The 57671-nt window shown below is 38.8% G+C and carries 53 protein-coding genes (1 of these 53 running past the window's edge); 25 read left to right on the forward strand and 28 right to left on the reverse strand.

What is annotated here, in order from left to right; all coding sequences use genetic code 11:
- Positions 1-411 precede the first annotated feature (411 nt).
- The 3 genes from B8983_RS11565 to B8983_RS11575 all read left to right on the forward strand — a co-directional run bounded on the left by B8983_RS11565 (position 412) and on the right by B8983_RS11575 (position 3853).
- Positions 412-657, forward strand: a complete 246-nt coding sequence (locus B8983_RS11565; RefSeq protein ID WP_084285131.1) for a hypothetical protein — start codon at positions 412-414, stop codon at positions 655-657.
- A gap of 365 nt (positions 658-1022) precedes the next feature.
- Positions 1023-1982 (forward strand): HIT domain-containing protein, encoded by a 960-nt coding sequence (locus tag B8983_RS11570; RefSeq protein WP_200806902.1) that lies wholly within the window; start codon positions 1023-1025, stop codon positions 1980-1982.
- Entirely contained in the window at positions 1979-3853 is a 1875-nt protein-coding gene (locus B8983_RS11575; RefSeq protein ID WP_084285134.1) for a DUF2075 domain-containing protein, read from the forward strand. The genes B8983_RS11570 and B8983_RS11575 overlap by 4 nt, the downstream gene beginning before the upstream one ends.
- Positions 3854-3875: 22 nt before the next feature.
- On the opposite strand, the gene B8983_RS11580 is transcribed toward B8983_RS11575, so the two are convergent.
- The gene (locus B8983_RS11580; RefSeq protein WP_084285136.1) at positions 3876-4205 is read right to left on the reverse strand and encodes a nucleotide pyrophosphohydrolase; all 330 of its coding nucleotides are present in this window, start codon (positions 4203-4205) and stop codon (positions 3876-3878) included.
- A 297-nt stretch (positions 4206-4502) separates the two neighbouring features.
- On the opposite strand from B8983_RS11580, the gene B8983_RS11585 reads away from it, so the two are divergent.
- Both B8983_RS11585 and B8983_RS11590 read left to right on the forward strand, forming a co-directional pair.
- The gene (locus B8983_RS11585) at positions 4503-9251 is read left to right on the forward strand and encodes a protein NO VEIN domain-containing protein (protein ID WP_084285138.1); all 4749 of its coding nucleotides are present in this window, start codon (positions 4503-4505) and stop codon (positions 9249-9251) included.
- Between the two features lie 3 nt (positions 9252-9254).
- Positions 9255-10970 carry a DEAD/DEAH box helicase gene (locus B8983_RS11590; protein ID WP_084285140.1) on the forward strand — a complete coding sequence of 572 codons (1716 nt, stop codon included), beginning with the start codon at positions 9255-9257 and terminating at the stop codon, positions 10968-10970.
- A 129-nt stretch (positions 10971-11099) separates the two neighbouring features.
- Here B8983_RS11590 and B8983_RS11595 read toward each other — a convergent pair whose 3' ends face one another.
- The 4 genes from B8983_RS11595 to B8983_RS11605 all read right to left on the reverse strand — a co-directional run bounded on the left by B8983_RS11595 (position 11100) and on the right by B8983_RS11605 (position 13091).
- Positions 11100-11597: a hypothetical protein gene (locus tag B8983_RS11595; RefSeq protein WP_084285142.1), complete on the reverse strand. Its 498-nt coding sequence runs from the start codon at positions 11595-11597 to the stop codon at positions 11100-11102.
- A 425-nt stretch (positions 11598-12022) separates the two neighbouring features.
- On the reverse strand, positions 12023-12490 hold the full coding sequence (locus tag B8983_RS11600; RefSeq protein WP_439650390.1) for a DUF7281 domain-containing protein: 468 nt from the start codon (positions 12488-12490) through the stop codon (positions 12023-12025).
- A 144-nt stretch (positions 12491-12634) separates the two neighbouring features.
- Positions 12635-12778 (reverse strand): hypothetical protein, encoded by a 144-nt coding sequence (locus tag B8983_RS14040; RefSeq protein WP_159460895.1) that lies wholly within the window; start codon positions 12776-12778, stop codon positions 12635-12637.
- Positions 12779-12869: 91 nt separating this feature from the next.
- On the reverse strand, positions 12870-13091 hold the full coding sequence (locus tag B8983_RS11605) for a helix-turn-helix transcriptional regulator (protein WP_143736175.1): 222 nt from the start codon (positions 13089-13091) through the stop codon (positions 12870-12872).
- 141 nt (positions 13092-13232) lie between these two features.
- Between B8983_RS11605 and B8983_RS11610 the strand changes: the two genes are divergently transcribed.
- Together B8983_RS11610 and B8983_RS11615 are read left to right on the forward strand one after the other, a co-directional pair.
- On the forward strand, positions 13233-15125 hold the full coding sequence (locus B8983_RS11610) for an ATP-dependent DNA helicase (protein ID WP_084285149.1): 1893 nt from the start codon (positions 13233-13235) through the stop codon (positions 15123-15125).
- A 229-nt stretch (positions 15126-15354) separates the two neighbouring features.
- Positions 15355-16194, forward strand: coding sequence for an aldo/keto reductase (locus B8983_RS11615; RefSeq protein ID WP_084285150.1), 840 nt, complete (start codon positions 15355-15357; stop codon positions 16192-16194).
- Positions 16195-16269: 75 nt separating this feature from the next.
- Here the strand turns inward: B8983_RS11615 and B8983_RS11620 are convergent, their stop codons facing one another.
- Both B8983_RS11620 and B8983_RS11625 read right to left on the reverse strand, forming a co-directional pair.
- Positions 16270-17265 (reverse strand): Bug family tripartite tricarboxylate transporter substrate binding protein, encoded by a 996-nt coding sequence (locus B8983_RS11620; RefSeq protein ID WP_084285152.1) that lies wholly within the window; start codon positions 17263-17265, stop codon positions 16270-16272.
- A gap of 22 nt (positions 17266-17287) precedes the next feature.
- Positions 17288-18394 carry an alpha/beta hydrolase family protein gene (locus B8983_RS11625; RefSeq protein WP_084285154.1) on the reverse strand — a complete coding sequence of 369 codons (1107 nt, stop codon included), beginning with the start codon at positions 18392-18394 and terminating at the stop codon, positions 17288-17290.
- 538 nt (positions 18395-18932) lie between these two features.
- Between B8983_RS11625 and B8983_RS11630 the strand changes: the two genes are divergently transcribed.
- Positions 18933-19217, forward strand: coding sequence for an amidohydrolase family protein (locus tag B8983_RS11630; protein ID WP_084285156.1), 285 nt, complete (start codon positions 18933-18935; stop codon positions 19215-19217).
- A gap of 126 nt (positions 19218-19343) precedes the next feature.
- On the opposite strand, the gene B8983_RS11635 is transcribed toward B8983_RS11630, so the two are convergent.
- Positions 19344-20321, reverse strand: coding sequence for a Bug family tripartite tricarboxylate transporter substrate binding protein (locus tag B8983_RS11635; RefSeq protein ID WP_084285157.1), 978 nt, complete (start codon positions 20319-20321; stop codon positions 19344-19346).
- Between the two features lie 428 nt (positions 20322-20749).
- Between B8983_RS11635 and B8983_RS11640 the strand changes: the two genes are divergently transcribed.
- Positions 20750-21709 carry a Bug family tripartite tricarboxylate transporter substrate binding protein gene (locus B8983_RS11640; protein ID WP_084285159.1) on the forward strand — a complete coding sequence of 320 codons (960 nt, stop codon included), beginning with the start codon at positions 20750-20752 and terminating at the stop codon, positions 21707-21709.
- Between the two features lie 156 nt (positions 21710-21865).
- A complete protein-coding gene (locus tag B8983_RS11645; RefSeq protein WP_084285160.1) occupies positions 21866-22831 on the forward strand; it encodes a tripartite tricarboxylate transporter substrate binding protein in 966 nt (321 codons plus the stop codon).
- 53 nt (positions 22832-22884) lie between these two features.
- On the opposite strand, the gene B8983_RS11650 is transcribed toward B8983_RS11645, so the two are convergent.
- The 12 genes from B8983_RS11650 to B8983_RS11705 form a co-directional block, all read right to left on the reverse strand.
- Positions 22885-24000, reverse strand: coding sequence for a mandelate racemase/muconate lactonizing enzyme family protein (locus B8983_RS11650; RefSeq protein ID WP_084285162.1), 1116 nt, complete (start codon positions 23998-24000; stop codon positions 22885-22887).
- A complete protein-coding gene (locus B8983_RS11655; protein ID WP_084285163.1) occupies positions 23997-24977 on the reverse strand; it encodes an alpha/beta hydrolase fold domain-containing protein in 981 nt (326 codons plus the stop codon). Before B8983_RS11655 ends, B8983_RS11650 begins: the two co-directional genes overlap by 4 nt.
- 192 nt (positions 24978-25169) lie before the next feature.
- Positions 25170-26135, reverse strand: coding sequence for a Bug family tripartite tricarboxylate transporter substrate binding protein (locus tag B8983_RS11660; protein WP_084285165.1), 966 nt, complete (start codon positions 26133-26135; stop codon positions 25170-25172).
- Positions 26136-26154: 19 nt separating this feature from the next.
- Positions 26155-26676, reverse strand: a complete 522-nt coding sequence (locus B8983_RS11665) for a cupin domain-containing protein (protein ID WP_084285167.1) — start codon at positions 26674-26676, stop codon at positions 26155-26157.
- A gap of 55 nt (positions 26677-26731) precedes the next feature.
- Positions 26732-27313 carry a cupin domain-containing protein gene (locus B8983_RS11670; RefSeq protein WP_084285170.1) on the reverse strand — a complete coding sequence of 194 codons (582 nt, stop codon included), beginning with the start codon at positions 27311-27313 and terminating at the stop codon, positions 26732-26734.
- Between the two features lie 52 nt (positions 27314-27365).
- Positions 27366-28322: a Bug family tripartite tricarboxylate transporter substrate binding protein gene (locus B8983_RS11675; RefSeq protein WP_159460896.1), complete on the reverse strand. Its 957-nt coding sequence runs from the start codon at positions 28320-28322 to the stop codon at positions 27366-27368.
- Between the two features lie 66 nt (positions 28323-28388).
- On the reverse strand, positions 28389-29594 hold the full coding sequence (locus tag B8983_RS11680) for an OsmC family protein (RefSeq protein WP_084285177.1): 1206 nt from the start codon (positions 29592-29594) through the stop codon (positions 28389-28391).
- Between the two features lie 287 nt (positions 29595-29881).
- Entirely contained in the window at positions 29882-30634 is a 753-nt protein-coding gene (locus B8983_RS11685) for an SDR family NAD(P)-dependent oxidoreductase (protein WP_084285179.1), read from the reverse strand.
- Entirely contained in the window at positions 30635-31552 is a 918-nt protein-coding gene (locus B8983_RS11690; RefSeq protein ID WP_159460897.1) for a dihydrodipicolinate synthase family protein, read from the reverse strand. It abuts the gene before it with no gap.
- A gap of 16 nt (positions 31553-31568) precedes the next feature.
- A complete protein-coding gene (locus B8983_RS11695; protein WP_084285185.1) occupies positions 31569-32483 on the reverse strand; it encodes a dihydrodipicolinate synthase family protein in 915 nt (304 codons plus the stop codon).
- Between the two features lie 31 nt (positions 32484-32514).
- Entirely contained in the window at positions 32515-33489 is a 975-nt protein-coding gene (locus B8983_RS11700) for a Bug family tripartite tricarboxylate transporter substrate binding protein (protein ID WP_084285188.1), read from the reverse strand.
- A gap of 255 nt (positions 33490-33744) precedes the next feature.
- On the reverse strand, positions 33745-33963 hold the full coding sequence (locus B8983_RS11705) for a hypothetical protein (protein WP_234987033.1): 219 nt from the start codon (positions 33961-33963) through the stop codon (positions 33745-33747).
- An 867-nt stretch (positions 33964-34830) separates the two neighbouring features.
- Between B8983_RS11705 and B8983_RS11720 the strand changes: the two genes are divergently transcribed.
- Together B8983_RS11720 and B8983_RS11725 are read left to right on the forward strand one after the other, a co-directional pair.
- A complete protein-coding gene (locus B8983_RS11720) occupies positions 34831-35241 on the forward strand; it encodes an HIT family protein (protein ID WP_084285196.1) in 411 nt (136 codons plus the stop codon).
- Positions 35238-36026, forward strand: a complete 789-nt coding sequence (locus tag B8983_RS11725; protein WP_084285197.1) for a DUF6197 family protein — start codon at positions 35238-35240, stop codon at positions 36024-36026. Before B8983_RS11720 ends, B8983_RS11725 begins: the two co-directional genes overlap by 4 nt.
- A gap of 16 nt (positions 36027-36042) precedes the next feature.
- Here the strand turns inward: B8983_RS11725 and B8983_RS11730 are convergent, their stop codons facing one another.
- Positions 36043-36534, reverse strand: a complete 492-nt coding sequence (locus tag B8983_RS11730; RefSeq protein ID WP_084285200.1) for a hypothetical protein — start codon at positions 36532-36534, stop codon at positions 36043-36045.
- A gap of 472 nt (positions 36535-37006) precedes the next feature.
- On the opposite strand from B8983_RS11730, the gene B8983_RS11735 reads away from it, so the two are divergent.
- The 4 genes from B8983_RS11735 (at position 37007) to B8983_RS11750 (ending at position 40124) form a co-directional block, all read left to right on the forward strand.
- Entirely contained in the window at positions 37007-37369 is a 363-nt protein-coding gene (locus tag B8983_RS11735) for a hypothetical protein (protein WP_084285201.1), read from the forward strand.
- Between the two features lie 59 nt (positions 37370-37428).
- Positions 37429-37917, forward strand: a complete 489-nt coding sequence (locus tag B8983_RS11740; RefSeq protein ID WP_084285203.1) for an HD domain-containing protein — start codon at positions 37429-37431, stop codon at positions 37915-37917.
- Positions 37907-38353, forward strand: a complete 447-nt coding sequence (locus tag B8983_RS11745; RefSeq protein WP_084285205.1) for a hypothetical protein — start codon at positions 37907-37909, stop codon at positions 38351-38353. The genes B8983_RS11740 and B8983_RS11745 overlap by 11 nt, the downstream gene beginning before the upstream one ends.
- Before the next feature lie 154 nt (positions 38354-38507).
- Positions 38508-40124, forward strand: coding sequence for a hypothetical protein (locus B8983_RS11750; RefSeq protein WP_084285207.1), 1617 nt, complete (start codon positions 38508-38510; stop codon positions 40122-40124).
- A 114-nt stretch (positions 40125-40238) separates the two neighbouring features.
- Here the strand turns inward: B8983_RS11750 and B8983_RS11755 are convergent, their stop codons facing one another.
- The 5 genes from B8983_RS11755 to B8983_RS11770 all read right to left on the reverse strand — a co-directional run bounded on the left by B8983_RS11755 (position 40239) and on the right by B8983_RS11770 (position 47673).
- Positions 40239-44282 (reverse strand): NACHT domain-containing protein, encoded by a 4044-nt coding sequence (locus tag B8983_RS11755; RefSeq protein ID WP_084285209.1) that lies wholly within the window; start codon positions 44280-44282, stop codon positions 40239-40241.
- Complete coding sequence (locus B8983_RS11760) at positions 44283-45539, reverse strand: ATP-binding protein (protein WP_200806903.1); 1257 nt, start codon at positions 45537-45539, stop codon at positions 44283-44285.
- Between the two features lie 277 nt (positions 45540-45816).
- Positions 45817-46116: a Fic family protein gene (locus B8983_RS14225; RefSeq protein ID WP_234987034.1), complete on the reverse strand. Its 300-nt coding sequence runs from the start codon at positions 46114-46116 to the stop codon at positions 45817-45819.
- 50 nt (positions 46117-46166) lie between these two features.
- Positions 46167-46580, reverse strand: coding sequence for a Fic family protein (locus B8983_RS14230; protein WP_234987035.1), 414 nt, complete (start codon positions 46578-46580; stop codon positions 46167-46169).
- Positions 46581-46845: 265 nt separating this feature from the next.
- Positions 46846-47673, reverse strand: a complete 828-nt coding sequence (locus B8983_RS11770) for an SDR family NAD(P)-dependent oxidoreductase (RefSeq protein ID WP_159460898.1) — start codon at positions 47671-47673, stop codon at positions 46846-46848.
- A gap of 178 nt (positions 47674-47851) precedes the next feature.
- Between B8983_RS11770 and B8983_RS11775 the strand changes: the two genes are divergently transcribed.
- The 6 genes from B8983_RS11775 to B8983_RS11800 all read left to right on the forward strand — a co-directional run bounded on the left by B8983_RS11775 (position 47852) and on the right by B8983_RS11800 (position 54181).
- Entirely contained in the window at positions 47852-49345 is a 1494-nt protein-coding gene (locus B8983_RS11775; protein WP_084285212.1) for a sugar ABC transporter ATP-binding protein, read from the forward strand.
- Positions 49338-50303, forward strand: a complete 966-nt coding sequence (locus B8983_RS11780; protein WP_084285214.1) for an ABC transporter permease — start codon at positions 49338-49340, stop codon at positions 50301-50303. The genes B8983_RS11775 and B8983_RS11780 overlap by 8 nt, the downstream gene beginning before the upstream one ends.
- Positions 50300-51262: an ABC transporter permease gene (locus tag B8983_RS11785; protein ID WP_084285215.1), complete on the forward strand. Its 963-nt coding sequence runs from the start codon at positions 50300-50302 to the stop codon at positions 51260-51262. The genes B8983_RS11780 and B8983_RS11785 overlap by 4 nt, the downstream gene beginning before the upstream one ends.
- A gap of 62 nt (positions 51263-51324) precedes the next feature.
- Entirely contained in the window at positions 51325-52284 is a 960-nt protein-coding gene (locus B8983_RS11790; protein WP_084285217.1) for a sugar ABC transporter substrate-binding protein, read from the forward strand.
- A gap of 67 nt (positions 52285-52351) precedes the next feature.
- On the forward strand, positions 52352-53149 hold the full coding sequence (locus tag B8983_RS11795; RefSeq protein ID WP_084285218.1) for an SDR family NAD(P)-dependent oxidoreductase: 798 nt from the start codon (positions 52352-52354) through the stop codon (positions 53147-53149).
- 36 nt (positions 53150-53185) lie between these two features.
- Positions 53186-54181: a Gfo/Idh/MocA family protein gene (locus B8983_RS11800; RefSeq protein WP_084285220.1), complete on the forward strand. Its 996-nt coding sequence runs from the start codon at positions 53186-53188 to the stop codon at positions 54179-54181.
- Positions 54182-54495: 314 nt separating this feature from the next.
- On the opposite strand, the gene B8983_RS11805 is transcribed toward B8983_RS11800, so the two are convergent.
- Positions 54496-55203: a DUF3800 domain-containing protein gene (locus B8983_RS11805; RefSeq protein WP_200806904.1), complete on the reverse strand. Its 708-nt coding sequence runs from the start codon at positions 55201-55203 to the stop codon at positions 54496-54498.
- Between the two features lie 120 nt (positions 55204-55323).
- Positions 55324-55647: an LAPAL motif-containing putative phage structural protein gene (locus tag B8983_RS11810; RefSeq protein WP_084285223.1), complete on the reverse strand. Its 324-nt coding sequence runs from the start codon at positions 55645-55647 to the stop codon at positions 55324-55326.
- Between the two features lie 562 nt (positions 55648-56209).
- Here B8983_RS11810 and B8983_RS11815 point away from each other — a divergent pair.
- The 3 genes in view from B8983_RS11815 to B8983_RS11825 are tightly spaced (at most 13 nt apart) and all read left to right on the forward strand, a layout consistent with a single transcriptional unit that may run on beyond the window.
- Positions 56210-57199 carry a quinone oxidoreductase family protein gene (locus tag B8983_RS11815; RefSeq protein WP_084285225.1) on the forward strand — a complete coding sequence of 330 codons (990 nt, stop codon included), beginning with the start codon at positions 56210-56212 and terminating at the stop codon, positions 57197-57199.
- A 13-nt stretch (positions 57200-57212) separates the two neighbouring features.
- Complete coding sequence (locus B8983_RS11820) at positions 57213-57632, forward strand: VOC family protein (protein ID WP_084285227.1); 420 nt, start codon at positions 57213-57215, stop codon at positions 57630-57632.
- 8 nt (positions 57633-57640) lie between these two features.
- A protein-coding gene (locus tag B8983_RS11825) for a Bug family tripartite tricarboxylate transporter substrate binding protein (protein WP_084285228.1) crosses the window boundary here: on the forward strand, positions 57641-57671 show its beginning. The gene runs 959 nt beyond the window's last position; only the first 31 of its 990 coding nucleotides appear in the window; the start codon lies at positions 57641-57643; its stop codon lies off the right edge, out of view.

The following is a 57671-nucleotide window of genomic DNA, read 5'->3' on the forward strand; positions in this document are numbered from 1 at the left end:
TTAGGTTTTGTAAGTCCAATGGAGTTTGAGAAGCGATGGTATGCAGCTCAGAAAAAGGTTGCATAATTGAAGCGGTTAAGAAGTATGTTTAACGAGGGCAAGGTCAATCATAATAATTTAATCATGATTACTTTAATATTGGCAATCCACAAACACTTCAAATATTGATGTAAATTTTTTGGAGATTCAAAATCTTGATTATTTATTGTTTGAAAATATTGATTAAAGATTGTTAACTCGCCACTAATAACTGTCATTGCCGCTTTTTCTACCGAACATAGTTTTTTATATAAATGGCTAGACTTAAGCCTATTCATTTATTTAGGCTATCCTAAAAATGTGTTGCAACTCGTACTTTAATCCACCGTAACAAATAGTTTTTTTAACTAGTCAAAAATTAGGGAATGTAATATGGCTGATTCACCTTTGGTAAAACTGAAAACATTTGGTGCAAAACCTATAAATAAAGATGCTCATTCAATCTTATCTCGAAGAAATAAACCTACCAAAAAAGAAAAAGAAGTACTTAATCAAAAGATAAAATTAAGAGGGAGAAAATGTAAGATTTGCAATATTTATTTTCATGAATCAATAAATGATCACATAAGCTCAGAAAAACACAAATTAATAAGAATGAAAAATATTGGACTTATTTAATAAAAAAATCATATAACTTAAATCATTAATTAAGCTTTGCATTACAGAACTCTAAGAAGGAGCTTTTTTGGATTGATGGGGTTAACTCAACTCACCACCATGCATTAACTTTTTTTTAATTAGGGTGTCGTTGATATAGGCATAATCCCGTTTAAACGTTTTAACAAATGCTTCTGCCTTGCCCATTCGATTGGGGACTTCCGACTCGCGAAAAAAAAGGTAATCTCCTGCAGGTTAGCTGAGGCGAATTTAGAAGTAGAATTTTCACTTCTGATAATTTTTACAAATTTGGTATATATTAGAATTAAAATATATTTCAAATGACATACTCTCAACTTCTTCAATTCATCTCAAAAGATATGACAATGGCTCATATTTATCAGCCAGTTATGTTGATGGAATTATTGAAAAATGAGGGCAAGGCTTCAGTAGAAGAAATTGCTCAAGCCATCCTGAATCGCGACCCGTCTCAAATTGAGTATTACACACAGATTGTTAAACGAATGGTTGGTGATGTTTTAACGAATAAGCGAAAAATCACAACTAAAGATAAAGGCTTCTATTCTCTTGCTGGAGTTGAATCTTTAACCCATGGTGAAATCGATGAGTTAATTTCATTATGTGAACAAAAAATCATAGATTATGAAAAAAAAAGAGATGGGGCTCAGTGGAGCCATCGTAGGAGAGGGAGAAGGGCAGTATCTGGTTCAATTCGATATGAAGTTTTAAAAAGAGCTAGTGGTCGGTGTGAATTATGTGGGATTTCTAATGAATTTAAAAATATTGAAGTTGATCACATTACCCCTAAAAGCCTTGGCGGAAAAGATGATATTTCTAATTACCAAGCTCTTTGTTATACCTGCAATGCACAAAAGAATAATAAAGACGATACGGACTTTCGTAAATTGAATGCGATGTATGAAGACAGACTTCATGGTTGTTTATTTTGCGATGTTCAAACGATTGATAGAACTCGAATTGTTGAAGAAAATGAATTAGCTTTTGTAATAAGAGATGGTTTTCCAGTAACTGAACATCATTCCTTATTTATCCCCAAAAGACACGTGTTAGATTATTTCGGATTATCTCAACCAGAATTAAATGCAATTCATCAGTTGCTCCATTCCCAAAAAGAATTATTGTTGAAGTTAGACCCAAATATTGATGGCTTCAATATTGGTATGAATTGTGGTGAGACCGCTGGTCAATCAGTTTGGCATTGTCATGTTCACTTAATTCCAAGACGTAAAGGTGATGTGGAATATCCTAAAGGTGGGGTAAGACATGTCATACCTTATAAAGGAAATTATGAGGATTTGAAATGATCATCTACCAATCCAACAAAGAACGATTCATAAAGGATTTAATTTCCAATGAAATCCACGAAATCATTGAGGCAACTTATAAGCAAAAAACTGGTCATAAAGTTGCCAAAAATGAACTGAGATCATGGCAAGAGTCCATGCGATTTATGGGAGCTGTGATTGACGACGAAGATATTCCTGGAGATGCTGGAGTCAGCATTGAGTATTCAATCCCTCAAACATCGAAACGCATTGATTTTATATTGACAGGTCAGAATCAAGATAAAAAAGATCAAGTCGTCATTATTGAGTTAAAGCAATGGGAGTCCGCTGAGAAAACAGATAAGGACGCGATTGTTAAAACAAGGTTTCAGCATGGTATGGGTGAGACAAGTCATCCTTCTTATCAGGCTTGGTCCTATAGTGAATTACTCAATCAATTGAATGAAACAGTCTATACAGATAACATTCATTTAGCTCCATGCGCCTACCTGCATAACTATGTAGAAGATAACGTTATTAAAAATAGCTTCTATCAGCCCTATCTTGAAAAAGCTCCAGTATTTCTCAAAGGTAAAGCTGAGAAGGAAAAGCTTAAAACTTTTATTAAAAGTTTTGTGAAGTTCGGAGATAAGTCTAATTTAATGTTTCGCATAGAGAACGGGAAAATTAAACCTTCAAAGAGCCTAGCAGATAGTTTGGCAAAAATGATCGCTGGCAACCCTGAATTCATTATGCTTGATGAGCAGAAGCTGGTTTATGAAACAGCGATGAAGTTGGCAAAAGAATCAACCCCTAGCAATAAAAATGTATTGATTGTTCAGGGTGGTCCCGGCACTGGTAAATCCGTCGTAGCAGTCAATCTATTGGTAAACATCATTCAGCAGCTTCAATTAGTTGCACAATACATTACCAAGAATGCCGCACCTAGAGCTGTGTACGAAGTAAAGTTGACTAACTCAATGACCAAGACTGCCATATCCAACTTATTTTCTGGCTCAGGCTCATTTCATTCATTAGAGCGTGATGTTTTTGATGTTTTAGTGGTAGATGAAGCCCATCGACTCAATGAAAAATCAGGAATGTTTAAAAATAAGGGTGAAAACCAAGTTAAAGAAATTATTAAATCGAGTAAGTTAGCCATCTTCTTCATTGATGAGGATCAGAAAGTGACCTTTAGTGATATTGGCAGCAAAGAGGAAATAAAAAAATGGGCTAAGTTAGAAAATGCCAAAGTACACCATATGGCATTAGAGTCCCAATTTAGATGTAATGGTTCAAATGGATATCTAGCTTGGTTAGATGATGTTTTGGGTATTAGGGAGACGGCTAACAAGACCTTAGATAGGCTTGAGTATGATTTTCAGGTTTTAGCCACTCCTAATGAGTTAAAAGAATTAATCTTTAAGAAAAATAAGATCAACAATAAAGCAAGAATGGTTGCAGGCTATTGTTGGAATTGGATTAGTCGGGCTGATAAAACGGCATTCGATATTAGCCTTCCACAATACGACTTTGGTATGCAATGGAATTTAGATACGGATGGGTCTTTATGGATTCAAGCACCTGACTCAGTATCAGAAGTTGGTTGTATCCATACCTGTCAAGGTTTAGAAGTTGACTATATAGGAGTGATCATTGGTGACGATCTACTGGTGCGTAATGGTGAAGTAATTACGAATCCCAGCGCAAGAGCGAAGACAGACAAATCCATTAGTGGTTTTAAGAAACTTTTAAAGACTAATCCAGAACTCGCTAATCAGAAAGCTGACGATATTATTCGAAATACCTACCGAACTTTGATGACGCGTGGAATGAAAGGGTGCTACATCTTTTGTACAGATCCTGAAACTCAGGCTTATTTCGAAGACCGACTTAATGCAAAGAATTAAAGCAAAGAATAAGTGCAAAGACTCATATCTCGTTATATTTCTTAGCGCTTCCTTTGGCTTTATCAACCGGATATTTGAGATTATTGGCTTCAATCTTAGCTGAAACTATTTCAGCGGCATCTAAGCCACATTCATTTGCAAGTAAAAATGCATAGGCTAGAACGTCGGCCAACTCTTCTTTGATTTTATCTTTTGAGGCTTGCTCAGAAGATTTCCAAAGAAAGGCTTCAAGCAATTCAGCTGATTCAATAGAGAGTGCAATAGCTAAATCCTTCGGATTATGAAATTGCTTCCAATCACGGACATCTCTAAAGGCGATGAGTTTTTGAGTTAATTCGGAAATGTCAGACATAGTGCAATCCTACTACAGTTTTAGCTTCGAGTTAAGTTGTCCTCAATTGTTAGTCATAAATAAAAAATTCCTAAATAGTTATATTTTTTTGATAGATTCGGAGGGTGAGAATTGAGGTGACAGTTAGATTAAAGAACTAACGAATTTAGTGAAAGTAGCGTCAAAGGTAAGAGGTATTTATTCTAATTTACGTATTCTCGTCTTTTGTTTTCAATGATAAAGTCTAAAGAATTATAAAAAGCTATGATTTTTATATTGATTTGAAGCCTCTCCCTCGAATTTGAAATTGGAATAAGAATGAATGAACAGCACCAGTTAAACATCAGGGGTTCGTATACTGCGAACTTACTAGGTAATATCAAGAGTCATTTAGCTGGACTTCAGGGCTATGACGTAATGGCCCTAGAGCTTATTCAAAATGCAGACGACGCAAAAGCTGAAAGTATTTCCTTTGATATTACTGATCATGGTTTATATATCCTAAATAGCGGAAAATTTTCTTATTGTGGTGACCTAAAACACAAGCCATGCGGGTTTAATAAAAGTCAAAACACCACTTGTGATTTCCATCGAATTGCAGATGTAGGTAGCGGAGTAAAGTTAAACAATAGTGACAATATTGGAAGATTTGGCATTGGTTTTGTTTCCACATACCAAGTAACAGATCATCCTGAAATTATTTCTTCAGGGGTTAAGCTAACGCTGTACCCTGAAGAAGGAGAATGGCAAATTGCACCTTATAAAGAGTCTGAAGGCACTACTTTTTTCTTGAAATGGGCAGATGATTCTAACTCTCAAGCTCGACTTGCTTTGGGACTATCTCATATTAGTCCATCACATATAAAACAGTTAATTGAAGATTTTAAAAAAACTCTTAGAAACAGCCTATTGTTTTTAAAGCATATAAACAAAGCAGAAATTCGAAGAAATGGAGAGCTTATCTTAGCTTGCGACCTCGACAGAGGAAGTGGTTCAGATTTAATTGTTAGTTTTCGACCAACTGGAGAAGTTGAAGAATGGCATATATTGCAAGCTGATGCTTCAACATCCGCTTTACCACTATATGAATCTTATCCTAGATTAAAGAGTTTTAGTCGAAGCACAAAAGTTAGTATTGCACTAAGAATAGACCCAAAGCCTCTGAAGAGTGGTTTACTTTATGCTTTTTTACCTACTGAACAATCTATCGAAGTCCCTTTACATATTAATGCAGATTTTTTCCCAGAGGCTGATAGAAAAAGTATCATCTTAAATGGTAATCAGCACGAATCTGCTTGGAACGAAATGCTACTTGAAGTTGCAGCAACAGAACTTGCTAGGGATTTAGTTTCTTTGATGCAAACTATAGGTGAAGCTAATTTATGGCAAATTCTTAGTTCAGCACTACAGATGTCAACTTTACCAAACTACCCAAATTGTTTTAAGCTCTTTTGGGATAAGTTAAAAGAAAGTGCTACCAAATCACATATTGTTCGAGTAAGTGATGGAAGCTTTTATATTCCAGAAAATGTCTATTTAACAAATAAATTGGATATTGCTCAGATCAATACACTTCAACAAATGGGCGCAGTAGTTCCAGTTGAAGATCTTCGAAAATTTAGAAATATCTTAATTCAGTTTGGAACACCTATCTTAACCTTTGAAAGACTTGTTAATTTATTAGAGGAAACTTTAGCTAACACCTTAATTGAAAAAGTTGAAATAAAAAAATTCACCGACTTTTATCAGCCAATTTGGAAAACTATAAATGAACTAATGCCTGATAAAAACTCCCTACAGGGATCCCCAAAAGAAATATACCAACAATTATCAGAAATACCAATCTTAGTAACTGAAAACTTCTATCCTATTAAAATTTCTCAAGCCTATTTATTGCCTCTCCAATTTAAGTATCATGAAATTAATACTCTGCTTCCAAATCTTCAAATTGCAAACCGTTACATTCACGAATTTGAAAAATTTAAAGACTTAATTGCTCCTTTAAATCTGGAGAGAGTTTTTAAACATATTCAAGAAACGAATCAATCATTGCCAATTAATGAAGTTATTTCTACTTCAGAAAAAGATTTGATTGCACTATATAAAATCTTCGCAGAATTGGATTTACTGGACAATGCTGATATTACGACCTATGAAGGTCTAAAAATGCTACCTATTTGGCTTACAACTACAGGACTAAATACAGCAAAAAATGTCTTGATGCCCGGTAACTTTAATGATCCAACTGGAGAAGCCAATCTTCTTGATATGTCAGGTTTAAATAATTCTGTCAAAGAATTTTTCTCTGCTAAGTTAACGATAAAGACTTTAACTTTAAAAGCATATATCTTGGATGTTTTATCTAATTTTTTTAATGAAGGAAGAGACATTAATCTTCACAAATATAACTCCCTAATGATTGAGTTGGCTAGTCATCAGAACATATTAGATGACTCTGAAATTATTCAAAAATTAAAATCTATCAAAATTGCTCCAACAATGGATGGAGGTTGGAATTTACCGAAAAACATATACAGAAAAACTGATGTACTTGTAAAAATACTTGGAGATGGAAATCATCATTGGCTTGATATTAATAGATTGCCTAACAAAATATCGGTTAATAACTTTATTGATAGCCTTGAAATTCTCAAATCGCCTATTCCGAATCACCTCGTAAATAGGATTATTTCTATTTCAAATCACAATAAACCAACTGAAGAAGCGATAAAACATAGTAGTGAGGCATTTTACGTGCTTTGTGAAAAATATGATCAGTGGAAAGATTTAGATACTTTTAATGATGCAATTAACAATCTCCGAAATGAAAAATGTTTTCCAGCAGAGGGTGATTCTGAAAACTGGTATGAATCAAGAAGTTTATATACCCCATATAGGGCTGCAGCTTTTAGGTCTCAGGTAAATGTTCTTGGCTTTGCAAATCAGAGTCGACTAAAAAAAGAAGTGCTTGAAAAACTGGGGATTACATGGACCCCCAATACAGCTATAGTAATTAATCATCTTAAAAATTTTATAAAAAATGGCACTCAACCCACATTAACTACTTATGAGGTACTTAATGAACGTGCAAAAGAGAAAGACACTCTTGTAGCAACTCTAAAAACAGTAAATTGTATTTATTTTGAAAAGAAAAAAATCTTTCTTAGTCCCAATGAGTGTTTTTGGACTTCACAAAAACTTGGACGGTTTGCATATACTCTTCCAGAAGACTATAAAAATTTAACATTTTTTTTCGATTGTATTGGAGTCAAACAGAAACCTGATGGGAAAGATTTAATTGACATAGTTATCAAAATTGTTAAGGAGTGCTATGAAAAGCAAATTCAATTAATAGGAGTAGACAGAGGAGTTTACGAATTTTGTTTGAAAGAGATTGCTGAATTAGATAAACACAACGAAATAGTTGCCGAAGATTTTCAAAGGTTACAAAAAACCCCAATGATACTAAATTTATCCGGCCAACTCCAATTCCCAGATGAAGTTCTTCTGAAAGATAGTGAATGGCTTGTGAGTTTTTTTAACAGTGAACTTGATTGCGCTCTTACAAAGCAAACACCCGAACTTTTGACATTCATTGAAAAACTTGGAGTTAAAAAACTTAGTGAGTCCGCTAAATTAGTTCTTGACTCCTTTGAAGGATTACCTGAAGAGTTACATGAAATTACAGCAACCTTAAAAGAACGTATTGATGTTATTGAAAGATATATGCATGACAAGACAGTAGCAATAAGGCAAAGGATGCGAAATGCTCTTTCTGGACTCAGTACAGTTAGCTATGATCATCTTAAAATTGAAGCTTCTGTCAAAATAAACGATCGTTGGGTGTATGCTCCTCCTATTAATGCAACATCTTTCTTCGACAAAGTCGAAAAAAAATTAATTTTGCGACGCCCCATACTTGTTAACAATTGGCCTGGAATACTTAATGCAATTTTTCATCAATTGATGCCAGAAGAGTCTGGAAACGAAATTGCAAAACTCAACTTAAGCTTAGGTCCCATGATGAGTATTTCTGTTTCTCAAGCCCACCAAAATCTTACTGATTCCGGTATTCCTCCTTTGGAAAGTGAAATAGGAGATTTTCAAATGGGTGACTTGACATCTGATAATATTGATAATATTGGTACATATTCAGAGTCTGAATTAATTGATCAAGAAGCGTCGACTAAAGCCAGTTTAAGTTTGCCAATAATAGGTAAAAGAATTATTGACCCAATCGAAAATTCTCCATTTTCTAATAACCACAAACATAATCTATCGAGTTTTCAACCATCAAGTCAGACTCAAAAAATAATTGATTCAACTTTTTCTAAAGAAAAGGAAAGGCAAGCTAACGACGATGTAAATGTAAGTCAAGCCACCGCTAATTTATTTGATGACGATAACCCTGTAAGAAAAACTCGCCCAAAACACAAATCACAATGGGACATCGTATTAAGGTCCTATGTGAAACCTAAATCAGAGATCTCTGAACATCAAAATGAACTAGATAATAATCAACATAACCTTGCAGTTGAATCTATTGCGAGAGAAGCAGTTTGCCAATATGAAAAAGAACGAGGTCGAGACCCTGAAGAAATGGCTTTAAACCAACCAGGATATGACATTATTAGTCGTAATCCTCGCTCAGATAGTAAAAGATATATTGAAGTTAAAGGCGTTAGTGGAGAATGGAACAATACTGGTGTTGGATTGTCAAGTTTGCAATTTAACCACTCTCTAAAATATGGAAATCAATATTGGCTTTATGTTGTTGAATTTGTCTCAGATCCAAAATGTATACATGTATATCCGATTTGTAATCCATCTGCTAAGGTTACAAAATTTATGTTTGATGGTAACTGGCGTTATACAGTAATTGATGAAAGTCCCGATCCCAAACGCGCTCTAAAAAAAGGTGCAAAAATAGAGCATACAGAATTAGGATTAGGCGTTATTGATGCAATAGAGTTAAAGGGATCATCTTTTTTTATATGGGTAAATTTTACTAATAAAGGTTTACGTGGGCTCGCCTATAACGAAACAGTAATGAAGATAATAAAGTAACACATGGCAAAAATCATACCTGAACTTTCTGAGTCTCAATTATCTGAATTACCTTCAAGAGGAGAAGCAAAGGTCTACAGGGCCATTAGGGATAGATTATCTGATAGTTTTGTGGTTTTCTTCCAAATTAGCTGGATTTTGAGACTTCAGGATGAGCAATCCAAGGATGGTGAAATTGATTTCGTTGTCTGCCATCCTGATTTTGGATATTTATGTATTGAGGTTAAAGGAGGTGGGATTGAATTTGACTCTCAAAAAGGGCAATGGTTTTCAGTAGACCGCCAGGCCCAAAAACATGAAATCCAAAATCCAATAAATCAAGCAATGAAGTCAAAATACTCGATTCGAGCTAAATTAAATGAAAATGAACGTTGGCAATCTTTATCTCTAAAGAATGTTCTCAAAGGCCATGCTGTTTTTTTCCCTGATATAGGTGATGTTAATTCTTTAATAAGACCAGATATGCCTTCCGCCCTTATTGGTTCTTCAAGAAATCTTCAGGATTTAAAATCTTGGATTGATTCTGCATTTGAGTATTGGCAAAATGACACACCTAAATTCTGTCCTATTGGAATGAGAGGGATTGAAACTTTTAAAAAAATTTTTGCAAGGTCATTTACTCTTATGCCTTTGATTGCATCTCAATTATTTGATCAAGAAGCCCTCAGGTTAATTCTTACAAAAGATCAAATTAAAGTTTTAGACCTATTGAGATCTCATCGAAGAGTTGCGGTTAGCGGAGGAGCTGGCACTGGTAAGACTGTTTTAGCAATTGAAAAATCTCGTCGACTTGCATCAGAGGGTTTTCGAACACTTTTAACTTGTTTTAACCGTCCACTTGCTGACTATTTATCAACCCTTTGTAAAGGGGTTGAAAATTTAGAAGTAATGAGTTTTCACCAACTTTGTTATCGGCAGATTGAGAGAGCAAGTCGTTCTTCAGGCAGAAACCTTAAAAAAGAGGCGATGATTTCATACCCTGGGATGGGAGAGTATGAAGTTCAACTCCCTAATGCCTTATCTTATTCGGTTGATATTCTTCCTGATCGATACGATGCGATAGTTTGCGACGAGGGTCAAGATTTTTTAGAGGATTTTTGGTTACCACTGGAATTACTCTTATCAAATTATGACAATAGTCCTCTTTATGTATTTTATGATGATAACCAAGATCTTTATGATCGTGCTGGAAGCTTTCCCATCCGAGAAACTCCAATCTCACTAACTACTAATTGCCGAAACACTCTTCCTATTCATTTTGCCTCATACAAATACTATAAAGGTTTACCAGTTAGTCCACCCGAAATTGAAGGCATAGATGTTCAATTTGATGCGTCAGAAAATTTAGTTTCTCAAGCAACCAAGATTCACGCCCGTATTGTTGAGTATATCGTAAGGCAAGGGGTAGCTCCGGAGGATATTGTTGTCTTAATTGCGGATAAATTGAATAAATCTGACTATCATTTTGCATTAAATAAACTGCCTTTACCAAAGCAAGTCAATTGGACCGTAGATGGTGTTCGGAATCAAAACAATATTTTGATAGAAACAGTAAATAGATTTAAAGGACTTGAGGCATCAATTGTTATTTTATGGGGATTGGATTCAATCGATATCACACAAAATAGAGAGCTACTTTATGTAGGTATGAGCCGAGCGAAATCTTTATTGATTATTGTTGGGAAATCATCGACGTGTGACTACCTAAAAAATTTGTAGAATTAAAATAAAAGTGTGGGTTAACTAAAGCTTGTTTTATGAAATCTCTCTATTATGAAAGAGTGGATTCAACAACGCAGCGCAATAAAGTTTACTGACAGCATAAAAACATTGTTGGTGTTTTAAATTCTAATCTTTTTCATTGTCAGTTATTTCATTTGATTCTGAATTTTTTTTCTCAATCCAAATTGCATAATAATATTCAAACAAAAGATCATTCATATGATTCCAGTATTTACTTTGTTTTGAATAGATACCAGATTGATATTCACGCATATCAAAGAAATTTATACCTGTAGGGCATCCATCAAGATCAAAATTACTTTCTGGTCCTTCCTCAGAAATTAAACTAAAGTGATTTGTTCTCAATTGAAAATCAGCTACTACAGTATTTGGAAATTCTAGGGAATCTACGATGCAGGGCAAGTTTCCATCTTCTTCACTAACTTCAGTCCAGTTGATCTGATTTGGTGTCTCATTCAAGAGAGATCCATTTTCATGACAAAAATAAACAATTGCTTTACCTTCGGATTCTTCATGAATGAACGCATAATTGTGTTGAAGCATGCCAATACCCTTGAAATACCAGTTTGGCTCTTCTTTTAGAATAATTTTTTGAAGTGTCATATTTTATTTTGTTAATTAATTTCCAATGATAAAAGGGTTTGAGATGCCAAGAACATCTTTACCAACTACATTTGAAGCTAATTTGATGGTAGGGGTACCACTGTGGGATTGACTATTATATGGTTGAGTACGCGGTTAAATTTGTTAAAAATTCTTATCAGATACTTAGGACAAACTCCATTAGAAACATTAGGTTAGCTGCTCTCTCCTTTATGAATGTGGGAGACAAGGTGCCAAGATTATATGCTTTTAGTATTTATACTCCTGATGCCGCAAAAGACCTTGGTAGATAAACTAGACGAGCATGCCCATTTTATTAATCAGCCCGATCAACAGTTTTACCTGTAACTGATCAGAGGATTTGGTATCGCCAAGGCCAATCATTTAGTAATGCCAACTCAGTTTGAGCTTTTAACCAAGAATCTTTAAGGTGTTCTTTTCATCAAAAAATACTCTTGCGGCAAAGCTGTCCCATATTCTTGCAGTAACTTCCAACACGTAACAATATCCGGATGAGTCGCATTATTCAAAATACTTTGAGACTGCATCAACTGACTACGATAGCGGGAGTAATTCTTGATAGACTTTAACGCTGATACCAACTCATGAGTAGGAGGAACTATCAGCCCCTCAAAATGAGGTGTGCTCATAGCCAAAATCAGGCCTGAAGGGTCTAGATCAACAAAGGAAAAGACTGGTAGTGCTAAGCCATTTAACAGAGCCATAACATAATCTTGACGATAGATAGGACTTCCTCTAAAAACTACTAAAGGGTTTTTACCTGCAAGGGAGAGATCAAAAGTAACTTGATGGATTTTATCGAATGCTTCCCAGTTCTCTACTAGCAAAACAGATGTGTGATCACAATTGGCTACTAACCATTGCCAGTCGATATCAAGATTTCAGCTGATTCGTAAAGATGTTTTCTGTTCACCGAGACATAATAAATTCCCTGGTAAGACTTTAATAGCGACTCGGTTTTGCCTAACGGATGAGCTCGTCATCTTCTCATTGTGACTAAACTCCAAACTATCAGTTCAACTTAATTCTTGCCACTGTCCAAGCTGTGTCGTTTCTACATCGATTCCTTCAGTAGCTAATAATTTACGAATCGAATCACGATCACTACCCGAGAAAATGATTGAAGTCCCGACTCTTTGACCAATATTAAAATCTTCCATCAACCGAGTAAGTACTCCTGAAGCAGTATAAAACTTGAAGTTAATAAAGTAGGTTCCTATAATTACTCAAATTGTAGAAACTTAGGGGGGATTAAAACTCAAGTAAATTACTAGGTTCAATGTCTAATGCATTACTAATTTTTAAAAGTAAATCTAGGGACGGATTTGCTCTACACCTTTCAATCTCAGCTATGGAGCTTCTATCAATTCCAGAAGCTAATGCAAGCTTTTCTTGGCTTAGATCTTTAGCTTTACGATATTTCTTTATGTTATTGGTAAGTAATAACAGAAGTTCTTCAGAGTTTAGTTTCATGCCCACTAATTTTTCATTTTTTGGGATAAAAAACAACAGCCTATTACCCGACGGGATATAGACTACATTTGATATACTAAATGAAGCACATCATCAAAAAAACCCTGACGCTTTACCTGAAATATAAAGGCTATCAGCATAATGAAGTTTTCAGAAATATCGAAAATACTTATAGATCAATTTAATCTGAAAATAATAGTTATTCAAGGAAATAAAGAAACCTTATATTGCTACGGGGATAAGGCAAAAGATTTAGCGATAGAATTAAATATTTCTTTACCCGCAGATTTAACTCATTCATTAAAAATACCATCATCACAAATAGAGAAATGTGAGGATCATCTTAAAAGTTATGGCTATAAATATGCCATTCTTGAATTGCATGAATTCGATTTAAAAACTGATTTTAATAAAAAAAACTGGATAGTTACCCGAACTTCGTCGGATGAGGCTATTGGGATCACATTTGACAATAAAAATTTAACTGGTGAATATCCTCGTAAAAGAAAAACAATCCTTGAGACAATTCTTTTACCTACAGAACTTTCTTTAGATGAAGATACAAGTATTACTTTAAATGAGGAACAAATTCAAATACTTACCCAAATTGATAATTGGCTCAGCAACGATAATCAAATAGCAATTATTTCTGGTAGAGCTGGTACAGGAAAAACTACCCTTTTAAAGTACGTTGTAAAGCTAATAGAAAAAAGAAAGAAAACCCTTTCATTACTAGCACCAACTGGTAGAGCTGCTAGAGTTATAACAAAAAAAACTGGGGTTCAAGCGAATACCATTCACTCAGAGATATATGTTTTAGACAGTAACTCAATAAAAATGTCAGAAGACCCCGAATCGCAACAAAGGGCTTTTGAGGAAAGTGACTTCTCCTTAAATTTCAAATTAAAAGAAGAAGAAAACCTTGCTCAGATTTACATAGTTGATGAAGCATCATTAATTGGGGATTCATTAGGATCTCAAGGAGATCTAAATTTTGGAACAGGCAGATTGTTAAATGATTTACTTACTCAAATAGGGGTAATACACAGAAAGAATACATCTACCAAAATATTGTTTGTTGGAGATTCCTATCAATTACCCCCAGTACGAGAGAACTCATCACCTGCTCTAGATATATTGTATATGAGTCGGACTTTTAAATTAACAAAACTTCCTGAGTTTTATGAATTAACTAAAGTTATGAGACAGTCTGAAAATAGTTTGATATTACAAAATGCAGAAATAATTAGATCTCAAATTAACGATAAAAAAAATGGGTTCATATCATTAAAATTCAATGATAAAGATTTTTATCATTCAGATGCCATATCAGTTCAAAAAGAAGTCTCAAACCAAAGCCTTGCAAATAGGATAATGATCACTCGTTCCAATCAAAATGCGCATGGCTTCAACAAAAGCATAAGATCAAGAAGATTTAAAGGTCTAGATACAAGCCAACCACAGATAAATGACTTGATTATTGTTAATACAAATAGTTCTAAATATGGTTGCTACAACGGAGATATATACTCGATTATTGAATTATCAGAAAGACAAATTATTACTGTAGTTCTAGAAAAAAGCAGCCGATTTAAACATAAACCTGAAACTGTAAATTTATTATTTAGAGATATTTTAATTAGGCCTATAGAATTTATTGAAAGTAATAAATTTGATAAGCAAGTGAAAGTAATTGAAAACTTATTAAACTCACCAGAGAATGCTTTAGATAAGTCTGAATCAATAGGTCTTCACGTTGACTGGAATAATCGAACTAAGTTAGCAAACTTGACAGTTGAAGAAAAGAAAAAAGACTTACTACATGATCCCTATATAAATGCCGTACAAATTAAGTATGCCTACGCTATAACCTGCCACAAATCTCAAGGGGGTGAATGGCCTCATGCTGGTGTTTTTCTTGAAGGAAAGCTCGAACATGAGAGTGACTTTAGATGGTTATATACTGCAGTAACTAGAGCGACAAAAACACTCTCATTGATTAATGCGAGTTATTTAGAAGATATTAAGAATTGAGTGTTTTAAATAGCAGAATAAAACACGAATCTACATGTTAGTTTTGAGTGGATAATTGTTCAATAATGAGTTAGATTTTGGAAATCAATTACATCCATAATCCCCCCATTCAAATCCAATGATAAGATATTAATACTCTCTTTAATCCTGGTACTAAATTGATATCATTTAACTCAAAAGCCCTGATCAAAGATGATTATCTAATAATTAAATACAAAAAGGAGCACATATGATTAACGCAACATCTGTACCTGTTATTACCTCGCAAGGATGTAGTATTCCTCAAATTGGCTTTGGAACTTCTCAATTAGGAGACTGTGCCGAACTCGTTTGCCATGCCTTAAAATTAGGCTATCGACATATTGATACGGCCTGGAAATACGGCTCAGAAAAAGGCGTCGGCGAAGGTATTCGTGCATCGGGTGTGCCACGCAGCGAGATCTTCTTAGTAACTAAAGTCTCCCACGAATACCTCTCTAAAGATGCTTTTGCCAAATCAGTGGATGAGAGTTTAAAAAATCTTCAAGTCGATTATGTGGATATGCTGCACGTCCACTGGCCAACGATTGACAATATTCCCATGGCTGAAACAATGACTGCCTTAGCGCTAGCCAAGCAACAAGGCTTAACTCGCCATATTGGTGTAGCCAACTTTAATATTGCCCTCCTTGAGCAGGCGATGTCGCTCTGCCCTGAACCCATTGTGTCTTTACAAGCGGAGTATCATCCCTACCTAGATCAGAGTAAATTATTAGCGTTTTGTCAAAGCAAAGGCTTAACTTTTACGGCGTATTGTCCACTCGCGCGTGGTCGTTTATTTGATGATCCAGTCTTGACTGAGATAGCAAGAAACAAAGATAAATCCATCGCCCAAATTGTTTTACGTTGGCTCACGCAACAAGGCAATATTATTCCCATTCCAAGATCGTCTAACCTAGAGCGGATTGCGCAGAACTTGGATATCTTTAATTTCACGCTAACTCCAACAGAGATGGCACAAATCCACGCACTAGCCAAACCTGATGGCAGAATAGCAAACCCAGCTGGCAGAGCACCGCTTTGGGACTGACTCATGATCCAATCCAGATAACTGCTAAACGCAGCAGTTATCTGATTGGATTTTACCTACTCAGCAGATTTTCACCTACTCAGATTTAATGCCTGCCGCTTTAATAACGATTGCATTCGTAGTGAGTTCATCTTTAATTAATTGATCAAATTGCTCAGGGGTCATTGGCAATGCTTCTGCTCCTAGACTCACTAAGCGCTCTTTAACTTCGTTGTCTTGCAGCGCTTTTAAAGTGGATTGATTTAATTTATTCACAATGTCGCGAGGCGTTTTAGAAGACACCAACATGCCGATCCAAAACAAATATTCTGATTTTGCAATACCTGCCTCAGCTAAGGTAGGAACGTCCGGTAATTGGGACGAGCGCTTTGGTGTGCTCACTGCTAAAGGAATTAATTTACCCGCTTTAATCATGGGTAAGGCTGAGACTAAAGGCGCAAAAAAGTAATCGATGCGTCCAGTCATCGTCTCAGTAATGGCCTCAGGAGAACCCTTGTAGGGCACATGCACCGCGTCAATGCCGGTGGCTAATTTAAATTTTTCTGCGCTCATATGCGTTGCACTACCTAAGCCAGCCGACGCATAATTGAGTTGCCCTGGCATATTTTTAGCCGCTGCCACGACATCCTTCACCGATTTATAACCTTTATTTGGCGATACAACCATCACGTTAGGGACGACGGCAAGAGGGACCACAGCAGAAAAGTCTTTCACTGGATCGTAACTGACCTTGTTGAGCAGAGGTAAAACAGTGTGCGCTCCCGTATAAACAAAGACAGAATGCCCATCTGCAGGAGAATTTAAAATAGTCTGAATCGCCAGTGTCCCAGCAGCTCCGGGTTTATTCTCGACGATCACAGAAACGCCAAATTCATTCTGCAATTTTTCTGCAATAGAGCGAGCAATAATATCTGAGGCGCTACCTGCCGTTGCCCCAGAAATCAGTTTGATGGGTTTACTCGGAAAGGCTTGGGCAAACCCGTTTAAATGGGTAAATCCAAGACCCATACTAAACAGCAAAACATAAGTTAAATGGATTGCTTTACTTCTCATCAATCGCCATTGAGTCATTTTTATTCCTATTTAAAGATTACTAAATGCGTGGCAAACCTAATTGCTCAGCCATCCAATCTGCTGTGCGATGTCGATATCGGTAAGGGCGGTTATTTGCGATATGGTTACCATCTTCCACAATTAATAATTCGGTTGGTCCAGAAGCCTCATCTGCCATGCGCTTAGTATCCTGCCAAGGAATTAAGCGATCTAACTTACCCGTCACTAAAAACAAGGGGCAAGTAATTTGTTGAGCAATGCCATTTTTCATGGTCAGCGTTTTACTATATTCTTTCGCCTGCGCCTCGGTCGCTAAATGACTTCTCACCCGGAAAGCCTCTTTAGTAACGGGTGGCAATTGATCCCAGGTATCAAAAAAATCATAAGGCCCGGCAAGACCAATACACGCCTTCAAGCGTTTTTCAAAAGCAGCGGCCCTTGGAGCGTAGTAGCCACCTAAGCTCACACCCCATAAACCAATCCGGGTAGGGTCAATATCATCTCTCTGTATCAACCAATCGACGATTGCCTTGACTGGCACCTCATAATCCCCACGAATTGGGAAATCATATTCCGCTTCACCTTGGCCTGGACCATCCACCAGTAAAGTGGCCATGCCGCGCGCCAAAAAAGGCAGCTCATAAGCTTCCAGCTCTTCTTTGGCTGAGTCTAGGCCTGGGACCATAATCAGTACGGGTGGTTTTTGATTAGCACCGGTGGCACCGTGAGCCCCTTGGGTTCCATGGGGCAAGCGTAAGAAACCAGCCAAGGTTTTCCCCATATAAGGAATTTCAACGCGTACCGCTGGTGGGCGCATATAGGGCAATGCTAATTGCTTACATTCAACCGCCTTCATATGCGCTGTGCGCATCACATCGATATCATTTACAGATACGAATTTGGCAAAATGATAATACACCGCAGCACGGGATAAATGCTCACTAGCACTCAAGAAAAACTGTTGATCTAGGGCCTCTTTGCCGAGATTTTCGTGGACGAGCGCTCTTTTGCACCAAGCACTTGTCCAATCTTCCCAGCGATCAATTCCTTGCGTCACTTCTTGAAAATCGGTCAATAAAATACCATTCGACACAAAGCGTGGCCCCCAATGGGCAATAGCTGACTCAACTCGTGGATCTTTACTCATTGAACTTCTGTCTCCTTAGTTATTTACCTTCGTACAATCCTCGCAAAGTGCCAAAGTGCATGCGAGAAATGGATGTCAGTATTTTTATATATATAGTATCTATCATATCCAAAAAACTTGGCTAAGCAATATTTTTTTGAAGTATCTAATCAACAGCTCCTGCAAAATCCATCCAGGACTCAGCTTTTTAATCAAACACGCTAGTTTAAAGATCACCTTTAAGTCCACTTTTGGACCGTGGTGCTTTCAGGTACTTCCATGACTTCTGTAACACCTTTAACTTTACTCATGACACCTCCTAATAGACTAAATATTCGTCTAAAAAGTGTCTACAGTACTAGTAGCGATTCAGGGTTTGATTCTGAAATCTTAGGGTAAATAGGGGTCTCTGATTTTTTCTTTGGTTTTATAGTATGAGATATAAATAATAAATCTAAGACTTTTTTGAGGGAATCTTTGATAAGTTTCCTAAACTTAAAATTCTAGCTGCACATGGTGGTGGGTTTTTAGGTTCATATGCTCCAAGAATGAATCGTCGTTGTTCCATTCCCCAGCAAACTGTAATCCTAAAATTCAGTTGAAGAAATTGCCAACAGAATATGTAAAACAAATTTACTTTGATACCTTAGTATTTACGGGGGAGTCTCTTAGACATCTTGCTGCTGAGGTAGGACCCAGTCAGTTAATGATTGGCCCTGATTGGCCCATTCCTTGGGAGGAGGATCCGGTTGGGCACATTATGAATACTCCGGAACTTAGCGATGACGATCGATACAATATTTTAGGTGCCAACGCGATTCAGTGTTTAAATTTAAAAATTTAAACAAATTCAAAATAGCTAAATGCTAATTTAACATCCTCAACTTTTTGGACGGTATTGCCGTTTGAAGCATAGTATTTTGAAGAGAGGAGGTCATATAGAGCCTCCTCTATCAACCGCCTTCATTCATTAATCAGCTTTGATTTTATTTTCAGTAATTAATTTTGAATACTTTGCATTTTCTGCACTGATAAAAGCCTTAAATTCATCCATACTCGTTGCTTGCGCTTGCACACCTAAACCTGCAAATCGCTCTTTGATTTCTGGATCACTCATAATTTTTACCAAAGCAGTATGGTATTTCTCCTGAATGTCTTTTGGTGTGCCAGCTGGCAGATAGACACCCCACCAAGATAAGGCAGCAAATCCTGGCATGCCTGCTTCAGAAAAGGTTGGCACTCCCGGTACTAATGAAGTTCTTGCCGTACTTGTAATCGCTAATGGGCGGATTCTTCCTGATTTAATGTGCTCTGCTGCAGGTAATGCATCTGATACGATAAAGTCAATTTGTCCTGCCATTAAATCAATCAATGCTAACCCACCGCCTTTATAGGGCACATGCGTCATTTTAAGGTTTGCTTCACGCATGATCATTTCTGTGGCAATGTGCGACATACTACCTGGTCCACTGGTACCAAAATTTAAAGAATCTGGTTTAGCTTTTGCTGCATTGAGTAAATCTTGGAGTGTTTTATAGGGTGAATTAGCCGGCACAACTAATACATTAGGCCCCGCAGAAATCATTGCAACCGGAATAAAGTCCTTCTCCATGTTGTAGGTAACTTTGCTGATTAAAGGATTAATCAATGCGGGTCCAATATTACCGAGGACAAAAGCATACCCATCCGCTGGTTGACGCGCTGCGTAGTCCATACCAATTGAACCTGCGGCACCACTCTTGTTTTCAACAATAATAGGCTGACCCCAATAATCATTTAATTTCTTAGCCATTAAGCGTCCCATTAAATCAGAACTACCGCCTGGTGGGTAAGTCACAATAAAGCGTACTGGCTTCGATGGGAAACTTTGCGCAAAAATGTTTAAAGAACAACAAGCAAATAGAATACATAAGAACTTCATTAGATTACGTTGGTATTTCTGCGTCATGCGCTTTCTCCTAAGTTAATTTTTGTAATTAATTATTTTAATTTTGTTCGGATAATTATCTCATTTATGGTGATTTTGTTCAGCCCTAATTTTTTACCCACACTTTTGCTTACTTGCTAGTTTCAGTAATTATTCGTTACTGCTTGTTATCCCCATGATTTTTCATTCCAAAAGTGTTTTTTTCTCGCCTTGGACACATCATGAGCACTCCGGAACTAAGCAATGATGAAAGATCCAATAGCTTGGATGCTTGGATGCCAATGCGATCAAGTTATTAGACTTTAAAATTTAAACAAGTAAAAATACTTCAATTGAGATTTACGAATCTTTTGTCACATCACACCAGCCTAAACTGATAAAGTATGTAAATAATTTGGTTGATTCATACGGTATTACTTTCAGATATTCAACAATAAAAAAGGTTTAACGTGTTTAAATTATTTTTAACTTTATTCAGCTTGCTGGTTTCGCAAATCACATTGGCAGCCTATCCAGAACGATCTATTCGCTTAGTAGTTCCCTTTGCCACAGGTGGCACCTCAGAAATTATCGCCAGGTCAGTAGCTAATAGTCTTAGTACGAGTCTTGGCCAGTCAGTTTATGTCGAAAACAAACCGGGTGGAGCAGGCAATATTGCCATGGAAGAGGTCAAGCGTGCCAAACCTGATGGGTATACCCTCATGCTGGGTCACGTTGGCACATTAGCGGTGAATCCTGCCTTATTTGGTAATAAATTACCCTATGATCCCAACGCAGACTTTGCGCCTGTTACGTTGATCGCCAAAGTACCTAACATCATTGCTGTCAGTGAAAAAAGCCCATACAAGACCTTAGGTGAATTAGTGGCTGATGCTAAAAAGAATCCTGGAAAGATTAATTACGGCTCTGCTGGCAACGGCAGTGCAGGGCACTTGGCCATGGAGTATTTCTCTTCGGAAGCTGGGATTGATTTAGTGCATGTGCCCTATAAAGGTTCTGGCCCCATGTTGACGGATCTCATTGGTGACCAGATTCAAGCAACCTTTAATGGCCTGCCATCCCTTATTGGACAGTTCAAAGGCAAGGCTCTACGCCCATTGGCAACCGGTTCTGCTGAAAGATCAAAAGTTCTGAGTAATGTTCCGACGATATCGGAGTTAGGTTATAAGGGCTTTGAAACTTCGCAGTGGTATGGGATTATTGTTCCTGCGGGAACGCCACAAGCGATTATTGATCGGCTGCAGAAGGAGATTGCCAAGGGATTAAGTTCAAAAGAAGAATCGAAGAGAATGCTTGAAGATGGGGCCGTTTTAATTGGCGATACGCCAACCCAATTCAGCGCTTTTATTAAATCTGAGCAAGCTCGCTGGGCTAAGGTTGTAGAAAAAGCAAAGATTTCTCTTGATTAGATTGATCGCTAAGTAAAGGGTATGAGGATAGCACTTGGGGATTGCCATTTTATTTGTAAAAAGTAATGACGTAATTTGAAGAAGTTTTTTTTATGGAGTAGTCCTAATAATATATAAGACTATTTTCATCTAACTCAACATTTGCGAAGGATACTCATGATTAGGTTTTATCTATTTTTTTTAATACTAATTTTTCATGGACACTCTGCTGATGCTCTAGCGCAAGTCAACCCTTATCCGAATAGACCGATTACTATCATGATCCCAATGGGTCCTGGTGGCACCTCAGATGCTTTAGGGCGAATAATTTCTCCTCTACTAAGTGAAAAGTTGGGACAACCAGTCATTGTTGAAAACCGTCCTGGCGCTAATGGACTTATTGGGGAAGAGTATTTTTCAAAAGTTAAATCAGATGGATATACCATCATGTTAGGTTCAGGTTCAGCGTCGATTAATCTTTGGCTTCAATCGTTGAGTTATGACCCCCGAAAATCTTTTGTGCCAGTGACCATGATGAGCACATTACCAATGGCTTTAATCGTGAATAATAAATTGGGTATTCAATCCATGAAAGAATTTATTGAGTATGCAAAAAAGGCTCCAACACCTATTAATTATGGACATTGGGGGGATGGAAGTGTAGCTCAACTAGACGCTGAGATCTTAAAAACAGAGGCTGGAATTGAGATGAGTGGTATTCCTTATAAAGCTTCGCCACAGGTTCTCAACGATACTATTGGTGGACAAATAGAGGTTTCATTTGTTGGAGCAATGGCGGCTGCACAACACATCAATGGTGGGAAAATACAAGTTTTAGCAGTTACTTCTCCAACAAGAACTATGGTGCTACCAAATACTCCTACGATGACTGAATTAGGTTATCCAAAAGTTGAAGTGGAAGCATGGTTTGGATTTTTTGTGCCGCGAGGAACTCCAGAAAATATCAAAAATATGCTGAGTCAAGCTTTGATTAACATTGTTCAGCAAAGTGATGTAAAAGCGAAATTAGAATCTCAAGGATTTCGAGTAGTGGGTAATACCCCTGACCAATTCAGTAAATTTTATCTAAGTGATATTGAAAAGAACGGCCGAGCGATCAAGTTAATTTCGACTAACAAGTAAAAGTTACGCCCTCAATATGCTTTGACGCTGAGGGAGTTGTCTTGGGTAACTTACTAAAATAGTTTGGCTTCATCGACTTTGGTAGATCGCAAAAGTTCCTCATTGACTTCAACTCCAATCCCATGGCCCGTAGGTATGGTTGCAACACCTCCAGCAAATAAAGGCGGATTTAAAGTATATTCATCTTGTAAGTAAAGATTCGTCAAGCTAATGCCCCATGAAATTTCAGGTAAGACAGCAGCTATTTGCAACAAAGCTGAAGTGGCAATATTGGTTTCAGCAACTTTACAAGCTAAGTTGATTTTAAAGCCAGCCTCATGTGCGCTTGAACAAGCTTGAAACACCCGGCTCACTCCGCCAAGTTTGATCGCCTTGAAGCTGCCCCCATGAACTAATTTGTCCGCTATAAAATGCTCTAGTTTTTCAATATTACTCAGTGATTCATCAACCCCAATTGGAATCTCTGAAGCATTTGAAAGACTACGCCATTGATCATCATTTTTGGGATTGATTGGTTGCTCAAAAAAAGCCAAGCCTTGATTAGAAACTAACTGAAGATACGTTAGAGCGTCTTTTAGTTGATAGCCTCGATTGGCATCTGCTGAAACTTGAGCATCTTTCGGTAAGGCATTCAGAACTTCAATAGTTCTTTTCGCGTCAGCTTCTGGAGATTCCATACCTGCTTTAACTTTAAAACAGCGCCAACCTTCTTGATATTTTTCTAAAGCTTGATCCGCATCCTTGATTCCACCTTGTCCGGCAATCATCCAAAGAGCTGGAATATGAAAGCGTTGTATTTTGCCAAGTAATTCATGCAGAGGAACTTTTTTCTGGCGTGCTAAGGCATCCATGAAGGCCATTTCAATAGCAGATTTTGCCGCATTATTACTAATAATACCTTTGTCTAGTTGGTTTAGAAAACTTTCCGCATCTAAAAAGTCTTTCCCAATAATTCTCGGGATGAGATGCCTTGCTGTACCGAGCATACTAGCAGGGGTTTCACCCGTCATGTTCGGTGCTGAAGCAGCTTCTCCCCATCCTACAAATCCGTCGTCACTTTCTATCCGAATAAATAAATTATCTGAAGTTTCAATTAATGATCCTGCCATTTTTAATGGTATGCCAAGCTTTAGACGACCGATAAAACTCTCAACTGTTTTAATTTTCATGAAAAAACTCCTTTTGCCATTTGTTGCATTGCTAGACTAGACTCTTTGATGATGTCATAGACACTGTCGACTTGATTGCAGAAACGCAGAAATCCGTGCGGATAACCTTCAAGGACAATGACTTGGTGCGCTATATTGAGACGCTTTAGTTTTTCTGCAAACATTAACGTGTCATCTAATAAGGGATCTAAGTTCCCGACTATTAACAACATAGGGGGAAGAGATGGTTCATTCGATAGTAGGGGTGAAGTTTGGTGAAGATCTATTTGTTCGATCTTATCAAGGTATTGATGCCAATACCAACTCATTGCTTTAGCAGATAAACCATATCGACCATCGCCAATTCTTTTCCAAGACTCTGAGTTAGTATCGCCACTATAAACTCCATAATAAAGAATCATTCCTATCATTCGGGATCGGATTGAATCTGTTAAATAATCTTGATATGTAGCTAAAGCTAAATTTGCACCTGCAGAATCGCCAATGAAAATAAACTTGATGCTATCTTGAGTAAGTCCAAATTGTTCTTGGAAAACCTGCGTTAAATATTCAAGGGTATCAGCAATTTGTCGATTCTGAAATGGAAATTTCTTACTAGGTGCAAGGGTATAGCCAATCGATGCAACAGGTAACTGACTACTTTTACAAAAAGCTCTTGCTATGCCGTCATGCGTTTGTTCATTACCAAATGTCCAACCGCCACCGTGTAAATAGATGCCGAATGTTGATGATTCGTATGGTGTATCCGGCAGGTAAAGTCTTATATTAATCGACTCATCCTCAAAATTCATTGTTAAGGTTTGAACTTTTGAAACTTGGAATGGTTCTTCATTAAGATAAGCATATTGTTTTTCTAATTCTGCGCGAGCATAGGAAAGATCTGCGGTCGTTACGTCCACCGGACCAAGACCTATTTCTTTCATTTTTTGCATGACGCTTAATAATTTTGGGTTGAGTGGTGTCTCAGGATATTTCATGATGATGATAGGCGAATACCTATTCCTTTAGGGTGATTAACGACATTCAATAGACACTAGGTAAGAAATTTCAGATGAGGCCATTTATCTTTGAGCAAGTTAGTTACTGATTGGGTAATTTCTTGTTCTTGATTAGTATAAAAATGATCGCAGTCTTTTTAGGGGTTACGAAAAAGCGAAAATTTGATTCGCTTAGTTATCCATCTTAATGTTATTTTCTATAATCAGTTGCTCATATTTTTTTAGCTCTTTTTTGAAGAGTAAAGAAAATTGTTCACTGGAACCACCCTCGATTCTGACACCTCTACTATCAGCTAGAGATTTGAGCACTGGATTTTTAAGAGCAATATTTGCTTCTAAATTGAGCTTTTTCACAATTTCACTTGGAGTGTTTGCAGGGAGGAAGAGGCCTTGCCATCCATCTGAGTCAAAGCCTGGATAGTATTTTGAAATAGTGGGTACATTAGGAAATAACTCAGAAGGCTTTGATCCACCGATTGCCAATGCTTTAATTTTACCGCTTTGAAAGAGAGACAAGGTAGATGTGGTGGTGTCAAAGGCAATATCAATTTCTCCAGCCATCAGCGCAGTTAGTAGTTGTGGTGATCCGCGGTATTGAATATGTTGCATTTGAATACCAGCCGCTTTTTCAAGCATAGCCATACTTAGATGGGGGCCAGAACCACTACCGTATGATCCGTAGTTAATTTTCCCAGAGTTTTTAGATGCGTAATCGACTAATTCAGTTAAATTATTTGCAGTAAATTTAGGGTTTGCTACTAATACATAAGAAACAGAAATTGTTTGGATTAATGGGATTAAATCTTTCTCCGAATTAAACGACAATTTTTGAACAAATGGGTTAATGGTGATCTGTGAAGCACTATTTAAAATCGTATAACCATCTGGCAATGACCTTACAACTGACTCCGCTGCAACAGTACCTGCAGCTCCCACTTTGTTTTCTACAACAATTGCCTGTCCCATGGAGTCTTGTAATTGTTTTGCAATGGCTCTGCCAAAAAGATCAGTGGCAGCTCCTGGCGGATATCCAATGATCATTTTGATCGGTTTCGACGGATAGTTTTGTGCGAATACAGACGAATTAGGAGATAGAAAAAGAAGGCTTATTAATAAAAATTTAACTAGATGCATCATTTCAATCTCCTAAATTTGCTTACTTGTCTTTTAAGAATCCATCATTACCAAAAGTTAGTCCTGTTTCATCGGCCATTTTAAGAACATCAGGATGCCAAGTGATTTTGCCAACTTCTGCATCGGTTCCACCAACGATGGAATAGACTACTAAATTAAAGTCATTTGGATTTTTAAACCCTCTCATCAAGCCGACTGGCACTGAGAAGCAATCCCATTGGTTGAGTTCAACCTGATGTTCGGCATTATCTCCCCAAAACACGATCATTTTTCCGTTTAGAGGAAAGAAAACCTCCTCTGTAAGATGTGAGTGCAGGTTAGCGCCTTGTCCAGGCATGATCTCAATTAAGCTCACACCAAAACGATGATCCCCTTGAATAGCTGGTTCAACACCTTTATTTTCTAAAACGCCACGATTAATGATCTTGTACAAGTTTTTCTGAAAACCTGGAATACGACTTTCAATAAAAGACTCTCCGTAAGGTGCAACTTTTCCCCAGCGCGCAATCCGAGTTTTTTCAATTTCTTCTTCTGAATAGGACATCTTTGTCTCCTGTGAATTAAATGTGTTTCTTTGTTGTAAAAGTGTCAATGTTGGATCAGTTACTTTCGCCAAAAGTGATACCAATATTTTTAAAGTTTTTAATTACTTCTGGACCCCAGCGTGATTCAACTTCGGTTGCAATTCTAGGATCGAAAGCTACATCGCCAAAAGTATCTTCAACCTTACCTTGAACCAAGACTAGTAATTTAGCATTGGGAACTTGGGAAACATTTTTAAAGCGTCTATAGACCCCAGGAGGCACTGAGCATAAATCAAATGGTTCGAGAACAACGCTATGTTCCCCATTGTTACCCCAAACGATTTCATATTGACCAGTTAGGCACATGAAGGTTTCTACAGTTCTCTGGTGGTTGTGAAGTGCCGGCCCATTTCCTGGGGGGCATTCAGCAATCGCAACCTCGAGTCCAGGAACTCCGATTACTCCGGGCTTTGCTGCCTTACGCGTATTACCCTCTGGCGCCATGATTGAGTAGACGCTATGCGCAGCTATCATTTCATAGGCCTCGCCAGGAATGCCTGTATTTTCTACTTTAAAGCTTTTCTTGCTTGGGGATAAGTCATTAAATCGAGCAACATATTGCTCCATTTCTGATGGGGAAATTTCTAAACCTTTCATACTGTCTCCTTTTATTTTTTTACAAAATTTTCAAATAATACAAATTAATACACTAATCAACTTTACCTATTTTCTTGAGTGTTTCACCTATTCTAGTCGCATCCAATTTCCAAAACTTATCAAATTCAGGGGCATCTAGGTAAGTTACTGGGATACTTAGGTTCTCCATTGATTTTAAATAATCTGGGTTAGTTGAAAGTAACTTCACAGAATTGCGTAAGGTTTGTATCACTTCATCCGGTGTATTGTTAGAAACAAAAAGTCCGCCCCAATTAGGGTATTCAACATTTATACCGATTTCTTTTAAGGTTGGTACATTCGGTATCAGATTATTTCGTTGACTAGACCAACTTCCTAAAATTCGAATCGTTCCAGCTTTTTGATGAGTTAGAGCATTATTGAGAGCCAAAATAGAGATATCCAGATGACCACCAAGCAGTGCAGTCAGAGCAGGACCTGCTCCTGTATAAGGGATATGCTGTAATTTAATTTCAGCAGCATTAGCAAACATTTCCATTGCTAAATGAATCGGGCCGTAAACACCTGATGAACCATAGGTGATTTTTGAAGGCTTTGCTTTTGCTTCTTTGATCAGGTCATTCATATTCATGAATGGAGAATTGGTTTTGACAACTAATACCAGGGGTTCCGATGATATTAACGCGATAGGAACTAATTGTTTTAATTCATATAGAGGTTTTTTATCGAAAAGTTTATCAGCTTCAGGAGAGGCAGAAATTGTAGAAAGGTTAAATAGTATGGTGTATCCATCTGGCTTAGCACTTAGGGCAAATGCGGTTCCTGGAGCACCGCCTGCACCACCACGGTTAGAGATAATAATGGATTGGTTTAATTGTCTACCTAGATGGTCTGCTAATGGACGAGCGATGGTGTCGGCAGAACCCCCTGGTGCGAATGGAACCACCATAGTAATTGCCCGATTAGGATAGCCCTGACTGAATGCCGGGGAAGTAAATATTAAAACGATGAGAACAAATAAATAGCGCATAAGATATTTAGTAAAACCTCGTTGAATAAAATTTACAGCAAGATGCCAAGACGGCATCCTTAATAATTATTTATCTAATTGATTTTGGTGAATAATTTCTACATCATTGAGTTGTATTGAGTAATGAATATCGTTTTTACTTTCAAGTGCGGCGTGTAAAAAACAGACCTGATGCGCCATCCTAACTAAGTCTGTAGCGATAGAATCACTAAAGTCGCCATCGACAAAAATATGGGTATCGAAAGATAGGTTTTGGTCATTGGTAGGATCTAAATCAAAAGGTGTTAGTTGCACGATTCTTAAAGCATCTAAATCGATCTTATTTACTGATCCGTAGCGATGAAATTGTGTCATAAAACAAAAGGCCAAAGCAGCACCATGATAGGTTAGTGCCGAAGGAGCTTGAAATCCTGAAACATCCTCGTTATGGAGATCACTACGGTATTGAAATACGCTTCCTAGTGGATGAAAAAAACTTGTTTGCACTTCATTTTCAGAATCATTAATAGCAAAACCAGTACCTCTAATATGAATTGTTCTATCAATATCAGGAAGAAGACCTACAGGAATTTCTCCAGGCTTTGTAGGTTCTAAAGTTGAATTAACTTTTTTTTCTAAAATTTTGTTTTTAGATTGATTTTCGGGAATGATATTTTGTAGCGCTTTAATTCTCTCTAGGGGATCACTTACTTGCTCAAGCCCTGATTGCATGCTATTTGGTAATTTAATTTTTTTACCATTTGCTTTGATTGAAAACGTATTTTTCATCGGATAGCGAATTGCACGAATGATTGGAGACTTTCGCAAAGCCTCGAGTGCTAACGCACTCATTTTTTCTTCACTTAAATTTGCTTGAATATCGAATTGAATGACTAAATCTTTTAGACAACTTTTAACATCTCCGCGATAAAAAGAGCCTTTAATATTGAAGTAAGAATCTACTTTAATTGCAATTTTTTGACTTTCAATTTGATTAGCTTTAAATATCTGTTTAACTTGATTTAATAAACATATTTGCACTGATGCATTATGAAGTGCCAAGGGTTGTGGTGCCGCATCCTCACCTCGTAATTGCACACTTTCATCAGTCGGAATTCGCCAACCAGAACTATTTCGGCCAGCAGATACAAATGCTTCCTTTTGCATGCCATTTAAATCGATCGCTTCAGTACAAATATTGACTAACGAATGTGATTTTGAAATCTGCTCTTTATTATCAAATCGTTTAAATGAATAGATAAGGGGTTTATGTTGATCATCAAAATTATTCATAGAATTTTTAAGACAGGCTTGACCTTATCTAGTCTCCATTATTTGTCATATCTTAGTGGTTTGTAACCATCATAGTTTTGTCAGGCGAATGCTCTTTAATACTAAGTACCAAAATTACACTGACTTTAACTCTATGTGTAATTAAAGGCATTTATAAACTATACATTACTATAAAAAATAGATAAAGCAAGACTTATGGTAATCCCTCATTAATAGCTGAACTTAAAAGTGGCATGGTTTAAGAAGTGATCAACATCCATGGACTTATTAAACTCAGTTATGCCCAATCAAGCCACCACCATCCCCCCATCCAACACAATCGTCTGACCAGTAATTGCACTTGCTGCGGGACTTGCTAAATAATAAATAGCCTGAGCCACTTCTTCTGCAGTCGCTAAGCGATGTAGTGGAATCTTCTTCAGCATTGCTGCCATATATTCTGGGTTACTACCTGTTGTTGCTCTTGAAGGCGAATCTGTCTCCAGACGCCCAGGCGCCACAGCATTCACTCGGATTTGATGATCTGCCCATTCAATCGCGAGCATCTTGGTCATGTGCAAAATCGCAGCTTTACTAATGCCATACGTTGATCTTTCCTTGGCACCAACTAGACCATGAACAGAAGCTACTTGAATAATTGAGCCAGGTAATTGGCGCTCAATCAAATATTTCCCAAAGGCCTGAGACATAAAGAAGGTCCCAGTCAGATTGGTTGTCATTAATCCATCCCAATCTTCTAGGGTGACATCCACCGCTAATTTACGAATATTCTCACCAGCATTGTTAACCAATACATCAAGACCACCAAAATGAGTAGTCACTTTTTCAATGATCTGCGTGATACTTTCTTGCGAGCGAAGATTTAGTTCACAACACAGTGCTTCGACTCCCAACTCTTGAAGATGCTGTTTAGTCGTCTCTAAGTTCGAGAGTTTGGTCGCGGTAATAGCAACCTGATACCCTTGCTTCCCAAAGACATAGGCTGCTTGTTGTCCCACCCCATAAGATGCACCAGTAATAAGAACAGAAGGCTTGTTCAATTAAACTCCCCAACCATGATGTTCACTCGTAACGCTCTTACAAGATTGCCATTCTTTTAAAAGAGCGGCTACTTGCTCAGAATTTAACTGATCTAGTGGAACCCGCGGAGTCCCTAGATCTCTGCCTAAATGCTGACTAATGACTTTCAAGCCAGAGATGCCATATTGATTGAATAAGCGATACAAAAATGCCGCGTCAACTTGTAAATCATAAGCCGCTTGGAATTGTTCTTGCATACAAACATCATATAACTCACGTACTAGTTTTGGCGCTACATTCGCTAGCGGGGAAAGTAAACCCGTCGCACCAATTGCTTTGGCAGAAATCATATATTCTGTACCAGTCACTAACTGAAAACTCGGCTTTATTCGTTTTGCCTCAGAGATGACTGCAATCATGTATTGCCAATCCAGACTCATATCAATAATGCCAGCAAACTCTGGTAAATCTCGAATAAGATTCATCGCGAGGTTCGTACTAACTTTAACGCCACTCATTTCTTCCGGTGAGTTATACACAAAGAAGGGTAATTGACCTGCTTTGCCAATCTTCGTGAAATGCTCCAGCAGCATCGACTCTGGTGGCGTCCAGTAATAGGGCACACACGCATACAAAGCACTCACACCGGCGTCATGCGCTGCTCTGGCGAGATCACAAGCCAAGTCGGTTCCTGCCTCACTTACATTGCCGATAATCGGAATCCGACCTTTGGCAGTTTGTACCGCAAATTGAAACAGTTCCTTGCGCTCAATCCCTGTGATACTGACTGACTCACCAATATGGGTAGGGATGGCCAAACCATCAACCTGTTGTTGAATATTTAGTTCAATCAATTTCTCAAGTGTTGGATAGTCAATCTTGCCATCTTTGAAGGGTGTTAACAACGAAGGTACTAAACCAAAATTAAAAGTATTCAAAATGTCATTCCTTTTCTTACCAACCGTGAGGTTCGGTATCAACAATACCTAACTCAATTAAATTTTTCTCAATGAACTTGATCCGCTCTGGTGACGCCGTTGGCAGTGGCGCACTGGTAGGTCCAACGGGTCTACCCATAATCACCATGCCACCTTTTAAAGAGGATGGATATTGATCTCTAAACAAGCTCCATAACTGTGCCAGTTTGTATTGCAACTCACGCGCCTTGTCCCACTGATTATTGATACATGCCTCATACAGTTGCACGCATAGATACGGACAAATGGCTCCAGCGGAAGAGTAAGAACCAGCCCCTCCTAGACTAATGGAAGGCAACAAATACTCAACCCCAGCAATCATCGAAAAGTCGGGGCGAACTTTTTTGGCCGCCTTTAAGATTTCAAAGAATTTTTCACTATCGAAGCTTGCTTCTTTCATGGCAATTAAATTCGGTAAGCGCTCAAGCAATCTTGTTGTGAGTTCACTGGTAAATTCAATCCCGTCCAAATAACTCGGTGAGTTATAAGCAATCATCGGTAAATCAATGGAAGTACCGAGTGCTACAAAATAGTTGTAAATCGACTCGGGTGAGTATTTCCAGAAATAGGGCGTAATCGCAATGATGGCATCTGCACCTGCTGCTTGGGCATGTTTGGCCAGATCAAAGGAATCTTCTACGGCGAGGGCACTGACATGGATGGAGACCGGTACCCGCTTGTTCACGGCTTTAATCGCCACTTCAGCCAGTGCCTTACGTTGTGGCATTGTAAAGTTATGCGACTCGGCCTTATGGTGTGGCCAAGAGATGGCGGTCGCTCCTGTTCGTACATGAAAATCAATCAGTTTTTCAAAGGTCTCATAATCAGGGCTAAAGTCATCATGCAGTGGAGTAACGGGGCTTTGCATCACCCCTTTTAAAACAATGCTCATTGCTGTTCCTTATTTAGTAATATTTGCTTCATTAATCTTTCTCTTTCTTAATATTTGCTTCTTTAATAATTTCTGCCCACTTCACACTTTCCGCGGACATAAAGCTCTTAAATTCACTGGGAGAGGCGCTTGGTGCAATAATCATGCCTTCTCTGGTAAACGTTTCTTTAATCTCTGGATCTTCTAAAGTTTTCTTAAGCGCAGCGTAGATTTTTTCAGTAATCTCCGGTGGTAATTTAGCCGGTCCCACCAAGCCAAACCATTGTGAAACATCAAAGCTTTTTAAACCTGCTTCGGAAAGCGTTGGAATATCTGGTGCTACGGTTGATCTTTTCGAGGAACTCACCCCATAGGCTTTCAAGGCACCATTTTTAATATAAGGTTGGGCCAGAGCGATATCCACAATCATTAAGGAGATTTGATTGGATAAAACATCCGTAAAGGCTTGAGAGGTCGATTTATAGGGAATATGTAAGAGTTTCACGCCTGCATTTAATTGAAAGAACTCCATCATTAAATGCGAAAAACTTCCAATACCGGCAGAACCAAAGTTCACCTTGGTAGAGTTTGCCCGCAGATAGGTAATCATTTCCTGTAGATTATTTGGCGGGAACTTTTTGTTAGCAATTAGCACCCCTGGTACCATCACGGTGCGTGAGATGGGGGTAAAGTCCTTTTCAATATCGTAAGGGACTTTCTCATACAAATGCGGATTGATGATATTCGAAGAAATTAAGGTGAGTAGGGTATAGCCATCTGGTGCAGCATTTGCAACGGAAGCAGCGCCAATATTGCCACTGGCACCAGGGCGATTAATAATGACGATTTGTTGACCTAAATATTCGGATAACTTCGGCGCGATGATCCGTGAGGTAGTGTCTGTCCCACCCCCAGGCGTAGAAGGCACGACAAGGGTGATTGGACGCTCAGGATAGCCTGCGCCAAAAGAATTAAACACACAAAAAAAACCAATAACTAAGCCGTAATACTTGAAGGTTTTCAGCATTATTGTCCCCAAATTCAATGAATTGAATTAATTTTTATTTATTTTTATATGTAATTACTTTAACAGAGAATGATTTTGGAAACGAAGAATTGTTACATTGAAGCTGGATAGATTTGGGTCTAGTGCAAAGTGATACTGACCTTTTTATGATACTTACTTAGGTGTAAGTTCATTCAATCATGATGGGTTGACTCTGGGTAAGTTTAAACTTGAATTTGTGCTGCAGGTAGTTATAACTTAGAGAACTCTATGAACTCAAATGGTTGTAATGTTTGATGAAGTTGATTGCCGTTGCTTGATGAGTTCGGCAGCAGTGATGCGAACAATTTTGCCGTCAACTGTGGTCACAATTGCAGTATTAGTTTGGATTGCTAAGTCTATGGCAGCTTGTCCTGCTCGTTGCATTGCATAGTAGGATCCTGATATATCAGGATCATTAGAGTTACGAATATCATTGTAAGGAATAGTCATCATTAACCTTGATTAATTTGTTCTGGTGGCGTTTTGTCACCATCAAATAATACCTATGATTTACAGCTTTTTGATAATTAGACAAATTTTGAAGTAAGAAGATAGCCCAACAAATTCCTTCTGTGAAGGCTAAACCAAAGGGAGAAAAATCAAGGGATTGTTTTTTAACCCTTTTAAATCTTGATCTTACAATAAAGCCTGGAAGTAAGATTAACAATATTAATGTTGCGGGTAAAGCGAAATTCATCAAGTCAATTTGCTTTTGAAACTACTTTAACGAAAATTTTGATAGTTTTATTGTTCACCAAGAGTTCCATTGTTTCATTATGGGAATGATCAGATGCATTAGTATCTTGTGCTAAAAAATTTGTTAATTTCTCTCTATTCCTTGAGTCAGATAAGATGGTTTTTGCTAATGTACTTTTGAGTGCTTTCATCATTTCATATTAGCAGAAGCCTTAAATGATCAATCGATAAATCCCTTAGAAAAAACAAGACTACAAAATAAAGTAGTCAATTCAAGTAAAGTTCATTAACAGATGTTTTCCTACAATTAAGTAACCACAATTATCCCCATCAAAAAAATTGTTTAACCCTTTGTTGAGTTCACTATTGGATTTTGGGATTAATAAATTGCTTGCAAAGTACTTGGGTTACTTCAGTTAACATTCCCAGTATCTCTTGCCTCAGCTTATCCTCGGGCCCTGCCTATTTGTACTTCATGGAATTCTGATTTCTCCATTCTCATGAAAGTAATCGGTCATATAAATCTTATTATGAAATTGAGAGTTTTGTAGTATCAAAACTTTTAAGGTAAGCTTGACCGGATAAAATCTTGAATATCACTAAAGAATCTAGAGGAAACATAAAATGAGTGAAAACAGACATGACGGTTGTTTATTCTGTAATGTACAAACAATCGATCGTGGTCGAATTGTTGAGGAGAATGATTTGGCCTTGGTGATTCGCGATGCCTTTCCAGTATCTGAGCATCATTCACTTATTATCCCTAAACGACATGTACTCGATTACTTTGGTTTATCCCAAGAGGAAGTGATTGCGATTCACCACTTATTACATTCTCAGAAAGAATACTTAAGTAAGTTTGATGCAACTATCGACGGTTATAACATTGGCATGAATTGCGGCGAAACTGCAGGTCAGTCGGTTTGGCATTGCCATGTTCACTTAATCCCAAGAAGAAAAGGCGATACCGAGTATCCGAAAGGAGGAGTGCGGCACGTCATTCCTTATAAAGGAAACTATGAGGATTTGAGATGATAAAAAATCAACAACACACATTAGGCAAATTGTTCCTTACCTTATCACTACCTATTTTCTTACTATTGAATTCGAACATAGTACTGAGTCAATCGAACCAAGACTTAGTCGTATGTAAATTAAAAAATAATGGAAGCGAGTTTGCAGGAACTTGTAGTGTGCCCTGTGCGGTAAATGCTTTAAAAGCTAACTTTGATAAATTATTACAGTCTTGTAGTGACTCTTCACCACCAAGGCTAGTCAGAGCAAGTCTAAAGAAAGTAGATTTGAGGGGGAATTACTTAGGCAAGATGGAAGGAAAGTATCCCGAGGATCCCACCCGGTTTGAGATTGCCGATAGTAAGTATGTATCTAGCAAAGTTGCTAAATTACCCTTTGGTTGGTTTCCATTAGCATCAATGCAGGAAGAGGGTGATGTCTTACAAGTGACCATTAATGCCTACAAGGTCTTGCCTGCGACCCAAGATGATTTAAATATCATTGATCGATCTCTCCAGCTGCTTGCTAGCCCTGATGTTTGGAACAAAAACGATAATCGGATTTGTTTACCTAACGCCAGTAAGATCAGTTTGTTTTGCGCCTTAACGCAGGCAACGATAGAGGTTTCGGGTGGAGTCCATTATCGACAACCTGCCCATGAAAAAGTCCGTGAAGTTTTGAATGAAGTCGGTGGTGATCGTGTTAAGACACATCGTTTAATGGATTACAACAACCATCCTGATACTACGCTTGACGACGTCAGGAAATTATTAGTCGATGCGAAAACAAGGATTCAGATGAACTAAATTGAGAAAAGTTTTGTTAACCCTTTTCACAGATCCCTTTGTAGCTAGAAACTTGAGGATTTGTGTATTCAGGAACAAAATTGACTTCCTCTTTGACGATTTCACCTGAGGACCGATTGATGAGAAGTTTGACCGTTTTATCGTGACCTTGAGTTAAGTAACTACTATTTACCCTGATACTTTTTTCATCTACAACCACTGACATATGTTCGACAACGTTTTCACTACGGTGATTATTCGTCACAAACGTGAAATCTGGATTATCTGACTCAATTAACCAGACATCACTTTTTTTATTTAGTTCATTGGTAGTTGAGACCGGTATGTACGACACGGTAAGAGTTGGATTAATTTCTTTTAGTGGTGTTTCTAGAGTAGTTCCATTGTTTTGGGTATGTGAAGAGCTTAAGAGTCCCTTACACATAAAAACAATTTTTGTTTCAGCGTTTTTATTACATCCAGTAAGAATGAAAAGACAAATGGGTAAGACGTAGAAGAATTTCTTCATGGTTGTTAAATCACTTTTTTATCATTATTGTGAAACATTGGACTTGGTTTCAGACTTGGTGTTAGATTCACTGGGCAAAGAAACTGTACCATCATAGTTCAACTGCATATTCTTGGTGTTGTATTTTTTTTGAATAACCAATCATGAGCAAGAAAAATGGTAAAGGTGAGGAGATCATTTATTGAATAGCTTATTCATCTAAAAAATATTGTAACTATGCCTTCAACAAATGAAAAAATATCATTTTTATGTAAACTTTACATTAACAACAGCTTCCAAGTCTCTTAGCAATGCTCACCCCGGAGGGTTTTTTATCACCAAATCAAGATGTGATGATTGCGGATAAAAAGCATCGATGACATTCTTTTCGTTTTGAGATTTGCTCATTTATTAGATACATTTAGAGGACTAGCTCAATGGATGAGCCCGCTCTTTTTTATACTAAAGCTACCTAATGAATAGAGGAGAAATCATGCGTGACTATACATTTTTGAACGGTGCTCGTTTTTCTATAAATAACTTATTTCGTAGCTTACGATTTGATATTGATCGTCTTGACTTAAGTTGGGTTGATAGCGATAAACCAGACTTTACCAGAGGTCTTCGTATCGTTGATCACATTGAGATCAATACAATCACTGTGGATGGTGAGGATGCTGATAATCTCATTTATAGTCTAACTTTCCTTTTTGGGAAGGAGGACGGTTATGAGGCCTTTAGGGTAGCTATGGATGCGTATTTGATTGTTGCCTTAGAAAAGAAAGAATTTTTGGTGTCTAAGCAAACTAAGAATCCTGAGGGAAACTCTGAGTCCTCGGAGGCTTTTATCCACTGACTTAGTTGAGTAGCAGCTCAAGAGTAAAATAAAAAGACTTCATTCAGGGATATTCAACGATGGACTTTGATCGTTCAGGATTAGTTGCTTTAATCAAACGTGAATTTAAGCTCAATTGGCATGGTGTCCATGGTGCGAATCATTGGGCGCGTGTCTTGCATCACGGCAAAACAATCGGCACAATACGTAAGGCGGATTTGTTGGTGATTGAACTATTTGGCTTCCTACATGATAGTTGTCGTTTCGATGAACATCGAGATCTTTTACACGGTAAGCGTGCTGCAGAATTTGCTCACGGGATCCAGGGGACTTTCTTTCAGTTAACCCCAAAGCAACTCGACACTCTTTGTTATGCCATGAAACATCATTCGGGTGGAGAGGTGTCAACCAATAAAACGATTCAAACCTGTTGGGATGCTGATCGATTAGATTTGGGACGAGTCAGAATCATTCCATCTCCACAATATCTGTCGAAACAAGCCGCTCTTTTGATTGATACTGCCTATGACTGGAGCATTCAAGTACCAAGAAAGCATCATGTCAGATGAAATGGATGAAAATGGTCCTGATAGTCTTTTAGGCACCATTATTAAAGCCCTGATATTGGTAGCAATCTGGCCTTATCTTTTAGTAGTACTAGGTATTTTCATGGCTTATCTGCTCGGTTCAGTAGCCCTTTCTTGGATTGGAGCACATTGGCTACTTACTTTAGAAGTTTTATTTGGAATTGTAGTGATCTATGGCGTCTTTCGACGCTCTCTTATTCCGAAAGTCTGGAAATTAGTATTTGGAAAAGTACACGTAACTCCCGCAGACAATAAAGTTGCAAGTATTTTAGATTTTCCGGAGCGAAAATTTATCCCATCAACGAATCTTTATTGCTATCAGTGCATTAAAAAACTTAGCATACAGTCATTTGAGATTGCAGGTAAATATTACTGTAAAGACTGTAGTGAAAAGACGGCACTACGGAATCACTCATGAAAGCAATGATTCACTCGAAATTAAGGTAGACTATTTCCTAGGAGACGGACAGACCAAGTTACAGCAGATGAAATAAATATCGGCGTTACTTGAGAACTGCTCATGAGATGAACAACGAGATTAATGAAGAAGACAAATTAACAAAGGATTTGCCATGGAAAGACGAGATTTTCTAAAAGGGGCGAGTGCTGCTGCTCTTTATGTTAATGCACCAAGTGATTTAATGATTTCTTCCGCATCCGCCAAGCCATTGTCTGACAAAAATTGGGATCATGGCCAGGTGCGACATATTCTCCCTACGGTCAGTGACTCTGAAATTCTCATTAAACTCTCTCTAAATCAAGCCCAGAAAAATCCTCCCATTTTACGCATTGGTAATCAGGTAGTGTTCGGCAAAATGACGGATACGCAGGGGGAGTTTTGGCAGTTTTTTGCGAAGAATTTAAAGCCCGCTCAAACTTATCAAATGAGTCTCAAAAGCCAACAAGGTGCACAATTATGTCAGCCGTGGGATTTAATGACGTTCCCTGCGAAGGACGCTAATCCTGGTCAATTCAAAGCATTATTTATCTCTTGTGTCGGCGGACATGAAGCGGCTGGATTTTTACCCAATGAAGTTAGAAATCGCCTCCTTCGACGTGCACTGAGTTTTAAACCACAAGCAACTATTGTGAATGGTGACCATGTTTATTGGGATTTACTTTCTCCGAGTACTTCGAAGGTCAGGTATGGTGGCAATACGGAACGGTCCATCAAGATTGCTGGAACATTCGATCGTGCTGGCCTAGTTCTCGGCGCAGATAATGAGACAGTTCTGAAGAAAGCTGTAGGCCCACAAATTGCTTCTGTTTACGGGGCTGATTTTAGGTCTACTCCCGTATTTTTCCTGCAAGACGATCATGACTATTTTGATAATGATGATGCCTTTGATGAAATCATTACCTTTCCACCGTCTTATTTTATGTTGCAGTTAGCTCGCGCAACACAGTCCATGTATTACCCAGAATTCTTAGCCGATTCGAATCGTCCTAAAGGCCTTCCTTATTCGTATGCTGCCGATCGACCTAGCGGTGTATCAGAAAGTTTTGGCACGATCCGCTTTGGTAATTTGGCAGAAATTCTTTTGTATGACGTAAGAAGAACTGCAACTTTAGCAGGACCATCAGCAGTGTGTGTTGATCTCGAAGTAGAAAAATGGTTAGTCAATCGCACGAAAAGTAATGATGTGCAAAACTTGATTCATTGTCCCTCTAATCCTCCCGGTTGGTCCGCTGGTAAGTGGGGCGAATTTTATCCCGACGTTCTGGGTGACGATAAAAAACTCAGTATTGTGACGCCAAAACCCTACTGGCAGCCAGGATGGTTAAAACAGCATGATCGTTTGATGAATGCACTTTCTGGTAATCAAGCAAGAACTCCTCTGGTGATTAGTGGTGATATGCATTCTATTGCTCTTGGCTCAATGCAACGTACTAATAATTTTGATCTGAGTAAGAATCCCATTAACGTGGCACTCTCCGGCACCGGTGGTACTTATCCAGGTGGCTGGCCATCGCAAGGTTGGCGTAAAACACCAGCGCTTCCATCTCAAGTGCTCGATTTTTCTGAAGAGATTAAACCGATTGAGCAGCATGGTTTTACCTTAGTAGACTTTACGAAAGACAAGATGGTGCTGAGTTTCTTTAAGTGGGATGTGAATACACAATCTGTTGAGGAGATTGATACCTTAATGCCGTTTCATGTGAAGGAATTACCGAGAGCACAGGGTTAGTTTTAGAAGGTAAGTTCATAAGCTAAATAAAGAAAGTCTTTTTTAGGGTTATTTTTGATGGATAAAAATGACTCACTAAGACCAACAGTTACTTAAGGTTGGAGTGAAAACTTGTTATGAATTGAAGGATAGCTCCAAAGTGTTTTTGACTGATTTCGGCCAACTAATATCGAGCACCTTCACAGAAACATAGTTTTGACAGTCTCTAGTGATATGTTGATGAAGCCTCGATTCTAGCTCAGTAGGAGTTGATGCTTTTCTCCCATCATCCCTTGCTGCTGGCTGTTCCGTGCCTCCTACCCACAAGATCAAGTAAACTCCATACCCCTGCGTTTCCCTAGGTGTTGTATAAAGGGGAATCAGTTGAGTTTGAGCAGATGACCAGAGTTCAGAGTGCCATTCACCTTTGATCTCGATGGGTAAATAGTATTGATTTTGATAAGAAACACGTATGTCGGCACGCTTGTCATTCACATAATCGACTTCTGGCTGACATTCAATACCCATTTGAGTAAGATGATTTCTTAGCAGTGTAAGAAGTGCATCGCGACAGCTGTTCTCAGTCTTGTGTTTGTTTACTTTACCTTCAGTCCAAAATTGTCGATAGATATCAGAATTACTTGTTCTTATTTCTGTTGCAATTTGGTCTAAGGTATTCATCACGATAGCTTGTAAATCCGAGGGATTGACTGGAGATTGATTTCTTAGTATTTTTACAACATCAGTAACCTTAGGGTGGCTAAAACTGTTTTCACGTAATCTTTGTAAGAGGTCTTGCTTACTAATTAGAAGATGTCGCTTAATCTTACCAAGTGATGGAAGTTCTAAGAGACGATTGATTTCTTCTAGACTTTCAGTTGTTCCTATTGCGGTGAGTTTTCCGATTAGATTTCTGATGTGATCACCCAAATTCATCGCTTGACTGACAAATCCGCCACCTACTGGCCAATCAAATTCTGCGAACGGTGTCTGAATTTCGATAAGCTTTCCAAGTGTGAATGAACTCATAGTTAGGTCTATTGGTAAAACACCAAAATTGTTACCGATGAAGTCAGATAGGTGTTCTATGCGCTGCCAGGAATGACCTACGAAATCCCAAAGCTTTTTTTCATACTCGACTGGGTCAATAAATGTGCCTGTGAGTAGGAAGTAAACTCGCTGATTAGAATCTAGGGACTTGAGTTTCACCTTATGTTCAATAATACCTAAAAGTTCAGGTATTGAATACTTAAGTGCTACTCTCAGCAGAGATCGTAATTGAGCGAGTTGTGAGGTTTTATTTCGAGTTGGAAAGCCTCGAAGTAAGGCAGGGAGACATAATCGAGCTAGTGGTAAGTATGCAGCATCTTCTTCTAGCGCATGTAGACCATTGATATAGTCTTTTTTTGCTTTGAAACTTGCAATTGAGTAGGTAATAAAGATTTTTGCTACTAATTCAGGTTTGGTTTTAAGTAAATATAAGAACCAATCTTCCGTCGTTTCAGACCCATTTGTTAAATAAAAGCAAACCACCTTTTCTAAAGTAGTGCTATCAATTAATTCAATATTAGATGGATTCTCTGTCCAAAGTATTTCGATTCCAAGTAGGCAAGCCTCCCTAATCAAATAGGATTCCTGTCTGAGAAAGAGTTTGATGATGTCATCCACTGTCGGAATGTCCTTGCGCAAGAGGCAGGACTGCATACCTTCTTTCGTTGCCTTAAATACCTCTTCATAGTTATCGCAGTAATTTTTGAAGCGATCTAATGGAGTATCACCTCTTGTGTCTGAATATCTATTTTGCCAAACATTAGCTAGAGCATTCATCTGAGCTGGTTGTGCCATACCTTGACGAATCTCTGAAATTTTTAAAGATAGTTCCTCACATCGTTTCTTTTTAAGCTCGACTTGTTCAATTTGTCTATTTTGATTAGAATAAATTTGCGCTTTATATCCCTCAGATAATTCACATACTAAAAGAGTTTTAAGCCAACCTCGCCTGACCGAATCATTAGTTACTATAGCAAATAGCATTTCAATCGTCAGTCCACTCTGGTTGGACCAAAGTGTACGAGTGGCCTTGGCCAAATGCTCTTTTGCAATAACTTGATTCTTAGTAAGGCTGATTTGCTGAAAATGCCATAGTCCAATATCTGAAGGGGCTGGAATGCCTTGAAGTACTTGTGAGTCGTTGAAGATCGCATTGAGCGGTTCGGGATTATCTTCGTTTCGATCATAGCAAATACCAAGTAGTCCTTTGTACCGTTCTGGGCGAATTTTCAGCCACTCTGTAATTTGCTTACGAAATTCTGGTTCGTGCAGTCGACCACCATATTCATCGGTACCTAAGTGTAACCAGGTAAAAAGCTCTAAGTTAGAAATTTTGTCCCCATGCGCCTCAACTCCTCGAGCTATTAATGAAGTAAGCATCCGTGAAAGATGAAAATTTTTCCAGTTGATGAGCTGTAAATCACTTCGCTTAGATAGTTGATTGAGCAAGATAGGTAGTTCTGCAATAGGGACCTTTTTTGGAAAATCGTATACCCAAAAGTGCTGGTAAGTACCCATAAAATGCCTTTGAGGGCTTTGTAAATACGGCAATACATCCACTGATGTAAGAGATTTGGGGAATAGTTCGTTCAGCAAAACACCTATTAATTCTTCATTTGCGTTAGGAACTTTTCTCTCGTTCAACCCATCAAGAAATTCGATTATTTCGCTAGTAGTTATTCCTGATATCAGCCAAGCTTCTAGCGCTAGTTTTCTAACACGCTCCCACCTACTGCCATCTGCGGCTATGTTTTTGAGCTCGGTATTTAATTTGGCTTTGGAAGCCGACAATTTAAGAATTTTAAGGATGAAAACAAGGTAGGTCTGAGTAGCGTCATCTCGATTGGTATTTTGTAGGGTAATCAAATATTCATTTTTTAACTCGGGCTGGAAGAGGGGGGCTAGATCTCTATAATCTCTTACATGCCAAATAATGGATGGATTATTTTGAATCTGGATTTGAAGCTCTTGCAGGATTTGCTTTTTACTAGTTACATCCATCGGATAGAGGTCGCTGCACAGCAAGACTGTTAGAGGATCGTTTTTGATTAGCCATTGCCTTGCTTTCAAGCTTTTTAAAGCCAGCCACCCATATAGTCCACGAAGATTAGTAACTGCTTTACCATCAAATCCTAAAATCAGATTGAGTACACGTTGTATCGGTAGTCCATGCTTGTCGATCTGATCCCCTAACCATTGGGCGGCAAGGTACTCAGCTACACTTCGATGAATAGGCTCTAGTCGTTCTTCGTTTGAGGATGCTGGTACAAAGAGCGTTGTATCTAATACAGAAGAATCATGATTGTTCGAGTTGATTTGAAGAGCACTAAGTTCAATGAATAGCTCATTTTGAGCAGTGGGATCGAGAGCGATACCGGATTTGTCACCGAGTAGCAAAATGGCAAAGAGAAATCCTGCAGAATTGATAAGGTCTTCTTGAGAAACTTGTTGAAAACGATTTCTATCACGGTGCTTCTTATTTCCTTCCTGAACAAAAGTATTACAACCTAGTTGATATGCCTCTTCCCGGTTGTTAGGCCAAGAAGTTCCTTCCAGAGCCTTAACTGTTAGTTGAAGTGTTTGTGGGTTACTCAACAACGCACTGATGCCTTGTTTTTGGGCCTGTGCGATGAGTTCTTCCGAGTCGGTTCTATTAAAGTTTTCCGCTAGTAGGTACTTGATGTCTACTTCTTTTAGAGGTGTAAGTGTATAAATACCTAGCTGCCCATCTGGAGATGCTCCGATGATTTCATCTTGATCGGAGAGGCCGTGCCAATCTGCTGCTCGACAAGCAATACGAAAGGCAGGGAAACCCAGTCTCTTCAGCCTGGATCGAACCTGATATAAAATGGTTTGATTGGTACTGCTTGCGCGTGCCTCATCTAAACCGTCTAAGAATAAACAGTGATTTTTCCATTCATCTTCAATTTCGACTGAAATGAACTCAGTAATTGACAAATGCAAACCATTATTTGCCTTTGCCTCCATTTCAAATACTTTACTTTTTCCCGCTCCTGGCTCTCCTAGCAATACCCATGCTGGAACAGATCGCAAGGTTTCTAATTGAACCGGATCATTATCTAGTGAGTCATCAGTTATTTTTTTGACGAATCGAGTGACAAATTTCATTTATTTGAACCATTTTTCAATCGGTTCTAGAAGGAAGTCAGATAAAGTAACTCCGTCCGCTCCTACTACCATTGTTGTAACATTTTTGAACTTTTCAGCAAAAACTTGTATTCCTTTTGGTGCTGCATAATCCTCACTACTCTTCACTTCGATGGCGAGTAATTGTTCTCCTGATGTAAGGACAAAATCCACTTCGTCAGGACTATCTCGCCAATAATATAGACTCGTATTATCGGGTTTGTTGTTGATAAGGTGAGTTCCGACTGCGCTTTCTACCAAGCGTCCCCAGTAAGTTCGGTCGTTTTTTGCTTGCTCAAAGGTATATTTTGACTGGGCTGAGACAAGTGCATTGTTATGCACATTGAATTTAGGAGCGGACGCTCTTCGACGTAACTCTTGGCCCGCATACTTTTGTAGTCCTGTTAATAAACCTGCTTGTGATAGAAGTTCAAGATAGTGAGCTAATGTGACAGTGTTGCCTGCATCTTGAAGTTGTCCAAGGACCTTGTTTAGCGAAACGAGTTGACCTGAGTAGGCTCCTGCACCTAATTCAAATAAGTTTTTGAGGAGTGCCGGCTTATCAACGCGAGTCATTTGCAGAATATCACTCTCAATGTTGGGTTTGATAAGTGCGTCACGAACGTACTGCCGCCAACGAGTTTCATCCTTTATCAGATCTGCTGAACCTGGGTATCCCCCAAAATAAATGAATTCATTTAAAGAAAAGTCGAAAGCTTCTTGCATCTCTTTATATGACCAATGTGACATGTGAATAGGTTCATATCGACCAGCGAGACTTTCGGTTAATCCTTTTTGCATTAGCCAAGGCGATGACCCAAGAAGTACGATATGGAGTGGTAACTGCTCCGCTCGATCCGCATCCCAAAGTCCTTTCACAATTTCCGACCATCGGGGAATTTTTTGTATTTCATCGATGGCTAGGATATGACACTTACCAGCTGGTAAAGATCGTGCCTTTGCTCTAGATTGACTCCATTGGTTAATTAGCCATTTTTCAGTTGGTCTAGACCCCAGTTCTATTTGGGTTGTAGTGGTGACATTGCTGAAAGGATCTAATTCCGTTGATACTGGCTGATCAGTGGCTACAAAAGTAGATGGCATTCCATTTAGTGCTTGCCGAACTAAAGTTGATTTCCCAATTTGACGTGGGCCTGCGATCACAATCATAAACCGTGGCGGTTCACTGAGTCGACTTTTTAGTGTGGCTAAATATTTTCGGCTGTAAAATGATTTCATATATGTGAGTAATTTTACTCAGTATAATGCAATTTTTATGAGATTTCAAGTTAAGTTGTTGATATTTATGTGGTTGATTCGAAACTCCTTATGCTTAAGCCACGTTAAAATAGTGCAGACTCCTAACTGTTTTCATTAAAACGTTGTACTAAGTTGGTTTATATTTGATTGCCAAGGCTTTTTGAGTGGTCTCAATGATTTCCTCTATGGTGAGGACTTTTTTGTTTTGTGTTCTAAACAACTAATGAAGTCATCTATTTCCCTTATTACAATTCATTTAATTTTTAGTATCTAGGTGGCAATTAACTAGGAAATCCATCATTTCTGTCGCATCCTTATCCAAATAAAACCGAACCATTTTTTCATTAAATAATTGGGCTTTATTTGTGGGGATGCTAAGTGCATCGATACCAGCTGACATGAGGATGCCATTCATCATCAAACGGGATGTACACTTGTTATCATTGAAGAAAAACTTGTGCAAAGATCCAAATAGATAGAAGGCAACAGCTTTCTCGAATGGATGTTGGACTTGACATTGAAGTGCATCGAGTCCGCCACTAAAAATACGATTCAATTCAAGTGCACCTGTTTCAGTAGCCCTTGATGTATACCGACCATGTTGACCTAGATCAACTTACGGAGTGACTTCGTCCTGTCAGTTACTTTTCCTTCCCCACGAAAGTGACCCCACTCTAGCGCTATATTACGAGCTAGAAAACTATGTAATTCAGTGAAGGTGGTTTTATCTAGTGAGAACTGCTTTGTCTTGAGCAGAGCCAAAAGGTACTTAGAGCTAGTTGCAAGATTAAGGACTTGCTCTTGTTCAGATAGTTTTCGTCCACCGACGGTAATACCATTCAGCAAAGTTTTAACTTCAGTAAAAGTGAATGGATTGCCTTCCAGAATAATTGCATCCCAAACGAACTCTGGCAGCATACGATGGAGGCGAAAGGTAACTCGCCCGATAGAGTGAATAGTCAGCTTATGAGGAACTTTTGACCTGTTCCATTGAAATCCCATTGCAGTAAAGAATCCCATCTGTTTTCTAGACCCAAATTATGAATCACCTCGGATTAAATGATTCAAAGAATCTATTGTAGAAAAACTCAAAACCCATCATAAAACTAAGGTTAAACCTTAAAAGCTAAATGTTTGACCTTTTCAACTTTGTAGGATTTACGAAAATACTTTTGTGCTCTCCTAAAACAAATGGGTTAGGACTACTTGGTCGGCGTTGAGCTCTTAGGAATACTTAGGAGCTCTCCTGCTTTTTAAGTCGTGAAAATCTTTTCAACTTTGATATTTACAAATAAGCTTGCACGGCCTTCATACTAAATTCCCAAAGTTCTTTTTGTAGATGCTTATCTTTGACCATCTCAGAAACATCGGAGGGCTTTTTACTAACAATGAAGGATCCATTCGGAAAATTATCTTTCGTAAAGGCGCAGAAGAGAGTGTTTTGACAACCCTCGTTGGCATCTTTTAAAAATGGGGTAGTTGCTACCAGAGTAGCTGGTGGTGAAGTATGTCGCCAAATTTCTGTGAGAATGACGCCAGGATGGACACTATATGTAGTCACCCCTTGGTACTCCTCTCGTTGTGCAATTTCTTGCACGTGCAGCATATTACAGACTTTAGAAAATCCATATTCTGGATAACCTTCTTCTGATTTGGTCGGTGTTCTTAAATCATCCCAACCATAAAATTCAGCTGACCGGTGCGCATTGCTCGCAAGATTAAGAATTCTTGGTGTCTGTGATTTGAGGAGAGCTGGTCTGAGAAGCTGGGTTAATAAAAAGTGTCCTAAATGATTGGTGCCAAAGGCAACTTCGTAACCATCTTTTGTGAGACCTTTTTTACCCAAAAGTCCTGCGTTGTTAATCAAAATGTCGAGTGGTTCGTTGAGTGTTAAAAACTGCGTTGCCGCATCTTTCACGGATTGCAAATCATCTAGTTCAATCGGCAAATAGATGACTTTCACCTGAGGTGCAATTTTTGTGATTTGACGAATGAGTTCGTCCGTCTTTTCTTTTGAGCGATTGGCTAAAAAAAGATTGCAGTTACGCTTTGCAAGTTCAATCGCAGTTTCCCAGCCTATGCCGGAGGTGGTTCCAGTAATTAAAATGTTCATAGTTAATCTTACGACATTTTTATCGATCGTTTTTAACAAAGTACTCATAGGGTAAATACCCCCTTGTAAGCAAATGGTTTTGTGATAAATTTTAAGGATTAAATAAATTACATTGAGACATTACCCAATAAATGCATATGATAAATTTTTTCATATTTTATGATTTGCATCGCCTTTCATGAACCAACCTATTCTTGAACTTCGTTCCATTAGTAAATTTTTCCCAGGAATTAAAGCATTAGATCAAGTTTCCTTTGATGTTTTTTCAGGGGAAGTACATATGTTGCTCGGTGAAAACGGTGCTGGAAAATCGACCCTGATGAAGGTGCTTTGTGGCGCTTATCAAGCAGATGCTGGCGAAATTTATTATCAGGGACAGCCTGTGAAGATTGCTAATCCAAGCGATGCAAGAGCATTAGGAATTGCTGTGATTTTCCAAGAATTCTCTCTGGTACCTTATTTAAATATTGCCCAAAATATCTTTTTGGGTAGAGAGTATCCTGGCAAGATTCCGGGCACGATTGATCATGCTCGTATGCACGCTGAGGCGAGACATTGGTTAGATGTTTTATCTTTGCACATTGATACCCATACCCTAGTACATACGTTAGGGGTTGCACAACAGCAAATGGTTGAGATTGCCAAGGCCTTATCGCAAAATGCGAAGATTCTGGTGATGGATGAACCAACTGCTGCCTTATCCGATCGGGAAACAACCCTACTGTTTGAGATGATCCGAAAATTACAGTCAGAGGGTGTCGCGATTGTGTATATTTCCCACCGGATGGCAGAAGTCTTCAGTATGGGAGATCGTATCACTGTGCTACGAGATGGCAAACAGGTGGGGAGTGCTAATCCGAAAACAACCACCCCAGATGAACTCGTGCAGATGATGGTTGGCCGTCGGGTGGATATGGCCTATGCCAGAAACTTTACGAGTAAGCCAGGTGAGGTCGCTTTAAAGATTTCGAATTTGTGTTCTGATAATGGCATTTCTGATATTTCTATTGAAGTGCGTCAAGGTGAGATTGTTGGTCTAGCAGGACTTGTCGGAGCAGGGCGCACTGAAGTGGCGCGGGCTGTCTTTGGTGCTGATCCAGTGACTTCTGGCACGGTAGAGATCTTTGGTAAAAATCGTACGGGTGAGCCCTTTCATTCGGTTGAGATGGGATTGGCATTAATTCCTGAGAGTAGAAAAACTGAAGGTCTGGCATTAATTCGCTCGGTTGAAGAGAATATTATTCTTTCTGGTTTACATAAACTTTTTCCGAGTACTTGGATTCAAGTCAAGAAAGCCCAGCAAATTAGCCAAGATTTAATTAGTCGATTACGGATTGCCACCCCCTCTGGTAAAAGAGCTGCCATGGTACTGAGTGGTGGTAATCAACAAAAGATTGTGATTGGTAAGTGGTTAACAACCGACTCAAAGATTTTTATCTTTGATGAACCTACCCGAGGAATTGATGTCGGTGCGAAATCGGAGATTTTTGCCTTGATCTATAAACTCGTTGAAGACGGTGCTGCGGTCCTCATGATTAGTTCGGAGTTATCTGAAATCGTCAATGTATGTGATAAAGCGTATGTCATGCGCGAGGGCAGAATTTCTGGGTTATTAGAAAAATCTGAATTAACTGAAGAGAATGTTTTGACCTTAGGAATGACGAATGCGTGATTTGACATTGCCACCCACTTCGACTTTAGCCAGCACGATTCAACGGATCCCAGGTGTGGCGATTATGTTGATTCTTTGCGTATTGTGCTTTTCTCTACTTAGCCATGACTTTTTATCGATCCGCAATATTTCGAATGTAGGCGTACAGTCCGCCATTCTTCTGATGATCTCTTTACCAATGACACTGGTGATTATGACCGAGGGAATCGATATGTCGATTGGTGCGGTGCTCACTTTTTGTGGGGTAGTAGTTGCTTATGTATTGGGTTTGACCCATCACTTACCGTTGGCCATCTTTATTGCAGTCAGTGTAGGACTCGTGATTGGGGCGATTAATGGCGCCATTATTGTCTACGCTAATATGCCACCATTTGTAGTGACGCTTGGCATGCTAGGAATTTGTCAAAGTTTAGCGTTGATTCTGACGGATGGTCAAAGTCTGACAGATGTTGGTGACTCGATTGGTTTAGCCTATAACGGTAACTTACTCGGTATTCCATATCCTATTTGTTTTGCTGTGGTGAGTTATTTCTTGTCTTATGTCTTGTTGTATCACACCCGCTTTGGTACTTATATCTGTGCCATTGGTGGCAATCGTGAGGCATTGAAGTTGGCGGGAGTCCGCGTCAATCTACATCATGTTGCCGTGTATGCCTTTAGTGGTTTGATGGCTGGATTTGCTTCCATTTTGCTGACTGCTCGGATGAGTGCTGGACATCCAACCGCAGCGATTGGGATGGAGTTTGATGCGATTGCGGCGGTAATTGTTGGGGGTACTTCTTTTGAAAAAGGGAACGGTTGGTTATTCGGTACCTTTCTCGGTGTCTTGACCGTCGGCGTCTTGCGCAATGGGCTTAATCTCGTTGGTGTGCAATCGTCCCTTCAAGTTGCTAGCATTGGACTACTCGTATTAATCGCACTGCTGTTAGATTCATTGAAGAGTAAGGCATATAGATGAGTAATCTACTTCAAGAATTCAAAAATTCTTCTCAACTGAAAAATTTGTTTTTTCGCATGCTTGTTGTGCTGATGATTTGTATCGTCTTATCTTTTTTAACGGAAGCTTTTTTTACAACAAATAATTTACTCAATGTATTACGACAGGCGAGCCTATTATTTTTAATGGCATCTGGCTTGACCTTAGTCGTTTTAACCGCTGGGATTGATTTATCGGTCGGTGCCAATTTAGGGATGTCAGCTTGTTTAGCTGCGATTGTCATGACCAATACCGGGTCAACCTTACTTGGCTTTATGGCTGGGATTGGTTGTGGCACTCTGATTGGGGTGGGGAATGGTTTATTAGTCACTGCCCTCAGATTGCCTTCCTTTATTGCTACCTATGGCATGCTATGGATTTTGCATGGCATTACGTATTATTTGATGGCTGGTACCACGGTAGGTGGTTTCGAGAAGTCCTTTCGCTTTATTGGTACAGGCTACCTCTATGGCATTCCCGTACCCATTTACATCATGACCCTGTTCTTAATTGCAGGTTCTGTTTTTACCAAGTATTCCATTTATGGCCAACAAGTTTATGCCGTCGGTGCTAATCCCGTTTCAGCACGTTTATCGGGTGTGCCAGTGAATCGTCGGTTGATGCTGGTTTATGTATTGAGTGGTCTGACAGCGGGTTTGGCGAGCTTAGTATTTTTAGCACGGCTCAATTCTGCAGAAGGCGATATTGGTGAGAACCTAACCCTGCCAGCAATTGCTGCAGTTCTCATCGGTGGTACCTCTTTGTTTGGTGGGGTAGGCAGTATTGTCGGCACCTTGATCGGCGCCTTGATATTAACTTTAGTGCTTAATGGGATGAATATTCTTACGATTGATGGGAACTATCAGGCCTTAGTTACTGGCGTCATTATTATTTTGTCGGTATTTTTAGATTTGTTCTTTAGAAAGAAAAGTAATACCTAAAAGAGCTGTATGAGTTTGTCGTAAAAATGAAGAAATAACTATATATAGGAGATTGTGTACAAATGAAAAATCATCACATTGTATTTGCAACTGCTTTATCTTTAGCCTTGGCCTCCACGCAGGCTATTGCCGATGGAGAAAAGATTGCTATCTTTACTAAAAATCAAACGAATCCATATTTCCAGGCATTTCGTTTAGGCGCTGATTCTGCAGCTAAACAAATGAATGCTGCCACGACGCACTATGTCCCGACCAAGCCAGATAGTATTCCTGAACAATTAGGTGAGATTGATGATGTGGTCGTTAAAAAGCCCAACGGGATTGTGTTGATTCCGGTCGATTACAAAGCGATTGTTCCGGGCGTGAAGAAAATTAATGACGCAGGAATTCCTGTAGTGAATGCTACTGACCGGGCAGAATCTGGTAATTTTGTGAACTGGGTTGGTGCCGATGACTACTCTACGGCCTTAGCAGCTGGCCAAGCATTAGTGAAAGCACTCGGTGGCAAAGGTAATGTAGTGATTATTGAAGGTGTGCGCGGCGTAGTGGGTAATACGAATCGTGTTAACGGCTTCAAAAAAGCGATTGAAGAAGCCCCAGGCATCAAGTTACTCGCTTCTCAACCAGGTAACTATCAGCGCTTACAAGCTTTGCAAGTGATGGAAAACCTCATCCAAACTTATCCCAAGATTGATGGCGTCATGGCTGCTAACGATGCGATGGCTGGTGGTGCGATGGAAGCCTTGGAAGGTGCGAATCGCAAGTCCTTAATTGTTGGTATCAATGGTAGTAAAGAAGCAGTTGAAGCGATTAAAGCAGGCAAAATGCTCGCTAGTGGCGATGCAGCACCTTTCTTACAGGGTTGTTTTTCTACGATGTCGGTTTTGAGGTCAATCCGCAATCTGCCAGTCCCGAAAGAGATTGTGTTCCCACCGATGTTGGTAGAAAAGACAACTCTGGCGAATTACGATATCGCACCTGACAAGCAATCTTGCCCTGCATGGAACACGATTGTTAAATAATTAGTCATTTTTTTAGAAAGCTTACGTGTTGGTTACGTAAGCTTTTTTATCATCCCAAAGGAATAGCATGACGCAACAACATTTTGATCCGCAACAGATGTTCTCAATGGCCGGAAAGTCCGTTTTAATTAGTGGAGCGGGAACTTTAGGAGCTGCTACAGCGATTGGCTTAGCCAAAGGTGGTGCACGCATCACCTTAGCCGATAATAATCCAGAAGCTTTGCAAAAGTTGGCTGATCAAATTATCAGCATGGGTGGGCAAGCTGCCATTGCGCCTTATTGGCCTGATACCGAAGAGCATGCCATGGCCATGGTTGCTAAAGCAGTCGAGAGTTATGGTGAGCTCAATGGTATGTTGATCACTAATGGTACGAATTATGTCGCGGACATTGTGGATATGCCAGTAGATTCATGGCAGAAGGTCATGGATGCTAATTTACGTGGACCTTGGCTCGCCTGTCAGGCCGCCGGTCGTCAGATGATTAAGCAAGGGAAGGGCGGCAGTGTGGTTGTTTTGTCTTCGACGCGAGGTAAGTTAGGACATCCTGCCGGATATACCGCTTATTGCACCTCGAAAGGTGCCATCGATTCTTTAGTGAAAACACTCGGCTGTGAATGGGGTAAGCATGGCATCACCATCAATGCGGTTGGTCCAACAGTATTCCGTTCTCCAGTATCCGCTTGGATGTATGCCGAAGAGGGTCCTGGCAAAGTTACGCGTGAAGGGATGCTGAGCCGAATTCCTCTCGGACGTCTAGGTGAGCCTGAGGATATTGTCGGTAGTATTTATTTCTTGCTTAGTCCTGCTTCGCAGTTTTGTACAGGACAAACTTTTTATGCCGATGGTGGTTATACCGCAGGGTAACAGATCGGTACTTGATAAATAACAGGTGAGGTGTTTATGAGAGCAGCTGTGATTGGATTGGGTTGGTGGGGCAAACAGATTATTACGTATCTTCACCCTAGTAACAAAATACAGGTGACCCATGGTGTTGATGTGCAGGTAGAACATCTAGCTGACTTTGCTAAAGATCATGCTCTGATTTTAGAGACAGATTTAAATGCGGTACTCAATAATCCTGATATCGATGCTGTGATTTTAGCAACCCCCCACAGCATGCATGAAGAGCAAGCATTGCAAATTATTGCGGCGGGTAAGCAACTCTTTTGCGAAAAACCTCTGGCTTTAACCAGCCAAGGTGCAAAGCGAATTTTAGACGCGGTGCAAAAGCAGAACTTTGTATTGGGTATTGGCCATGAACGACGCTTTGAACCCGCATTAGAGGAAGTCTTACGCGCAGTCAAAGCAGGTGAGTTAGGCCAGATTTTACATGTCGAGGCCAATGTAAGTCATAACCTATTTGCGAAAATGAGCGCAAGTAATTGGCGGGTACAAGATCAAGATGCACCAGCTGGTGCCTTAACAGCTTTAGGGGTTCATCTAACGGACTTTTTTATTTCCTTAGTAGGTTGTCCAACGCATGTGAGAGCGAAAACAGGGCGGGTATTAAAAGATGCGGTTGGGAAAGATCAAGTAATGGTGCAGTTAGATTTTAAAGAGGGGATTACAGGTTCAGTGACTTGCTTATCGACCACGCCATTTCATGGACGGATTACCGTATTTGGTAGTTTAGGTTGGATAGAAGTGAAAGAGAATGGTAACGTGGATTGGGGATTACCATCGGAGATGACCATTACGAATAGTGAGGCGAAAAGATCGTTTAAAAGCCTCCCTGCCTCGAACGTGGTACTTAAAAACTTTGAATCTTGGGCTGATGCAGTAGCTGGTAAAAGTGTCTATCGCTATACACCAGAGCAGATTTATAACAATATTCAAGTCCTGGAAGCCATTGTCTATTCTTCGAATCACAGTAGTGAAATAGTCGCGATTCATTAGCATTTCTTTTGGCAAGCCCAATTGGGACGAACAATAAGCGGCTACTGCATTTGTATAAGGATACTGTGCTATCTGGCGCTACTTAAACCTTACGATTTGCTCATAAACTCTTGACTTGTCGAGTTATGTTAACAATAGTGCTATTAATATGGATTAAATTGTCCGACATAAAGTTAGTATTTTAATGAGCTGTTATTTTCTAAACCACTATTGCATAGCAGTGAATTTTTATGTTAGATTATTGTTAAATGGGTTGGGACTACTCGGCCGGCGTTGAGCTCTTAGGTAAACTTAAGAGCTCTTCTGCTTTTTGGTTAGGGATAAATCTTTCTCCCATTTTCATCGGTATTTTTGTGATCTCTGATAAAGAATTTATTTCTAACAATTTCAAATGATCTATTTGACTGATTGGGTTTCATAACTGATAGGCCAATAGGTCGCGCTACTAAATCCGCTATTTGTAAACCTTCAGAATTTGATTTTTTGTCGGCAATTAGAATGTCGAAATTGAGGGTTTTACTTGAGGAATTCGACTCATTACAAAATTTTCTAAATGCTAATTCAAGTGCGTTGTCTTCTTTTTTGCCGCGCGCTTCGCAAATTATATGAACAGTCTTATCAAGCTGTCGATTGTCATTCAAAAAATGCTGCAGAATTTCTAATCCTAACCTTAATGCTAGATGATAAGTATGTTCAGGCTTATTAAAATTTTGTAGATACGCGTGTTTGTCAATCACAATGGCAATTAATTTGAAGTCAAAAGATTCAATCAAACAACTTAGCTCATTAAGAAAATTTTCTCTTAGTTCTTTACTTAATTGAGCAAAGCTCCCACGCTTTTTTCTGATGTCACTTTCATGAAGAATTACTAAGTCATGTCCGAAAGTATTTAACTTCAACAATTTAAGCATTGGAATTACATCTTTTGCATAATGTTCCTTTTGGAAAATACAAAAACTCAGAACGAAAACAGGGTATTTGGGATCTATTGAAAGAAGACTATGGTCACCGCTTTCGTCCACAAAGACTATGTAATCGCTAAATTTTAAAGATTTATTTTTTAATAGATGTGTAATATCTTTATCCTTACTAGGTGAAATGTCTTTTCAAATGCTTTTTAAATTTTAAAACCCCAATTTTTGTTAGAAATTTATACGGTGTTCATGAACTAAAACGATTGAATAATCCGTTTTCAAGACTTTTTTTTCAATCGTCTGGGTACGCCTTAAATCAACTACAAGAAGATCACCTTTTTTAAAGCGCTCATTACCATCTTTGATCTTTTGAATAAAATTGAAGTCGTTGATTTTAATTAAAAATGAATTAGCCCCATCATAAAAACGCCACTGATTATCGTCTTGAAGAACAGTAGACTCAATTTGTAAAAAAATCCGCTTTTCTTTGTTATCAGAAAAAACCTCCAGATTAGATTTTGTGAATTCGAAAATGTGATTAGTTTTAGTCATAGGATTTATTCTAAGTTTCATGATTAAACTCGCCCATTGAATAACACATTAAAACTAGGCGTATTCCAAGTGAACTTCTAGTTCAAGAAAACGCCAAATCTTCTAAACTGTATTAAATTTTTACTTCAACTTCTTTCCTTGAAGCTAAGTTGCAATGTATATGAGAAGCGCTAAATTTTTTTTAGAGAATTTATAAGTATTTATTCTGAGACAGTCAGGAGGTTATTTGACGATAAAAATGTCGATAATCTATAAAAATCGGATGTTTTGTCAATAAAATTGCGTTTAAGTGACCTTTTTGTCAATAAATTTGCACATATTTAAAAATACTATTTTTTGAATAGATGGTTGTCTTTTCAAGCGACCTCAATTAATGCATCAAATTTAATTTGGAAAGACTACATTCAACATATCTTCTTTAATCTTTACTCGGAATGAATGCAAATTTTTAACGTATTTTTTATCAATTGCTTCCTCAGGGTTATCACTAAAAAGCAGATTATTTGGATAAGTCCTATGTTAAATTGAAGCAATAATAGAGAAAACCATAACGGAGATATCCATGAGTCAATCTTGTTATGCAATGATTGTTACCCGCATCGGACCACCTGATGTGATGCAGGCGCAGGCAATGACGATGCCAACGCCAAAAAGTCACGAGGCACTCATTGAGCAAACTGCGGTAGGAGTTAATTTCGTCGATATTTATTTGCGTGCTGGTCAAGCGCATTCACATAATCCTGAGCCGCCATTCGTTACTGGCGTGAATGCCGTTGGTATTGTCAAAGAAATAGGAAGTGCAGTGACTGACGTGAAAGTCGGAGATAGAGTTACTTATACCAATGCTGGTGTTGGTACCTATTGCTCTCATGTTGCTGTGGCTGCTGATAGCTTGGTCCAGGTTCCAAGTAATATCTCGGATGAGAGGTGCGCAGCTGGTTTTGTGCGCGTGATGACGGCACAATATCTTCTGAAACAAATGCGTCCCTTACTACCCGGAGATAAAGTTTTAATTCATGCAGGAGCTGGGGGTACAGGGCAAGTATTGGTGCAATGGGCAAAACGTATGGGGCTTGAGGTATTTGCCACAGCAGGCTCTGATGAAAAAGTGAACTTCGTGAAAGATCTCGGCGCTGATCATGTTATTAACTACCGTAAACAAGATTTTGCTAAAGAAGTAAAAGAGCTTACTCAAGGCAAAGGCGTAAAAGTTGTTTTTGAATCGGTGGGTAAAGATACCTTCATGGGGTCTTTAGATTGTTTGGAACCAAAAGGACTTGCCATTAACTTTGGGACCGCCTCAGGTCAAGTCGAGAATTTTGCTTTACAAGATTTGCACTCCAAATCCCTCTGGATTTGTCGGCCAACACTTCGTACCTATATTGCTGACAAGCGAGATTTACAGGCAATGGCGAAAGAAACATTTGAAATCTTAGGAGACATAAGTTTTCGCTTAGATATCGAAGCAGTCCTCCCCTTAAAAGAAGCCCCTAAAGCGCATACGATGATTGAAAGTCGTTTAACCAAAGGCGCAATTGTTTTAATTCCTTGAATTGGATTCGATCATGACGATGCTTCATCTCTCTATTCCCATCAACCATATTGAAAACACGCTGTTCTTCTATGAAGAGTTACTTGGCTGTCGAGCGACGAAGATTGCAGCTGATCGAATTGATTTTGATTTTTTTTCGCATCATTTAGTTGCTCAGTTATCACCTGAAGAGTCAGCACATCAAAGTGTCTCCATTGGTACCTTACCGAATCGATATCCTCTCAGACATTTTGGCGTGATTGTAGATAAGACGAAGTACAACACAATCCTCAAGAACCTTCTTGCCAATGATGCAATCTTTGCCATGCCTCACCAAACTATCTTTACCAATACCCCTAGAGAACAAGATGTCTTTTTAGTGTTTGATCCCTCAGGTAATGCCCTAGAAGTAAAAGGTATTGATGATCCCCAAGCTGTATTTTCCCAACAATAAGGAATGAAATGATGCCAAGTCTTTTGAACCAATCTCTAA

It is taken from the genome of Polynucleobacter kasalickyi, assembly GCF_900176405.1.
GTDB classification, from domain to species: domain Bacteria; phylum Pseudomonadota; class Gammaproteobacteria; order Burkholderiales; family Burkholderiaceae; genus Polynucleobacter; species Polynucleobacter kasalickyi.

Excerpts from the sequence above, each read along its gene's own strand:
- B8983_RS11565 (WP_084285131.1), top strand. The coding sequence starts at position 412 with ATGGCTGATTCACCTTTGGTAAAACTGAAAACATTTGGTGCAAAACCT.
- B8983_RS11570 (WP_200806902.1), top strand. The coding sequence starts at position 1,023 with ATGGCTCATATTTATCAGCCAGTTATGTTGATGGAATTATTGAAAAAT.
- B8983_RS11575 (WP_084285134.1), top strand. The coding sequence starts at position 1,979 with ATGATCATCTACCAATCCAACAAAGAACGATTCATAAAGGATTTAATT.
- B8983_RS11580 (WP_084285136.1), bottom strand. The coding sequence starts at position 4,205 with ATGTCTGACATTTCCGAATTAACTCAAAAACTCATCGCCTTTAGAGAT.
- B8983_RS11585 (WP_084285138.1), top strand. The coding sequence starts at position 4,503 with ATGAATGAACAGCACCAGTTAAACATCAGGGGTTCGTATACTGCGAAC.
- B8983_RS11590 (WP_084285140.1), top strand. The coding sequence starts at position 9,255 with ATGGCAAAAATCATACCTGAACTTTCTGAGTCTCAATTATCTGAATTA.
- B8983_RS11595 (WP_084285142.1), bottom strand. The coding sequence starts at position 11,597 with ATGACACTTCAAAAAATTATTCTAAAAGAAGAGCCAAACTGGTATTTC.
- B8983_RS14040 (WP_159460895.1), bottom strand. The coding sequence starts at position 12,778 with ATGGAAGATTTTAATATTGGTCAAAGAGTCGGGACTTCAATCATTTTC.
- B8983_RS11605 (WP_143736175.1), bottom strand. The coding sequence starts at position 13,091 with ATGAAACTAAACTCTGAAGAACTTCTGTTATTACTTACCAATAACATA.
- B8983_RS11610 (WP_084285149.1), top strand. The coding sequence starts at position 13,233 with ATGAAGTTTTCAGAAATATCGAAAATACTTATAGATCAATTTAATCTG.
- B8983_RS11615 (WP_084285150.1), top strand. The coding sequence starts at position 15,355 with ATGATTAACGCAACATCTGTACCTGTTATTACCTCGCAAGGATGTAGT.
- B8983_RS11620 (WP_084285152.1), bottom strand. The coding sequence starts at position 17,265 with ATGACTCAATGGCGATTGATGAGAAGTAAAGCAATCCATTTAACTTAT.
- B8983_RS11625 (WP_084285154.1), bottom strand. The coding sequence starts at position 18,394 with ATGAGTAAAGATCCACGAGTTGAGTCAGCTATTGCCCATTGGGGGCCA.
- B8983_RS11635 (WP_084285157.1), bottom strand. The coding sequence starts at position 20,321 with ATGACGCAGAAATACCAACGTAATCTAATGAAGTTCTTATGTATTCTA.
- B8983_RS11645 (WP_084285160.1), top strand. The coding sequence starts at position 21,866 with ATGATTAGGTTTTATCTATTTTTTTTAATACTAATTTTTCATGGACAC.
- B8983_RS11650 (WP_084285162.1), bottom strand. The coding sequence starts at position 24,000 with ATGAAAATTAAAACAGTTGAGAGTTTTATCGGTCGTCTAAAGCTTGGC.
- B8983_RS11655 (WP_084285163.1), bottom strand. The coding sequence starts at position 24,977 with ATGAAATATCCTGAGACACCACTCAACCCAAAATTATTAAGCGTCATG.
- B8983_RS11660 (WP_084285165.1), bottom strand. The coding sequence starts at position 26,135 with ATGATGCATCTAGTTAAATTTTTATTAATAAGCCTTCTTTTTCTATCT.
- B8983_RS11665 (WP_084285167.1), bottom strand. The coding sequence starts at position 26,676 with ATGTCCTATTCAGAAGAAGAAATTGAAAAAACTCGGATTGCGCGCTGG.
- B8983_RS11670 (WP_084285170.1), bottom strand. The coding sequence starts at position 27,313 with ATGAAAGGTTTAGAAATTTCCCCATCAGAAATGGAGCAATATGTTGCT.
- B8983_RS11675 (WP_159460896.1), bottom strand. The coding sequence starts at position 28,322 with ATGCGCTATTTATTTGTTCTCATCGTTTTAATATTTACTTCCCCGGCA.
- B8983_RS11680 (WP_084285177.1), bottom strand. The coding sequence starts at position 29,594 with ATGAATAATTTTGATGATCAACATAAACCCCTTATCTATTCATTTAAA.
- B8983_RS11695 (WP_084285185.1), bottom strand. The coding sequence starts at position 32,483 with ATGAGCATTGTTTTAAAAGGGGTGATGCAAAGCCCCGTTACTCCACTG.
- B8983_RS11700 (WP_084285188.1), bottom strand. The coding sequence starts at position 33,489 with ATGCTGAAAACCTTCAAGTATTACGGCTTAGTTATTGGTTTTTTTTGT.
- B8983_RS11705 (WP_234987033.1), bottom strand. The coding sequence starts at position 33,963 with ATGATGACTATTCCTTACAATGATATTCGTAACTCTAATGATCCTGAT.
- B8983_RS11720 (WP_084285196.1), top strand. The coding sequence starts at position 34,831 with ATGAGTGAAAACAGACATGACGGTTGTTTATTCTGTAATGTACAAACA.
- B8983_RS11725 (WP_084285197.1), top strand. The coding sequence starts at position 35,238 with ATGATAAAAAATCAACAACACACATTAGGCAAATTGTTCCTTACCTTA.
- B8983_RS11730 (WP_084285200.1), bottom strand. The coding sequence starts at position 36,534 with ATGAAGAAATTCTTCTACGTCTTACCCATTTGTCTTTTCATTCTTACT.
- B8983_RS11735 (WP_084285201.1), top strand. The coding sequence starts at position 37,007 with ATGCGTGACTATACATTTTTGAACGGTGCTCGTTTTTCTATAAATAAC.
- B8983_RS11740 (WP_084285203.1), top strand. The coding sequence starts at position 37,429 with ATGGACTTTGATCGTTCAGGATTAGTTGCTTTAATCAAACGTGAATTT.
- B8983_RS11745 (WP_084285205.1), top strand. The coding sequence starts at position 37,907 with ATGTCAGATGAAATGGATGAAAATGGTCCTGATAGTCTTTTAGGCACC.
- B8983_RS11750 (WP_084285207.1), top strand. The coding sequence starts at position 38,508 with ATGGAAAGACGAGATTTTCTAAAAGGGGCGAGTGCTGCTGCTCTTTAT.
- B8983_RS11755 (WP_084285209.1), bottom strand. The coding sequence starts at position 44,282 with ATGAAATTTGTCACTCGATTCGTCAAAAAAATAACTGATGACTCACTA.
- B8983_RS11760 (WP_200806903.1), bottom strand. The coding sequence starts at position 45,539 with ATGAAATCATTTTACAGCCGAAAATATTTAGCCACACTAAAAAGTCGA.
- B8983_RS14230 (WP_234987035.1), bottom strand. The coding sequence starts at position 46,580 with ATGGGATTCTTTACTGCAATGGGATTTCAATGGAACAGGTCAAAAGTT.
- B8983_RS11770 (WP_159460898.1), bottom strand. The coding sequence starts at position 47,673 with ATGAACATTTTAATTACTGGAACCACCTCCGGCATAGGCTGGGAAACT.
- B8983_RS11775 (WP_084285212.1), top strand. The coding sequence starts at position 47,852 with ATGAACCAACCTATTCTTGAACTTCGTTCCATTAGTAAATTTTTCCCA.
- B8983_RS11780 (WP_084285214.1), top strand. The coding sequence starts at position 49,338 with ATGCGTGATTTGACATTGCCACCCACTTCGACTTTAGCCAGCACGATT.
- B8983_RS11785 (WP_084285215.1), top strand. The coding sequence starts at position 50,300 with ATGAGTAATCTACTTCAAGAATTCAAAAATTCTTCTCAACTGAAAAAT.
- B8983_RS11790 (WP_084285217.1), top strand. The coding sequence starts at position 51,325 with ATGAAAAATCATCACATTGTATTTGCAACTGCTTTATCTTTAGCCTTG.
- B8983_RS11795 (WP_084285218.1), top strand. The coding sequence starts at position 52,352 with ATGACGCAACAACATTTTGATCCGCAACAGATGTTCTCAATGGCCGGA.
- B8983_RS11800 (WP_084285220.1), top strand. The coding sequence starts at position 53,186 with ATGAGAGCAGCTGTGATTGGATTGGGTTGGTGGGGCAAACAGATTATT.
- B8983_RS11810 (WP_084285223.1), bottom strand. The coding sequence starts at position 55,647 with ATGACTAAAACTAATCACATTTTCGAATTCACAAAATCTAATCTGGAG.
- B8983_RS11815 (WP_084285225.1), top strand. The coding sequence starts at position 56,210 with ATGAGTCAATCTTGTTATGCAATGATTGTTACCCGCATCGGACCACCT.
- B8983_RS11820 (WP_084285227.1), top strand. The coding sequence starts at position 57,213 with ATGACGATGCTTCATCTCTCTATTCCCATCAACCATATTGAAAACACG.